The organism is Paenibacillus polymyxa M1 (assembly GCF_000237325.1).
Taxonomy (GTDB): Bacteria; Bacillota; Bacilli; order Paenibacillales; family Paenibacillaceae; genus Paenibacillus; species Paenibacillus polymyxa_C.
On record NC_017542.1, the window covers coordinates 5,135,001 to 5,192,214 of the forward strand.

General features: G+C 45.4%; 70 protein-coding genes and 1 other annotated feature (2 of these 71 only partly in view). Of the genes, 2 read left to right on the forward strand and 68 right to left on the reverse strand.

The window, feature by feature from the left end:
• Positions 1–498 carry the 3' portion of a polysaccharide deacetylase family sporulation protein PdaB gene (gene pdaB / locus PPM_RS23100; RefSeq protein WP_013373243.1) on the forward strand. The gene continues 282 nt to the left of window position 1, outside the view, so 498 of the gene's 780 nt are visible here — the last part of the coding sequence; its start codon lies off the left edge, out of view; it ends in the stop codon at positions 496–498.
• A 106-nt stretch (positions 499–604) separates the two neighbouring features.
• Positions 605–1,336 (forward strand): spore germination lipoprotein GerD, encoded by a 732-nt coding sequence (gerD, locus tag PPM_RS23105; RefSeq protein ID WP_013373244.1) that lies wholly within the window; start codon positions 605–607, stop codon positions 1,334–1,336.
• Between the two features lie 33 nt (positions 1,337–1,369).
• On the opposite strand, the gene PPM_RS23110 is transcribed toward gerD, so the two are convergent.
• The 68 genes from PPM_RS23110 to PPM_RS23440 form a co-directional block, all read right to left on the reverse strand.
• Positions 1,370–2,476: an Mrp/NBP35 family ATP-binding protein gene (locus PPM_RS23110; RefSeq protein ID WP_013373245.1), complete on the reverse strand. Its 1,107-nt coding sequence runs from the start codon at positions 2,474–2,476 to the stop codon at positions 1,370–1,372.
• 59 nt (positions 2,477–2,535) lie between these two features.
• Complete coding sequence (cwlD, locus tag PPM_RS23115) at positions 2,536–3,312, reverse strand: N-acetylmuramoyl-L-alanine amidase CwlD (protein ID WP_013373246.1); 777 nt, start codon at positions 3,310–3,312, stop codon at positions 2,536–2,538.
• 68 nt (positions 3,313–3,380) lie between these two features.
• A complete protein-coding gene (gene sat, locus PPM_RS23120) occupies positions 3,381–4,550 on the reverse strand; it encodes a sulfate adenylyltransferase (RefSeq protein ID WP_013373247.1) in 1,170 nt (389 codons plus the stop codon).
• Between the two features lie 55 nt (positions 4,551–4,605).
• Positions 4,606–5,298 carry a phosphoadenylyl-sulfate reductase gene (locus PPM_RS23125; protein WP_013373248.1) on the reverse strand — a complete coding sequence of 231 codons (693 nt, stop codon included), beginning with the start codon at positions 5,296–5,298 and terminating at the stop codon, positions 4,606–4,608.
• 1,239 nt (positions 5,299–6,537) lie between these two features.
• Positions 6,538–6,930 (reverse strand): 30S ribosomal protein S9, encoded by a 393-nt coding sequence (rpsI, locus tag PPM_RS23130; RefSeq protein WP_013373250.1) that lies wholly within the window; start codon positions 6,928–6,930, stop codon positions 6,538–6,540.
• A 20-nt stretch (positions 6,931–6,950) separates the two neighbouring features.
• Positions 6,951–7,388: a 50S ribosomal protein L13 gene (rplM, locus tag PPM_RS23135; RefSeq protein WP_013373251.1), complete on the reverse strand. Its 438-nt coding sequence runs from the start codon at positions 7,386–7,388 to the stop codon at positions 6,951–6,953.
• Positions 7,389–7,571: 183 nt separating this feature from the next.
• Positions 7,572–8,357 carry a tRNA pseudouridine(38-40) synthase TruA gene (truA, locus tag PPM_RS23140; protein ID WP_013373252.1) on the reverse strand — a complete coding sequence of 262 codons (786 nt, stop codon included), beginning with the start codon at positions 8,355–8,357 and terminating at the stop codon, positions 7,572–7,574.
• Positions 8,358–8,508: 151 nt separating this feature from the next.
• Entirely contained in the window at positions 8,509–8,874 is a 366-nt protein-coding gene (gene rplQ, locus PPM_RS23145) for a 50S ribosomal protein L17 (protein ID WP_013373253.1), read from the reverse strand.
• Positions 8,875–8,908: 34 nt separating this feature from the next.
• Positions 8,909–9,853: a DNA-directed RNA polymerase subunit alpha gene (locus PPM_RS23150; RefSeq protein WP_013373254.1), complete on the reverse strand. Its 945-nt coding sequence runs from the start codon at positions 9,851–9,853 to the stop codon at positions 8,909–8,911.
• 135 nt (positions 9,854–9,988) lie between these two features.
• Positions 9,989–10,384: a 30S ribosomal protein S11 gene (gene rpsK, locus PPM_RS23155; protein WP_007432559.1), complete on the reverse strand. Its 396-nt coding sequence runs from the start codon at positions 10,382–10,384 to the stop codon at positions 9,989–9,991.
• Between the two features lie 19 nt (positions 10,385–10,403).
• Positions 10,404–10,772 carry a 30S ribosomal protein S13 gene (gene rpsM / locus PPM_RS23160; protein WP_007432560.1) on the reverse strand — a complete coding sequence of 123 codons (369 nt, stop codon included), beginning with the start codon at positions 10,770–10,772 and terminating at the stop codon, positions 10,404–10,406.
• A 21-nt stretch (positions 10,773–10,793) separates the two neighbouring features.
• Complete coding sequence (gene rpmJ / locus PPM_RS23165; RefSeq protein WP_003333770.1) at positions 10,794–10,907, reverse strand: 50S ribosomal protein L36; 114 nt, start codon at positions 10,905–10,907, stop codon at positions 10,794–10,796.
• A gap of 118 nt (positions 10,908–11,025) precedes the next feature.
• Positions 11,026–11,241 (reverse strand): translation initiation factor IF-1, encoded by a 216-nt coding sequence (gene infA, locus PPM_RS23170; RefSeq protein ID WP_006212898.1) that lies wholly within the window; start codon positions 11,239–11,241, stop codon positions 11,026–11,028.
• 2 nt (positions 11,242–11,243) lie between these two features.
• Positions 11,244–11,552: a KOW domain-containing RNA-binding protein gene (locus PPM_RS23175; protein ID WP_013373256.1), complete on the reverse strand. Its 309-nt coding sequence runs from the start codon at positions 11,550–11,552 to the stop codon at positions 11,244–11,246.
• Between the two features lie 9 nt (positions 11,553–11,561).
• A complete protein-coding gene (locus PPM_RS23180; RefSeq protein ID WP_016324745.1) occupies positions 11,562–12,101 on the reverse strand; it encodes a M24 family metallopeptidase in 540 nt (179 codons plus the stop codon).
• Between the two features lie 5 nt (positions 12,102–12,106).
• On the reverse strand, positions 12,107–12,751 hold the full coding sequence (locus PPM_RS23185) for an adenylate kinase (RefSeq protein ID WP_013373258.1): 645 nt from the start codon (positions 12,749–12,751) through the stop codon (positions 12,107–12,109).
• A 90-nt stretch (positions 12,752–12,841) separates the two neighbouring features.
• Positions 12,842–14,140 (reverse strand): preprotein translocase subunit SecY, encoded by a 1,299-nt coding sequence (gene secY, locus PPM_RS23190; RefSeq protein ID WP_013373259.1) that lies wholly within the window; start codon positions 14,138–14,140, stop codon positions 12,842–12,844.
• Complete coding sequence (gene rplO, locus PPM_RS23195; RefSeq protein WP_013312149.1) at positions 14,140–14,580, reverse strand: 50S ribosomal protein L15; 441 nt, start codon at positions 14,578–14,580, stop codon at positions 14,140–14,142. Before rplO ends, secY begins: the two co-directional genes overlap by 1 nt.
• A gap of 43 nt (positions 14,581–14,623) precedes the next feature.
• The gene (rpmD, locus tag PPM_RS23200; RefSeq protein ID WP_013373260.1) at positions 14,624–14,809 is read right to left on the reverse strand and encodes a 50S ribosomal protein L30; all 186 of its coding nucleotides are present in this window, start codon (positions 14,807–14,809) and stop codon (positions 14,624–14,626) included.
• 12 nt (positions 14,810–14,821) lie between these two features.
• Positions 14,822–15,319: a 30S ribosomal protein S5 gene (gene rpsE / locus PPM_RS23205; protein WP_013373261.1), complete on the reverse strand. Its 498-nt coding sequence runs from the start codon at positions 15,317–15,319 to the stop codon at positions 14,822–14,824.
• A 27-nt stretch (positions 15,320–15,346) separates the two neighbouring features.
• Positions 15,347–15,715, reverse strand: a complete 369-nt coding sequence (rplR, locus tag PPM_RS23210) for a 50S ribosomal protein L18 (RefSeq protein WP_007432568.1) — start codon at positions 15,713–15,715, stop codon at positions 15,347–15,349.
• Between the two features lie 115 nt (positions 15,716–15,830).
• Positions 15,831–16,373 (reverse strand): 50S ribosomal protein L6, encoded by a 543-nt coding sequence (rplF, locus tag PPM_RS23215; protein ID WP_013373263.1) that lies wholly within the window; start codon positions 16,371–16,373, stop codon positions 15,831–15,833.
• Between the two features lie 33 nt (positions 16,374–16,406).
• Entirely contained in the window at positions 16,407–16,805 is a 399-nt protein-coding gene (gene rpsH, locus PPM_RS23220; protein WP_007432570.1) for a 30S ribosomal protein S8, read from the reverse strand.
• 32 nt (positions 16,806–16,837) lie between these two features.
• Entirely contained in the window at positions 16,838–17,023 is a 186-nt protein-coding gene (locus PPM_RS23225; RefSeq protein WP_010348808.1) for a type Z 30S ribosomal protein S14, read from the reverse strand.
• A gap of 75 nt (positions 17,024–17,098) precedes the next feature.
• On the reverse strand, positions 17,099–17,644 hold the full coding sequence (gene rplE, locus PPM_RS23230) for a 50S ribosomal protein L5 (RefSeq protein ID WP_007432571.1): 546 nt from the start codon (positions 17,642–17,644) through the stop codon (positions 17,099–17,101).
• A gap of 31 nt (positions 17,645–17,675) precedes the next feature.
• The gene (gene rplX / locus PPM_RS23235) at positions 17,676–18,029 is read right to left on the reverse strand and encodes a 50S ribosomal protein L24 (protein WP_013312155.1); all 354 of its coding nucleotides are present in this window, start codon (positions 18,027–18,029) and stop codon (positions 17,676–17,678) included.
• 36 nt (positions 18,030–18,065) lie between these two features.
• On the reverse strand, positions 18,066–18,434 hold the full coding sequence (gene rplN, locus PPM_RS23240; protein WP_007432573.1) for a 50S ribosomal protein L14: 369 nt from the start codon (positions 18,432–18,434) through the stop codon (positions 18,066–18,068).
• Between the two features lie 34 nt (positions 18,435–18,468).
• Positions 18,469–18,732: a 30S ribosomal protein S17 gene (gene rpsQ, locus PPM_RS23245; RefSeq protein WP_007432574.1), complete on the reverse strand. Its 264-nt coding sequence runs from the start codon at positions 18,730–18,732 to the stop codon at positions 18,469–18,471.
• Positions 18,733–18,782: 50 nt separating this feature from the next.
• Positions 18,783–18,980 (reverse strand): 50S ribosomal protein L29, encoded by a 198-nt coding sequence (gene rpmC / locus PPM_RS23250; protein WP_007432575.1) that lies wholly within the window; start codon positions 18,978–18,980, stop codon positions 18,783–18,785.
• Positions 18,970–19,404, reverse strand: coding sequence for a 50S ribosomal protein L16 (rplP, locus tag PPM_RS23255; RefSeq protein WP_007432576.1), 435 nt, complete (start codon positions 19,402–19,404; stop codon positions 18,970–18,972). Before rplP ends, rpmC begins: the two co-directional genes overlap by 11 nt.
• A gap of 2 nt (positions 19,405–19,406) precedes the next feature.
• Positions 19,407–20,072: a 30S ribosomal protein S3 gene (gene rpsC, locus PPM_RS23260; protein ID WP_007432577.1), complete on the reverse strand. Its 666-nt coding sequence runs from the start codon at positions 20,070–20,072 to the stop codon at positions 19,407–19,409.
• 13 nt (positions 20,073–20,085) lie between these two features.
• A complete protein-coding gene (gene rplV / locus PPM_RS23265; RefSeq protein ID WP_007432578.1) occupies positions 20,086–20,418 on the reverse strand; it encodes a 50S ribosomal protein L22 in 333 nt (110 codons plus the stop codon).
• A gap of 35 nt (positions 20,419–20,453) precedes the next feature.
• Positions 20,454–20,732, reverse strand: coding sequence for a 30S ribosomal protein S19 (rpsS, locus tag PPM_RS23270; protein ID WP_007432579.1), 279 nt, complete (start codon positions 20,730–20,732; stop codon positions 20,454–20,456).
• 72 nt (positions 20,733–20,804) lie between these two features.
• On the reverse strand, positions 20,805–21,635 hold the full coding sequence (gene rplB, locus PPM_RS23275) for a 50S ribosomal protein L2 (RefSeq protein WP_013373265.1): 831 nt from the start codon (positions 21,633–21,635) through the stop codon (positions 20,805–20,807).
• 30 nt (positions 21,636–21,665) lie between these two features.
• A complete protein-coding gene (rplW, locus tag PPM_RS23280; RefSeq protein ID WP_013373266.1) occupies positions 21,666–21,956 on the reverse strand; it encodes a 50S ribosomal protein L23 in 291 nt (96 codons plus the stop codon).
• Positions 21,956–22,579 carry a 50S ribosomal protein L4 gene (rplD, locus tag PPM_RS23285; protein ID WP_013312160.1) on the reverse strand — a complete coding sequence of 208 codons (624 nt, stop codon included), beginning with the start codon at positions 22,577–22,579 and terminating at the stop codon, positions 21,956–21,958. The genes rplW and rplD overlap by 1 nt, the downstream gene beginning before the upstream one ends.
• Before the next feature lie 26 nt (positions 22,580–22,605).
• Entirely contained in the window at positions 22,606–23,229 is a 624-nt protein-coding gene (rplC, locus tag PPM_RS23290) for a 50S ribosomal protein L3 (RefSeq protein ID WP_013312161.1), read from the reverse strand.
• A 32-nt stretch (positions 23,230–23,261) separates the two neighbouring features.
• Complete coding sequence (gene rpsJ / locus PPM_RS23295; protein WP_005544556.1) at positions 23,262–23,570, reverse strand: 30S ribosomal protein S10; 309 nt, start codon at positions 23,568–23,570, stop codon at positions 23,262–23,264.
• A 341-nt stretch (positions 23,571–23,911) separates the two neighbouring features.
• Positions 23,912–25,102: an elongation factor Tu gene (gene tuf, locus PPM_RS23300; protein WP_013373267.1), complete on the reverse strand. Its 1,191-nt coding sequence runs from the start codon at positions 25,100–25,102 to the stop codon at positions 23,912–23,914.
• A gap of 93 nt (positions 25,103–25,195) precedes the next feature.
• Positions 25,196–27,274, reverse strand: coding sequence for an elongation factor G (fusA, locus tag PPM_RS23305; protein WP_016324746.1), 2,079 nt, complete (start codon positions 27,272–27,274; stop codon positions 25,196–25,198).
• 47 nt (positions 27,275–27,321) lie between these two features.
• Positions 27,322–27,792, reverse strand: a complete 471-nt coding sequence (rpsG, locus tag PPM_RS23310) for a 30S ribosomal protein S7 (RefSeq protein WP_007432586.1) — start codon at positions 27,790–27,792, stop codon at positions 27,322–27,324.
• A gap of 50 nt (positions 27,793–27,842) precedes the next feature.
• The gene (gene rpsL, locus PPM_RS23315; protein WP_007432587.1) at positions 27,843–28,265 is read right to left on the reverse strand and encodes a 30S ribosomal protein S12; all 423 of its coding nucleotides are present in this window, start codon (positions 28,263–28,265) and stop codon (positions 27,843–27,845) included.
• Positions 28,266–28,409: 144 nt separating this feature from the next.
• Entirely contained in the window at positions 28,410–28,661 is a 252-nt protein-coding gene (locus tag PPM_RS23320; RefSeq protein ID WP_013373271.1) for a ribosomal L7Ae/L30e/S12e/Gadd45 family protein, read from the reverse strand.
• Between the two features lie 222 nt (positions 28,662–28,883).
• On the reverse strand, positions 28,884–32,498 hold the full coding sequence (gene rpoC / locus PPM_RS23325) for a DNA-directed RNA polymerase subunit beta' (RefSeq protein WP_013373272.1): 3,615 nt from the start codon (positions 32,496–32,498) through the stop codon (positions 28,884–28,886).
• Positions 32,499–32,638: 140 nt separating this feature from the next.
• Positions 32,639–36,184, reverse strand: a complete 3,546-nt coding sequence (gene rpoB, locus PPM_RS23330) for a DNA-directed RNA polymerase subunit beta (protein WP_013373273.1) — start codon at positions 36,182–36,184, stop codon at positions 32,639–32,641.
• A gap of 343 nt (positions 36,185–36,527) precedes the next feature.
• On the reverse strand, positions 36,528–37,142 hold the full coding sequence (locus tag PPM_RS23335) for a class I SAM-dependent methyltransferase (RefSeq protein WP_013373274.1): 615 nt from the start codon (positions 37,140–37,142) through the stop codon (positions 36,528–36,530).
• A gap of 156 nt (positions 37,143–37,298) precedes the next feature.
• Positions 37,299–37,664, reverse strand: coding sequence for a 50S ribosomal protein L7/L12 (gene rplL, locus PPM_RS23340; protein ID WP_013373275.1), 366 nt, complete (start codon positions 37,662–37,664; stop codon positions 37,299–37,301).
• A 68-nt stretch (positions 37,665–37,732) separates the two neighbouring features.
• Entirely contained in the window at positions 37,733–38,236 is a 504-nt protein-coding gene (gene rplJ, locus PPM_RS23345) for a 50S ribosomal protein L10 (RefSeq protein ID WP_013373276.1), read from the reverse strand.
• 73 nt (positions 38,237–38,309) lie between these two features.
• Positions 38,310–38,461: a sequence feature (ribosomal protein L10 leader region), on the reverse strand.
• A 68-nt stretch (positions 38,462–38,529) separates the two neighbouring features.
• Positions 38,530–39,222, reverse strand: coding sequence for a 50S ribosomal protein L1 (rplA, locus tag PPM_RS23350; RefSeq protein ID WP_007432594.1), 693 nt, complete (start codon positions 39,220–39,222; stop codon positions 38,530–38,532).
• A gap of 87 nt (positions 39,223–39,309) precedes the next feature.
• Positions 39,310–39,735 carry a 50S ribosomal protein L11 gene (rplK, locus tag PPM_RS23355; RefSeq protein WP_007432595.1) on the reverse strand — a complete coding sequence of 142 codons (426 nt, stop codon included), beginning with the start codon at positions 39,733–39,735 and terminating at the stop codon, positions 39,310–39,312.
• A 73-nt stretch (positions 39,736–39,808) separates the two neighbouring features.
• Entirely contained in the window at positions 39,809–40,342 is a 534-nt protein-coding gene (nusG, locus tag PPM_RS23360; protein ID WP_007432596.1) for a transcription termination/antitermination protein NusG, read from the reverse strand.
• A gap of 22 nt (positions 40,343–40,364) precedes the next feature.
• Positions 40,365–40,556 (reverse strand): preprotein translocase subunit SecE, encoded by a 192-nt coding sequence (gene secE / locus PPM_RS23365; protein ID WP_013312170.1) that lies wholly within the window; start codon positions 40,554–40,556, stop codon positions 40,365–40,367.
• A 20-nt stretch (positions 40,557–40,576) separates the two neighbouring features.
• The gene (gene rpmG, locus PPM_RS28840) at positions 40,577–40,726 is read right to left on the reverse strand and encodes a 50S ribosomal protein L33 (RefSeq protein WP_013373278.1); all 150 of its coding nucleotides are present in this window, start codon (positions 40,724–40,726) and stop codon (positions 40,577–40,579) included.
• A gap of 333 nt (positions 40,727–41,059) precedes the next feature.
• Positions 41,060–41,704: an RNA polymerase sporulation sigma factor SigH gene (sigH, locus tag PPM_RS23370; RefSeq protein WP_016324748.1), complete on the reverse strand. Its 645-nt coding sequence runs from the start codon at positions 41,702–41,704 to the stop codon at positions 41,060–41,062.
• 162 nt (positions 41,705–41,866) lie between these two features.
• Positions 41,867–42,388 carry an NYN domain-containing protein gene (locus PPM_RS23375; protein ID WP_013373280.1) on the reverse strand — a complete coding sequence of 174 codons (522 nt, stop codon included), beginning with the start codon at positions 42,386–42,388 and terminating at the stop codon, positions 41,867–41,869.
• Positions 42,389–42,392: 4 nt separating this feature from the next.
• A complete protein-coding gene (gene rlmB / locus PPM_RS23380) occupies positions 42,393–43,139 on the reverse strand; it encodes a 23S rRNA (guanosine(2251)-2'-O)-methyltransferase RlmB (protein WP_013373281.1) in 747 nt (248 codons plus the stop codon).
• 56 nt (positions 43,140–43,195) lie between these two features.
• Complete coding sequence (locus PPM_RS23385) at positions 43,196–43,654, reverse strand: Mini-ribonuclease 3 (protein ID WP_013373282.1); 459 nt, start codon at positions 43,652–43,654, stop codon at positions 43,196–43,198.
• The gene (cysS, locus tag PPM_RS23390; RefSeq protein ID WP_013373283.1) at positions 43,651–45,054 is read right to left on the reverse strand and encodes a cysteine--tRNA ligase; all 1,404 of its coding nucleotides are present in this window, start codon (positions 45,052–45,054) and stop codon (positions 43,651–43,653) included. Before cysS ends, PPM_RS23385 begins: the two co-directional genes overlap by 4 nt.
• A 24-nt stretch (positions 45,055–45,078) precedes the next feature.
• The gene (gene cysE / locus PPM_RS23395; protein ID WP_013373284.1) at positions 45,079–45,759 is read right to left on the reverse strand and encodes a serine O-acetyltransferase; all 681 of its coding nucleotides are present in this window, start codon (positions 45,757–45,759) and stop codon (positions 45,079–45,081) included.
• 481 nt (positions 45,760–46,240) lie between these two features.
• Positions 46,241–47,701: a glutamate--tRNA ligase gene (gltX, locus tag PPM_RS23400; RefSeq protein ID WP_013373285.1), complete on the reverse strand. Its 1,461-nt coding sequence runs from the start codon at positions 47,699–47,701 to the stop codon at positions 46,241–46,243.
• 39 nt (positions 47,702–47,740) lie between these two features.
• A complete protein-coding gene (gene ispF, locus PPM_RS23405; RefSeq protein ID WP_013373286.1) occupies positions 47,741–48,217 on the reverse strand; it encodes a 2-C-methyl-D-erythritol 2,4-cyclodiphosphate synthase in 477 nt (158 codons plus the stop codon).
• Positions 48,214–48,912, reverse strand: coding sequence for a 2-C-methyl-D-erythritol 4-phosphate cytidylyltransferase (gene ispD, locus PPM_RS23410; RefSeq protein ID WP_013373287.1), 699 nt, complete (start codon positions 48,910–48,912; stop codon positions 48,214–48,216). Before ispD ends, ispF begins: the two co-directional genes overlap by 4 nt.
• Positions 48,913–48,982: 70 nt before the next feature.
• Entirely contained in the window at positions 48,983–50,068 is a 1,086-nt protein-coding gene (locus PPM_RS23415) for a PIN/TRAM domain-containing protein (RefSeq protein ID WP_013373288.1), read from the reverse strand.
• A 190-nt stretch (positions 50,069–50,258) separates the two neighbouring features.
• Positions 50,259–51,005, reverse strand: coding sequence for a CDP-diacylglycerol--serine O-phosphatidyltransferase (gene pssA / locus PPM_RS23420; protein WP_013373289.1), 747 nt, complete (start codon positions 51,003–51,005; stop codon positions 50,259–50,261).
• Positions 51,006–51,059: 54 nt separating this feature from the next.
• Positions 51,060–52,136, reverse strand: a complete 1,077-nt coding sequence (gene disA / locus PPM_RS23425; RefSeq protein ID WP_013373290.1) for a DNA integrity scanning diadenylate cyclase DisA — start codon at positions 52,134–52,136, stop codon at positions 51,060–51,062.
• Positions 52,137–52,148: 12 nt separating this feature from the next.
• Positions 52,149–53,522 carry a DNA repair protein RadA gene (gene radA, locus PPM_RS23430; RefSeq protein WP_013373291.1) on the reverse strand — a complete coding sequence of 458 codons (1,374 nt, stop codon included), beginning with the start codon at positions 53,520–53,522 and terminating at the stop codon, positions 52,149–52,151.
• Positions 53,523–53,763: 241 nt separating this feature from the next.
• Positions 53,764–56,208, reverse strand: a complete 2,445-nt coding sequence (gene clpC / locus PPM_RS23435) for an ATP-dependent protease ATP-binding subunit ClpC (RefSeq protein ID WP_013373292.1) — start codon at positions 56,206–56,208, stop codon at positions 53,764–53,766.
• 44 nt (positions 56,209–56,252) lie between these two features.
• A protein-coding gene (locus PPM_RS23440; RefSeq protein WP_013373293.1) for a protein arginine kinase crosses the window boundary here: on the reverse strand, positions 56,253–57,214 show its 3' portion. 103 nt of this gene lie beyond the right edge of the window; the window shows 962 of its 1,065 coding nt (coding positions 104–1,065); the start codon falls outside the window, past its right edge; it ends in the stop codon at positions 56,253–56,255.

Consider the following 57,214-nt stretch of genomic DNA (forward strand, 5'->3'; position numbering starts at 1 on the left):
AGCAAAACACATCCAGAACTCGTGAATCAAATTAAAGAAGGCGGATTTGAGATTGGCAGTCATGGCCATAAACACGAAAATTATAGCAGCTTAAGCGATGAAGAGATTCGTAAACAGATTTCAACGGCTCATACCACATTAACCGAGCTGACTGGACAATCCCCGAAGTTAATCCGCATGCCTAATGGTGACTTTGACAAAAGGGTACTTCAAGTTGCCAGCACTTTAGGCTACAAAACCATTCAATGGGATACTGACTCCCTGGACTGGAAAAACCCTGGTACGCAGGTCATCATCGACCGTGTTGTAAATAAAGCTCATCCCGGTGATATCGTCCTTCTTCATGCCAGTGATTCTTGCAAACAAACTCATGAAGCGTTGCCCATCATTATCGACAAGTTGCGGGCACAAGGCTATGAATTCGTGACTGTATCCGAACTGCTTCAACAGGGTACAGTAAAAGGTAAAGAGGTTCGCGATCAAGCTCTGGGTCTTTAAGGAGTTATTTTACATCGTTCTCAGCTAAAAACCAAAAATAACTCGACATATTTCTCCCCAATCATCCGCATACTATCCACATTCATGATAAAGGAGGAATACGGCCATGAATTGGACTCGTTTGCGATTTGTTAGCATGGTATGCGTGCTGGGCGTTGCACTGAGCGGCTGCGGCTCGGATCAGGGTTCTGCACCTCCCCAGACCAGTTATAAAGAGATGAAAACGATGGTTGTCGATATCTTGAAAAGTGATGATGGAAAAAAAGCCGTAGAAGAAGCTTTAACCGGGGAAAAAGAGGGACAATCCGGTCAAAGTGGTGGTGGAGGTGGAGCTGGGGGCAGCATGGGAATGAAAATGCTTATGCCCACGCAATCCGCTGAACAGATGAAAATCGCAGTAAAAGATACTTTAATCTCACCTGAATATAAAAAAGAAATCGAAAAAATTATGACTGATCCGCGTTTTGCCGGAGAATTTGCCAAAGCCATCAACAGTCAAAGCAAACAGCTTCATATGCAGCTTATAAAAGACCCTTCTTACCAAAAATCAATTGAAGCGATGCTAAAATCGCCTGAACTAACCAAGATGTACATGGACTTAACTAAAACTCCCGAATATCGCAAACAATCTATGACAGTCATGCATGATGCTATGCAGAATCCGATTTTTCGGCTTGAGGTCATGAATTTACTCAAAACTGTCGTTCAAGAAGAACTTCAACCTAAGGTTGAGAAAAAAGGCGGAGAGCAAGGTGGCTCTGGGGATCAAAAACAAGATGGTGGTGGAGGTGAAGGAGAACAAGGCGGTAGTGAAGGAGGGCAAGGAGGAGGTCAGTAAAAAAAAGGCTGGTTCAACAACCAGCCTTTTTTATTATTTAGATTCCATGTGCAACCTCGTAATTTGGGCGGCTATATCATCATAAATAGCTCCTGTCGCCGACTCCGATTTATATACTGATGGAGAAAAATCAGCTTCTGACGGATGATTATCTGGGATACCCAGCGGAATTTGCGCCAAAAGTTTCGTATGAAGTGTATCTGCCAACATCGCCCCGCCTCCCCGTCCAAAAACATAGTCTTTTTCTCCCGTGGAGGACACATAATAGGACATGTTCTCCACCACGCCTATGACCTTATGATCCGTTTGAAGGGCCATTGCCCCTGCACGTGCAGCTACAAAAGCTGCCGTCGCATGCGGAGTAGTGACAATGATTTCTTCACTCTGCGGGATCATTTGATGTACGTCAAGCGCTACATCACCAGTACCTGGCGGTAAATCAAGTATCATATAATCCAGCTTGCCCCATTCGACATCACTAAAAAACTGTCTAAGCATTCTTCCCAGCATGGGACCTCTCCAAATAACCGGATTGTTTTCTCTAACAAAGAAGCCCATGGACATGATCTTGATACCAAATCGTTCCACTGGCTGAATGATACCATCTTCGACAGAAGGTACATCCTCTACCCCGATCATATCCGGCACACTGAATCCATAGATATCAGCATCAATTAATCCCACTCGCTTACCCTGTCTGGCTAGAGCTGCAGCCAAATTCACAGCTACTGTCGATTTCCCGACACCACCTTTTCCGCTTGCAATGGCAATAAATCGTACGCCAGATGCTGGGTTAAGTAGCTCATGTTCTTCCATACCGACAGCATGTCCTTTGGTCAATACCGGATCAGCTACCTCCTCGGTATCCTCTCCATTTTGAATAGCTGACTTTTCAGACTCAGATGCCTCACGAATACGAATATGGACGTGACTTAATCCTGCCTTTTCTAACGTCTGCCGGATTTCCCGATCCAGTTCTGTCCGCGTCTCTTCCTGGCTATCCAGGGCAATAGCAGTCAATGATACCCGATCCTCTTTAACAACCACATCCCGAATAAAATGGAGATCAACCAAACGGCGTCCCGTTTGAGGCTCTCGCACTTGCTGAAGTAGCTCTATAACTTGCTCTCTCGATTGCATGAATAATCAGCACCTCTGCTTTATTGATTTACGTAGTGGTAAACACTTACAGTATACCACTATCTGACTTCAGGTGCTGATGAGGTTCCCTTTTCCCCGGCACTGTAACGCAAAATCCCTTTATATATGGATGCAGCCACTTGTCTTTGATAGTTCTCGTCACTGAGTCGTCTGGCTTCCTCTGGATGGGACAAGAATCCGACTTCTACAAGAGCTGCCGGCATTTTGAGTGCCTTTAATAAATAGACCGTGTTTACGGTCTTAGCCACTCTGTCCGTATTTTCCAAGTTGCGCTTGATTTCTTCCTGAATTAAGGACGCCAAATTCTCGTTATCTGCATGATTAGGTACGAAAAAGGTCTGGGCTCCACTCCAACGGCTCGACGGAATACTGTTCATATGAATACTTAAAAAGAGGTCCGCTTTCTGCTCCTCAATCATACGTACCCGTTGCTTTAAATCCTCCGTTTTTCTTCTGGAGTAGCCTTTTGTTTCTTGCTGCGCCAGATCACGATCATCCTCACGTGTCATGACGACAACAGCTCCTGCTTGCTGCAAATAATCCCGCAAATAAAAAGCGATCGCCAAATTAATATCCTTTTCAATGACCCCCTCTTTGCTAACCGCTCCTCCATCAGGCCCTCCGTGTCCGGCATCTATAGCAATTACCTTACCAGTAAGCGGTAGACTCCAATGAATCCACGCTCTCGAAGCAGGTATCTCATACAATGTCAGCATGATAAATAGAACAGCGAGACAACAGCCTAACAGCACTTTTTGCAGCGTCCGATAGCGAATCCACAGTGTGACCTCTTTTTTACGATTGTTTTTTTGCATAACAAAACGCCTCCGTCCTATACAGATACTAATAATCTATATGGGACGAGGCGTGTAGTTAGTACAACTCAGGCATGAACATATTCTTTCATACCTTCAATCAGCACTTGAGCGACCTCAGGTCGTGTAAATTCAGGTGGCGGACAAACCCCGGAGCGCAACAATTCCCTCACTTTGGTGCCGGAGAGCGTCAAATGGTGCTCCTTAGGATGTGGGCATGTTTTGCTTGAGGCCATATTTCCACATTGGGTGCAGTAAAAGCTGTGTTCAAAAAACAACGGGGTAATCCCCAGCTCTTCAGGTGTAAAGTGCTTGAAAATTTCCTGCGCTTCATAGGTACCGTAATAATCCCCTACACCGGCATGATCTCTTCCGACAATAAAATGGGTGCAACCAAAGTTCTTTCGCACAATAGCATGGAAAATGGCCTCTCTAGGACCAGCGTATCGCATGGCGGCAGGAAAGACCCCCAGTAAGGCTCGATCAGCCGGATAATAGTTGTCCAGCAACACCAGATAGCTCTTCATACGCACATTTGCTGGAACGTCATCTGACTTGGTCTCTCCAACGAGCGGATTTAGAAATAAAGCATCCACAATTTCCATCGCGCTTTTTTGGATGTACTCATGTGCCCGGTGTACCGGATTTCGTGTTTGAAAACCGACCACTGTCTTCCATCCCTTTTCAGCAAAAAGGCTACGTGTCTGTGCTGGCGTGTAATAAAATTCGCTAAATTGTGTAGGTTCTGGTCGATTCAGCACTTGCACCGTTCCACCTACATAGGTAGCAGGTCGATCTAACAATTTGTTTACGCCAGGATGGGCCGGGTCATCCGTCTTGAATACACATCTGGCTTCCTCTGCCTGGTCAACCTGATAAATACTCTCGATATCAAGTACAGCATAGATGATACCATCTGTTTCCCCCACCAAAGCCACCTGTTGACCTAGTTTCAGTTCACTGGCTATGGTTTCTACTACTGCAAGAGTAATGGGAATACTCCAGACTGTACCATCCGCAAGACGCATATCCGTTACCACCGAACGATAATCCGACTCATTCATAAATCCCGTCAATGGAGAGAAGGCCCCTACTCCAATCAAATCCAGATCAGAAATCGTCCATGGGTTTACAGGGATAGGAAACAATTCACCTGCAGCCTGCAAGAGTGCTTCTTGCTCCGGTCCTCTAATATTTCTGTCAACGAGCGTTCCGCCATGCGGAAGAATCGCAGTCATAATGCACTTCCTTTCTATAGCATAAATAAAGTCTCAGCGCTACCTATATACCATTTTATTGATGGAGCCCACACTCCGTTTTCTCATTCCCTGACCAACGACCAGCACGTGGGTCTTCACCTGGCAGGACTTCACGCGTGCATTGCTCACAGCCAATACTAGGATAATTGCGGTCATGCAATGGATTATACAATACTTCATGAGTGCGAATATAGTTCCATACATCCTCGGAAGTCCAGCTCGCCAAGGGGTTAAATTTAACGAGGCCAAACTTTTCATCATACTCTACCTTCTTTGCATTCGCACGCGTAGGAGCCTGATCGCGACGGATACCGGTAATCCATGCATCGTATTGAGACAGAATGCGTGTCAGCGGCTCAACCTTGCGGATACTACAGCATGCATTAGGATTTGATTTCCACAGCTCCTCTCCATGCTCCGCAGCTTGCTCTTCTGGAGTCATTAAGGGAGAAACTCTAACAAAATCCAAATTGTATCTAGCTTTCATCTGATCTCGCGTATCGTAAGTTTCTTGAAAATGAAAGTCGGTATCTAAATAAAAAATATCGGTAGAAGGGCTAATTCTTTGAAGCATATCTACTAGTACTACATCTTCTGCTCCGAAGCTACAAGCAAAGGTAAGGTTGGGAAATGTATGAACTGCATACTTGATAATTTCTTCAGGCGTAGCCTCTTCCAGTTCACTTGCCTTGACTCTAATCAACGCTTCTTTCTCCAATAAATTCATTATCAATGCGCCTCCATATGAAGATTCATAAATAAGTGATGCTCCAAAGCCGACTAAACTAATAAGATTAAGTACAGTATAAAACTTTCATATCCATTGTCAATCCAAACAAAATCGTCATACTGTAAACATTTATTCTCTCACATGATGAAGGAACGTTGTTCTGTCAGCATTCTTTAACGCTCTCCTGCATATCCAATCAAGTTCATTGGCTTTATATAAAATATTCTTATATCATACGTTTGAAAATTGTCCTTAGGTTGCTTCATAACTAAAAGTAACTATTTATAGCAGAGGGTATGCCTGAACGTAAATATTTTAGGTCAATGAAGATGCTTTCTCTACTCCACCAGTGCCAAAGACATATCCGCTACGCGGTTGCCATCATATTCCTGACTAGATTTGATTATTATGATCAGATGAAAATAGCTGAGGATAAAAGCGTCGTTCCATAGATCCATGATTATCCTTGAATTTGTACGAGGAGATATATTTAGGGATCGAACATCTTATTTTCATTTTCATTCAAAGATGAAGCGTACGTGGCCGGCATCAACTCAAGGTAAACCAGCTCTGACACTAATCGTACTTTTATTAAGGAATATTAAAAAGAAATGGCACCCAAATCGCTAATAAGCCTCTATCCACTCCTATAGCGCTCACAGCAGCCCTTGAAGAGGAATTAATACATTGGGGCACAAATAAGCCCTTAACGTAACTGGAGCCCTATTATAGGCTCGTTCTCAATGGTTAGAAAAACTCCTCATCATCGCTGCAATACGGTAGCCGAGGAGATGGGCAGTAGTAGGCTAGAGATTGCTCTACAGCTAGTACGCATAAGCTAAACGATGTATCCCTTGCTGTATCCTGGACGTCACCAAAACAGCTACACAGGATAGAATAGCCATTGCTCAACCAGAAGATATATAAGCTTTTATCAAATTGGGAAAACAAAAAAATTCTCTGATCTTTTTAATTAGTCACAGGTTGTGAACATTACAGGATAAACCGTGTTAAAATAGCAAACTATATTTGTGCATAACTATACCTACTTTAGTAACATCGTGGATAACTTACGTATTCCAGACAGTATATGCGCTTATTTATGTATCGCAGAGCAGATGAAGCAATAAAACTCTAGTGTAGATCCATTTATCCACATGTGGTTAATGAGCAGCAAATAATCTAAATAAAAAAGAACCCTTTCCATAAGGAAAAGGTTCTTCTGTATTCGAAATATTAACGTTTCGAGAACTGTGGTGCACGACGAGCGGCTTTGAGACCGTACTTTTTACGTTCTTTCATACGTGGGTCACGAGTCAAGAATCCTGCTTTTTTCAAAGCTGGACGGAATTCTGGGTCTGCTTTCAACAGAGCACGGGAAATACCGTGACGGATTGCGCCTGCTTGACCAGAGATACCACCACCATGAGCGATAACGAGTACGTCATAGCTGCCAAGTGTTTCTGTCAGATTCAGTGGTTGTTTTACGATCAGTTTGAGAGTTTCCAAACCGAAATATTCATTAATATCACGCTTATTGATGACAATGCGTCCTTCACCCGGTACGAGACGAACACGAGCTACCGAATGTTTACGACGACCTGTCCCATAGTATTGTACTTGTGCCATGAAACTGTCCTCCCTTTTAATTATCCGCGAAGTTCGTAAACTTCAGGTTTTTGTGCTGCATGTGGATGCTCTGTACCTCTGTAAGCTTTAAGTCTCAGCTTCATTTTGTCGCCTTGACGAGTTTTAGGAAGCATACCGTGAACAGCCAATTCCAACATACGTTCAGGTTTGTTCTTAACCATATCTTGTGCAACTGTTACTTTCAGACCACCTGGGTGCAGGGAGTGACGATAGTATTTCTTGTTCTCCATTTTTTTACCGGTCAATACGATTTTCTCCGCATTGATTACAACAACAAAATCACCTGTGTCCACATGTGGTGTAAACTGTGGCTTGTGTTTGCCGCGAATCAACGCAGCCGCTTCGCTTGCCAGACGGCCGAGCGTTTTGCCTTCGGCATCAATGATGTGCCAGTTGCGCTCAACTTCATTTGGCTTCGCCATATACGTAGTACGCATGAAAAGTATCCTCCTTAAGTTCGTTAACAGAAATCATCATTTATCTTCGTTCGTTAAGTTGCTGCATTATTGATGGATTAGATGTTGCTATAAAGTGATTATCTTAATTGGGGCTGTGGGAAAGCCATTAAGAAAACACAACTTTTATATTACAGGATAACCATCAATTCTGCAAGGGAAAAATCAATGTTTTTTGATGTTTTCTTCGTACTCTACATTCCAGAGCGTTAAAGCGTGTCCAACGGCAGTAGGTCCGGCCTTTGAACGGTTTTTTGCTTCCAAAATGGAAGGAATATCATCCGGCGATTTTTTGCCTTCTCCCACTTCCAGCAAAGTCCCCATTATAATCCGAACCATGTGCTGCAAAAATCCGCTACCTGTAATATACGTATGAATAATTCCCTGATCATCCGACCCAGGACGCGAAAAGGAATGGTCTACCGTTATATAGGCTTCGTAAATAGTGCGAACATGGTTCGTCTTTTGGGAACGTCGAGATGCGAACGAAGTATAGTCAAAGGTGCCCACTAAATGAGCCAACCCCTTTTCCATCGCTCTTACATCCAGATTCGTTGGATGATGGGCCTGTGTACGACGGTGAAAGATGTCTGGAAACCGGTTCGCATTAATACTGTACCGATACGTCTTCCGCTTCGCCATGCGGCGTGCATGAAAGGACAGTGGCACCTCTCTCGCATCCGTAACGATGATATCACGAGGCAGCCAGGCATTAAGTGCCAGACACCAGCGATGTATCGGAATCGGCGATTCAGTATGAAAATTGAATACCTGCCCGTATGCATGCACACCTGCATCTGTCCGTCCTGAGCCCGTAATTTTCAGACGTTCGCCCGTCAATGAGTATATAGCATTTTCAAGGCAGTCCTGAATAGTGTTGCCACTAGGCTGCGTCTGAAAGCCATCATAGTGGGTTCCATCATAGTTCACCTTCATGCACAAGTTCCGCATGCTTCTCACACCTTTGTAGGGGTATTCTCTGGCCTTACAGGAAATAACCGAACATAACAAAGGAGAAGCCCCTCAAGGACTCCTCCAAGAGAAAAAAAGGGTTGTTCAGAATCAAGCCGATTCTGTCCACCCTTCCCTCATCTTCGCCTGTTTACGCGCGGTCAACCAATTCCAGATATACCATTGGAGCGGCGTCGCCACGACGAGGTCCCAGTTTCAGGATACGAGTGTATCCACCTGGACGCTCATTGTAACGTGTAGCCAATTCGCTAAACAGCTTTTGGATTGCATCCTGCTCACCATCCAAAGTTTCACGGCGAACGAACGCAGCCACTTGACGACGTGCGTGCAGATCTCCTTTTTTCGCTTTGGTGATCAGTTTTTCAGCAATAGAACGAACTTCTTTCGCTTTAGCCTCAGTAGTTTGGATACGCTCATACAAGAACAGATCGGTTACCAAATCACGAAACAAAGCTTTACGGGCACTAGAATTACGGCCCAATTTTTGGTATGCCATGTAGTTTCCCCTCCTTCACAAAAACGTTGCTGTGCTATTCTTCCGTACGAAGTCCTAAACCAAGTTCCTCGAGCTTCTCTTGTACTTCTTCCAAAGATTTGCGACCCAAGTTACGGACCTTCATCATATCTTCTTCAGATTTAGTCGTGAGTTCTTGTACCGTATTGATACCAGCGCGCTTAAGGCAGTTATAGGAACGGACGGAGAGATCCAGCTCTTCGATCGTCATTTCAAGAACTTTTTCTTTTTTGTCTTCTTCTTTTTCGACCATAATTTCTGCATCTTTTGCTTCATCCGTGAGACCCACGAATAGCATCACATGCTCGGTCAAAATTTTGGCTCCAAGGCTCACAGCTTCTTCAGGACGAATAGTTCCGTCAGTCCAAACCTCAAGTGTCAGCTTGTCATAATTCGTAACCTGGCCGACACGCGTATTTTCTACGCCGTAGTTCACGCGTGCAATCGGAGTGTAGATGGAGTCGACGGGAATGACGCCGATCGGCTGGTCATCACGTTTATTCCGATCCTGCTTAACGTAACCGCGACCGCGATTGGCAAAAATACGCATGTGAAGTCTCGAACCCGGTCCGAGCGTTGCAATGTGAAGATCCGGATTAAGAATTTCCACATCACTATCCGCACGGATATCACCTGCCGTTACAACTCCTTCGCCTTCCGCATCGATTTCGAGTACTTTCTCTTCATCTGAGTGGATTTTAAGCGATAAAGCTTTCAAGTTCAGAATGATCTCCGTTACGTCTTCCTTCACACCGGGAACCGTTGCAAACTCGTGCAGAACCCCATCGATCTGAACCGATGTGACTGCTGCCCCCGGTAACGAGGATAACAGAATACGGCGAAGCGAGTTCCCAAGCGTCGTACCGTATCCGCGTTCCAGCGGTTCTACTACGAATTTTCCATAGGTGCCATCATCATTGACGTCAACCGTCTCAATTTTCGGCTTTTCGATTTCTATCACTGCAATATCCCTCCTTCAAAACGTCGCTCCTATATGAAACATTCACCTTATCCATAGTCTATCATGCAGTATACCTAAACATCCATTCTTGGCAGTTTGTGCCGGATCTATACTACACGCAGAGGAGAAATCTCATTAGACGCGACGACGTTTTGGAGGACGGCATCCGTTATGAGGTACCGGAGTTACGTCTTTGATCAGGTTAACTTCCAGACCAGCAGCTTGCAAAGAGCGAATTGCTGCTTCGCGACCTGCACCAGGTCCTTTAACCATGACTTCGACTGTCTTCATGCCGTGTTCCATAGCAGCTTTAGCAGCAGTTTCTGCGGCCATTTGCGCTGCGAATGGAGTAGATTTACGGGAACCACGGAATCCCATGCCGCCTGAGCTGGCCCAAGAGATTGCGTTACCGTGTGGATCTGTGATCGTAACGATCGTGTTGTTAAACGTGGAACGGATGTGTGCCACGCCACTCTCAATATTTTTACGGTCACGGCGTTTTGTGCGTACAACTTTTTTCGGTTTAGCCATTGAATGTTATCCTCCCTTCTTATTTCTTCTTGTTCGCTACAGTCCGACGAGGACCTTTACGGGTACGAGCATTAGTTTTAGTACGTTGTCCGCGAACAGGCAATCCACGACGGTGACGAACACCACGGTAGCAGCCAATCTCAGTCAGACGTTTAATATTCAAGGAAATTTCACGACGCAGATCGCCTTCTACTTTAACTTCTTTGTCGATCGTTTCACGTAATTTGCTCACTTCATCTTCAGTCAAATCACGAACACGCGTGTTTGCACTGATGCCTGTTTCCTTCAAAATTTTCTGAGAAGTCGTCTTACCGATTCCGAAAATGTAAGTCAAGGCGATCTCAACGCGTTTGTCACGTGGCAAATCCACACCAGCTATACGAGCCATTTTACGCTACACCCCCTTCTATTAACCTTGTTTTTGTTTGTGTTTCGGATTTTCGCAAATAACCATTACATTCCCTTTGCGGCGAATGACTTTGCATTTCTCGCAAATAGGTTTTACAGAAGGTCTTACCTTCATGTTGATTACCTCCTCCAAGCTTTACCCTGGTAAAACTCGCTTCGTGAACATTCACATCGTTTTGCCGAGCAAAACAAGTTTTTTTAAATGACATACGTTTAATAAAAACCTGCATGAATTACTTGCGGTACGTTATACGGCCTTTGGTTAAATCGTAAGGCGATAACTGTACAACCACCTTGTCGCCTGTCAAAATACGGATAAAGTGCATCCGCAGCTTTCCGGAAACATGAGCAAGAATTTGATGACCGTTCTCCAGCTCTACCTTGAACGTAGCGTTCGGCAGTGGCTCGATTACCGTACCTTCAACCTCAATGACATCTTCTTTGGCCAAAGTCAGTCTCCTTTCTCTTCAGCTTGGTATTCGGACGAGTCCAGGAAAGTTTTCACTGCATGCCGCAGTTTTCCGTTCGTCACCCGACCGCTTTCGTTTAAACTATTTACAATCTCGCTACTAATCTTTGGCTGAGGCACCAAATGAAGAACATTTTTCTTCTTCGCTTGATCAAACTTTCGTTTATCCCCATCCGCAATATACACAAACCTGCTATCTGCTATTGAAACGACAACCGCAATCTGTCCGGCACCTCTGCCTTTCAGAATCTTCACCAGCTGACCGATTTGCAGGTTTCCTTGCTGATTCATTCCAATCACCTACGCACTCAGTTTCGTGAAAATGTCCATGTCGTCCGCTTCGTCCGTCACCAATTGCTCATAAGGAGCACAAGAGATTACGTTCATCGTAACGACCGTCCAGTTGTCTTCTAGCGTCCCTACAAGGTGAGTACCTATTGGAATCATTGATTCAATAGCCAGCACAATGCCGGTTTTCAGCCTCGGTCCCTGCTCGGAAATACCACGGTTTGGATTCTCAATATATTGCCGAATGGCATGCGACATTGTAAACTGGCGAGTTTTTGTAAGGACATCGCCTTTGTTTAACTTGCGTTTGCCGGGAAATCCGTGCACCAGTTGTTCGTTGACTGAAGCGCAAATGCTAGCAGGAAAACCGTTATAACCTTTAAAAGACGGCACAGCTCCCTGACTGCGAATATACCGATCAGCTAAATGATCAAGTTCACCGGTCGTAATACCGGGCTCGATGTGTCCTGCTAAGAAATGATTCGTTGCCGAATTCATTTTCCTAGCTTTCCTCATAAAGCTTGATTCCGTCCCCGACTTGCAAATGATCATTACAGCTAACCCCGCAACAAGGACACGATATTTTGGGAAACCACATCAATATCCTGTTCTCCGTCAATATGACGCAGAAGATTCTGGTTCTCATAAAACGTGAGGAGTGGTGCTGTTTTATTACTATATTCGTCAAGTCGTGTTCTTACGCTATCTTCGTTATCGTCAGGACGCTGATAGAGTTCACCACCGTCTTTATCGCAAATGCCTTCAACCTTAGGAGGATTAAAGACAATATGATAGCTAGCTCCGCAGCTTTTACAAACTCGCCGTCCTGTGATTCGTGCCAACAAGTTGTCACGATCCACTTTCAGGTTGATGACATCATCCAGCTTCGTGTTCAAACGACCCAAAATTTGATCCAAGGCTTCAGCTTGAGCTAAAGTTCTTGGAAAACCGTCTAGCAAGAAACCTTTCTTGCAATCCGGCTGCTGTAGTCGTTCTTCAACGATACCGATTGTTACATCATCCGGAACAAGTTCACCCTTGTCAATATACTCTTTGGCTTTAATGCCAATAGGTGTTCCCTGTTTCATCGCTAGGCGAAACGCATCACCTGTCGAGATATGAGGAATGCCGAACTCCTTCACAATGACATCTGCTTGTGTACCTTTACCAGCCCCCGGAGGGCCCATGATCAAAATATTCACAATCTGTCACTCCTCAAGACGACCCCTACACAAGAAACAGCACAAAAGGTGCCGGTAAGCATGCGAACATCCTATGCCGGTACCTATTGCCTATTTGTTGATGAAGCCTTTGTAATGGCGTTTGATCAGTTGGCTTTCGATTTGCTTCATCGTATCCAATGCTACACCAATAATGATGAGCAATGAAGTACCGCCAATTTGCACGGAACGAGGCAAGCCCGAAAGCGAACCGAAGAATACCGGCAAAACGGATATGACTGCCAGGAACAAAGCTCCTGTCATTGTCAAACGTGACATTACTCGTGTCAAGTATTTCTCCGTAGCTTTACCTGGGCGAATACCCGGGATATAACCGCCGTTTTTCTTCATGTTGTCGGCCATTTGCTGCGGATTCATCTGTACAAAGGTATAGAAGAATGTGAAACCGATAATCATTACGACATACAAAACCATGCCCAGCGGCTTGTCATAATACAAGTAAGTGGTAATCCACTTAGCCCAAGCATGATCTGCCCAGAAACTCGCAATAATTGTCGGGAATTGCAGCAATGATACCGCAAAGATTACCGGAATAACGCCTGCCGCATTTATTTTCATCGGAATATGCGTATTCTGGCCACCGTACATCTTGTTGCCAACTACACGTTTAGCGTATTGTACTGGAATTTTCCGAATACCTTGTTGGATGTAGATAACACCCACAATAATCAGAACAACCACCAAGGCAATGATAATTGCCTTCAGGATATTCATAAACAGCTGATCTGCTTGAATAAACTGAGATTCTACAATCGTCCGAATATGTCTTGGAATACCTGCCGCGATCCCTGCGAAGATTACAATAGAGATACCATTACCAATTCCCTTTTCGGTAATTTGCTCACCAAGCCACATAAGGAACGTAGTCCCTGCTGTAAGCACAATGGCAATAACCAGATAATCAGCAAAAGTAGCACCTGGAATCATCGCTGCACCGTACAGTCGATTGAAACCAATCGACGTTCCGAATGCTTGGATTAAGCCTAGTATTACAGTACCATACCGTGTAATTTGAGCCAATTTCTTTTTACCATGCTCTCCTTGTTTAGCCCATTCCGCAAGTTTCGGAATCACGTCCATTGACAGCAACTGTACAATGATGGACGCTGTAATATATGGCATAATCCCGAGGGCGAAGATCGAAAACTGATACAATGCGCCCCCTGAGAAGGTGTTAAGGAGTCCAAACAACTCGCTTCCTGCCTGATCCTGAGAAGTAAAGACTTGCTTATTCACACCGGGAACCGGCACGAAGGAGCCAATACGATATACAAAGAGTATAAACAGGGTAAACAGGATTCGGGTTCTAAGATCCTCAACCCGCCATATATTTTTCAGGGTCTTGAACATTAGATCACCTCGGTTTTACCGCCGGCAGCTTCAATTTTCTCTACCGCAGATTGAGAGAACTTGTTCGCTTTAACTGTCAATTTCACAGTGATTTCACCGTTACCCAGAATTTTAATTCCGGATTTCGCGTTCTTCACAATACCATTGTTCAGCAAAAACTCAGGGCTTACTTCTGTACCCGCTGCAAAACTGTTCAAATCTTCGATATTCAAAACCGCATACTCTTTACGAGTAGGATTTACGAAACCGCGTTTAGGCAAGCGACGATACAGTGGGTTTTGACCACCCTCGAAGCCCGGACGTACACCACCGCCGGAACGAGCGTTTTGACCCTTATGACCACGACCAGAAGTTTTACCCGTACCGCTACTAGGACCACGACCCAAACGCTTACGTTCTTTGCGGGAGCCTGGAGCTGGGGAAAGCTCATGTAACTTCATCGTTCGTTGCACCTCCTTGATTATTGTTAAAATACTTTATTTCTTAAGCCTCGATTTCTTTAACAGAAACCAAATGGCTAACTTGATTAATCATCCCGCGAATCGCTGCATTGTCGGGTTGAACTACTTTATGGTTGATTTTACGCAAGCCGAGCGTTTTAACAGTCGTTCTCTGAGTACCAGGACGGCCGATCAACGAACGAACGAGGGTAATTTCTAATTTCGCCATGATATTCCCTCCTTAGCCCAGCAGCTCTTCGATGGATTTGCCGCGCAATTTAGCAACATCTTCAGCGCGTTTCAAGCGGGACAAACCTTCCAAAGTCGCATTGACCATATTCATGGAATTCGAAGAACCCAAAGATTTTGTCAAGATATCACCTACACCAGCAAGTTCCAGAACAGCACGAACTGGACCACCAGCGATAACCCCAGTACCTTCCGATGCCGGTTTCAACAGAACCCGGCCAGCACCGAACTTACCTGTAACAAGGTGAGGAATTGTTGTGCCTACGAGTGGAACGTGAACCAGGTTTTTCTTAGCATCTTCAATACCTTTGCGAATCGCATCAGGTACTTCGCCCGCTTTACCGATTCCAGCGCCTACCCAGCCGTTGCCGTCGCCCACTACTACCAGAGCACTGAAGCTAAAACGGCGTCCGCCTTTGACAACTTTAGCTACACGATTAATATTTACTACTCTTTCAGTCAGTTCCAAAGTATTCGGATCTACACGCAAGTCGTTAACCTCCTTTTGAGAAATGTCTTAGAATTCAAGGCCTGCTTCGCGAGCTGCATCAGCCAAAGCTTGAATCCGTCCATGATACAAGTATCCACCACGATCAAATACGATGTTAGCATGGCCTTTTTCTTTCGCACGTTTAGCAACGAGTTCGCCAACCTTACGAGCTGCTTCTACACTACCACCGTTTTTGATTTCGCTGCTCAGCTCTTTATCCATAGTGGATGCAGAAACCAATGTTACACCAGCAACATCATCAATCAGTTGTGCGTAGATATGCTTGGAAGAGCGGAATACGTTCAAACGAGGACGTACAGCCGTACCTTCGATTTTCTTACGTACACGCAGATGTCTTCTGACACGCGCTTTATTTTTATCTTGTTTTGTAATCATCTCAAGTTTTCACTCCCTTCAGTTTGCCTTTTAAAACTTTATACTAAGACGCACTGGGTAAAAAAGAAGTACAAGTCTTTCCAGTAGAAAGACCGCACAAAAGTCGGTAAGAAACTTATTTCTTCTTACCGGCTTTACCTTCTTTACGGATGATGCGCTCGCCTTCGTATTTAATCCCTTTACCTTTGTACGGTTCAGGTTCACGAACGGAACGGATTTTAGCAGCATAGGCACCTACGCGCTCTTTATCAATTCCGCGAACGATGATTTTAGTGTTCGAAGGAACTTCGAATTCGATGCCCGCTTCCGGTGAAATTTCAACCGGATGAGAGTATCCAACGTTCAGAACGATTTTATCTCCGGATTTGCTTGCACGATATCCGACCCCAACCAGCTCCAGAGATTTTGAAAAGCCTTCAGTTACACCACTTACCATGTTATTGACAACGCTGCGGGTTGTTCCATGCAAAGAGCGGTGAAGTTTGTTGTCCGAAGGACGAACTACATTAATTTCATTATTTTCCACAGTAACGGACATGTCTTTATGAAGCTCACGAGTCAATGTTCCTTTAGGACCTTTAACTGTGATCACTGTGTTGTTCAAAGTCACGTCAACACCACTTGGTACTGTGATTGGTTTACGACCAATACGGGACATATCTGTTGCACCTCCTATCTTTTAAACGTTAAATTACCAAACGTAGCAAACCACTTCTCCGCCGGCTTTGGACTGACGTGCTTCTTTGTCGGTCATGATACCTTTGGATGTTGAAATGATTGCGATCCCGAGTCCACCCAGTACGCGTGGAATCTCATTGCTCTTCGTGTAAACGCGAAGACCTGGTTTACTGATTCTTTTCAAACCTGTGATAACACGCTCGTTGTTCGCACCGTATTTCAAGAAAATACGGATGATCCCTTGTTTGCTATCTTCAACAAATTCCGCATCACGAATGAATCCTTCACGTTTCAGGATGTCGGCGATTTGTTTTTTCATTGTAGATGCAGGCATTTCTACTGTTTCGTGGCGAACAGTGTTCGCGTTACGAATACGAGTAAGCATATCTGCAATTGGATCAGACATAGTCATTGTGTATAAACCTCCTTCCCAAACAGGACTTTTTACCAGCTTGCTTTTTTCACGCCAGGAATCTGGCCTTTATAAGCTAATTCACGGAAGCAAATTCTGCAGATCTTAAACTTTTGCAGCACCGAATGTGGACGACCACAACGTTCGCAACGAGTATAAGCACGAACTTTAAACTTTGGTGCGCGTTGTTGTTTGACTTTCATTGAAGTTTTTGCCACTTAGCCTGACACCTCCTAAATAGTTTCGGAGAACAGGGTGTCTTTAAATCAGACGCCCGAAACGTTATGCCAACATTATTTCGCGAAAGGCATGCCCAGCTGAGTCAGAAGCTCACGGGACTCTTCGTCAGTCTTGGCAGTCGTTACGATAACGATATCCATACCACGAACTTTATCAACTTGATCGTACTCGATTTCCGGGAAGATCAACTGTTCTTTCAAACCAAGCGTGTAGTTACCACGTCCGTCGAAAGCTTTTGTTGATACGCCATGGAAGTCACGTACGCGAGGGAGAGTGATGTTGAACAATTTGTCCAAGAAATAATACATACGCTCGCCACGAAGTGTTACCTTTACACCGATCGGCATGTTTTCACGCAATTTAAAACCTGCAATAGATTTTTTTGCGCGAGTGATAACTGGTTTTTGACCAGCGATCAGCTGCATGTCGTTGAGAGCCGAATCAAGTACTTTGGAGTTTTGGACTGCGTCGCCAACACCCATGTTGATTACAACTTTCTCGATTTTAGGCACTTGCATCACTGTTGTATAGTTGAACTTCTGCATCAAAGCAGGAGTGATTTCTTTCAAGAAACGTTCTTTCATTCTTGTTGTTGCCATGAATCATAGTCCTCCTTTCTTCAAAAAATAATTAGTCGATCACTTCGCCTGAACGTTTTGCAATACGCACTTTTTTTCCGTTGTCCAAAACCTTGTAACCCACACGAGTTACTTTTCCGCTCTTCGGATCAATGTGCATAACGTTGGAAACGTGAATCGGAGCTTCTTTCTCGATGATGCCGCCTTGTGGATTCAACTGATTAGGCTTTTGGTGTTTCTTAATCATGTTAACACCTTCCACAAGCACACGGTTTTGACGAGGGTAAGCAGCGATAACGCGACCTTTTTTACCTTTATCTTTACCTGTAATCACCAGAACAGTGTCGTCTTTTTTGACGTGCAGCTTGTTGTTATGGGATTCCAGAACTTTTTTCACTTTTGGCATTTCGTACACCTCCTACGGGCACATTTTAAGGTGAATTTAGATCACTTCCGGAGCCAAGGAAACGATTTTCATGAAGTCTTTATCACGAAGTTCGCGAGCAACTGGTCCGAAAATACGAGTACCGCGTGGGCTCTTGTCTTCTTTAACGACCACTGCTGCGTTCTCATCAAATCCGATGTAGGAACCGTCTTTACGGCGGATAGAACGTTTAGTACGAACGACAACCGCTCTTACTACATCACCCTTTTTGACAACGCCGCCTGGTGTTGCTTGTTTTACGGAACAAACGATCAGGTCACCAATTTGAGCTGTACGACGTCCCGTACCACCGAGCACACGGATACACATCAGTTCCTTCGCGCCGGAATTGTCAGCCACAGTCAAACGTGTAAATGGTTGAATCATTTATTTATCCTCCTTTCGGAAAAACTACACTACATTAGATTATAACAGCTTTTTCAACGATTTCGACCAGTCTCCAGTTTTTGTCTTTGGACAAAGGACGAGTTTCCATGATTTTAACAGTATCACCGATTTGTGCAGTGTTGTTTTCATCATGAGCTTTGAATTTTTTAGTCACTTTAATGCGTTTATGGTAGAGATCATGTTTTTTGTAAGTTTCTACAGCAATCACAATCGTTTTATCCATTTTGTCGCTGACTACTTTACCGACTAATACTTTACGGGCATTACGTTCGCTCATTGTTGGCCTCCTTCCTAATTACAGGCGGAATTTCCACCCGGTCTAATATCTTAGCTAATCCCAAGTTCTCTTTCACGGATCACAGTTTTAGCACGAGCAATTTCCTTACGCACAGCACCGATCCGAGTCGGGTTATCAAGCTGACCGGTAGCGAGTTGAAAACGAAGGTTGAAAAGTTCTTCTTTAAAACCAGAGATCTTTTGTTCGATTTCAGCAGTGGTAAGGTTGCGGAATTCACTAGCCTTCATTTGCTTCACCACCCAATTCTTCACGTTTCACAAACTTAGTTTTGATTGGCAGTTTGTGAGCGGCAAGACGCATTGCTTCACGAGCAATCTCTTCCGGTACACCAGCAAGTTCAAACATGATCTTACCTGGTTTCACTACTGCAACCCATTTTTCTACGTTACCTTTACCACTACCCATACGAACCTCAAGAGGCTTTTGAGTAATTGGTTTGTCAGGGAAAATTTTAATCCAAACCTTACCACCACGTTTGATGTAACGAGTCATCGCAATACGAGCAGCTTCGATTTGACGGTTAGTGATCCATGCTGGTTCAGTAGCTTGCAAACCGTACTCACCAAAGTTCAGTGTAGTACCGCCTTTTGCACGACCCTTCATGTGACCACGTTGTTGTTTACGATGTTTTACGCGTTTAGGTACCAACATGATTAGTTGCCTCCTTCCTGAGGAGCTTGTTTCTTAGCTGGAGGAAGAACCTCTCCACGATAGATCCATACTTTTACGCCAAGACGGCCATAAGTAGTATGAGCTTCTGCTGTACCGTAGTCGATGTCAGCACGAAGTGTATGCAGTGGAACAGTTCCTTCGCTGTATCCTTCGGAACGAGCGATTTCGGCACCGCCAAGACGTCCGCCTACTTGAGTTTTAATTCCTTTTGCACCGGAACGCATAGTTCTTTGAATTGCTTGTTTCAACGCACGACGGAAAGAAACACGACGTTCCAATTGTTGTGCAATGCTTTCAGCAACAAGAATTGCATCCAGTTCAGGATTTTTAATTTCAGAGATATTGATGTGTACCTTTTTACCGCCTGCGATTTTAGTGATTTCATTACGCAGATTTTCAACTTCGGAACCACCCTTACCGATAACCATACCTGGTTTCGCAGTGTGAATCGTTACGTTGACACGGTTAGCTGCTCTCTCGATTTCAACACGGGATACAGCGGAGTCTTTCAATCTTTTCTTCAGATGCTCACGAATCTTAACGTCTTCCAGCAAAAGATCACCGAAATCTTTGCCTGCATACCATTTGGATTCCCAATCACGGATAATACCGATTCGGAGTCCGACGGGATTTACCTTTTGGCCCACACGTTTTCCCTCCTTATTTTTCAGATACCACCAGAGTAATATGACTGGTGCGTTTATTGATGCGGCTTGCACGACCCATTGCACGCGGGCGGAATCGTTTCATTGTAGGACCTTGGTTTACAAAAACCTCAGACACTACCAATTTATTTACGTCCATAGAGTAGTTGTGATCTGCGTTCGCGATAGCAGAATTCAACAATTTCTCAACGACTGGAGAAGCGGATTTCGGAGTGTGACGAAGAATTGCAATCGCCTCACCTACCTGCTTGCCACGAATCAAATCGATAACAAGTTTCACTTTGCGAGCGGAAATCCGCACGGATTTAGCATGTGCTTTTGCTTCCATTGAGTTACCTCCTCTCAAACACTACGCTGTGTTGATTATCTTCTTGTTTTCTTATCGTCATCCGTATGGCCTTTGTACGTACGCGTTGGAGCGAATTCGCCCAATTTGTGTCCAACCATATCTTCCGTTACGTATACAGGCACGTGTTTACGACCATCATATACACCAAACGTGTGTCCGATAAATTGCGGGAAAATCGTAGAGCGACGGGACCAAGTTTTGATCACGACTTTTTTGTCAGACTCGTTCAAAACCTCTACTTTTTTCAACAGGTAACCATCAATAAATGGTCCTTTTTTGAGACTGCGACCCATTTGTGAATCCTCCCTTCGTTAAAACGTAGTCGTTCTTTAATATGTTAACGTGCGACTTAAGCGCACGTTTTATTACTTAGTACGACGACGAACGATGTACTTATCAGATGCTTTGCCTTTTTTACGTGTCTTGTAACCAAGGGTTGGTTTACCCCATGGAGACATTGGAGATTTACGTCCGATTGGAGCGCGACCTTCACCACCACCGTGTGGGTGATCGTTAGGGTTCATAACAACACCGCGAACTTCAGGACGTTGTCCCAACCAACGACTACGACCAGCTTTACCGATTTTAACAAGTTCGTGGTCTTCGTTACCAACAGATCCAATTGTAGCACGGCAAACTTTCAGAATGCGACGCACTTCACCAGAGGTCAAACGAATTGTAACATACTTCTCTTCTTTACCAAGAAGTTGGGCTTCCGTACCAGCAGCACGAACAAGTTGGCCACCTTTACCCGGTTTCAATTCGATATTGTGGATAACCGTACCTACTGGAATATTTTCCAATGGCAAGGAGTTACCGATTTTAATATCGGAGTCCGGACCGGATACCACTATATCTCCTACTTTCAGACCTTTAGGAGCGATGATGTAACGTTTTTCACCATCCACATAGTGGATAAGTGCGATGTTGGACGTACGGTTTGGATCATATTCGATCGTAGCAACGCGGCCCGGTATTCCATCTTTGTTACGTTTGAAGTCAATAATACGGTATTTACGTTTGTGTCCGCCGCCATGATGACGAACTGTAATTTTACCTTGGTTATTACGTCCAGCTTGCTTGCTCAGAGGTGCCAGCAACGATTTCTCGGGCTGATTTGTTGTGATCTCCTCGAAAGTAGATACAGACATTGCACGTCTGGCCGGGGACGTCGGTTTATACTTTTTAATTGGCACTGAGTTTCCCTCCTTACTTTACAGATTCAATTATACTGTTTCAAAAAACTCAAGCGGCTTACTGTCTTTGCTCAGCGTTACGAACGCTTTCTTCCACTCGCTCGTATAGCCGGAATGACGACCGTAGCGTTTTGGTTTCGCAGGCACACGAAGTGTATTAACGTTACTTACTTTCACGTTAAAAATCGCTTCGATTGCTTTTTTAACTTCGACTTTATTGGAACGAATGTCAACTTCGAAAACATATTTCAAGTCATTCATCATACCAGCCGTACGTTCGGTGATAATCGGACGTTTGATAATATCACGAGGATCCTTCATTACGCGAGCACCTCCTCTACCTTCTGAACTGCTTCCTTCGTAATGATCAGTTTGTCGTGTCCGAGCACATCAAGAACATTAATGCCGTCTGCGGCTACAAACTTCACACCAGGAATATTACGAGCGGACAGTGCTACATTGTCATCATAGCTAGGAGCTACAATCAATGCTTTACGATCAGCTTTAAGGTTATTCAAAATGGCTGCGAATTCTTTCGTTTTAGGTCCGTTCAGTGTAAGAGCGTCCAATACGATGATTTCATTCTCAATCACTTTGGATGACAGTGCCGATTTGATCGCCAGACGACGAACTTTTTTAGGCAATTTGTAAGCATAGCTGCGTGGAGTCGGACCGAATACAGTACCGCCACCAACCCATTGTGGTGCACGAATTGAACCTTGACGAGCGCGACCAGTACCTTTTTGTTTCCAAGGTTTACGTCCGCCGCCACGTACTTCAGAACGTCCTTTTACTTTGTGAGTACCTTGACGCAGGGAAGCCAATTGCATAACAACAGCGTCATGAAGAACGTGTTTATTCGGTTCGATACCGAACACTGCATCGTTCAATTCAATTTCGCCAACTTGGCTGCCACTAATATTAAATAGTGCTACTTTTGGCATTTTGTGTTCCTCCTTTCCTCAGTTGATTATTTTTTCACCGTTTCTAATACTTTAACGAAGCTGTTTTTAGGTCCTGGAATGGAACCTTTCACGAGCAATACATTACGTTCTGTATCGATCTTAACAACTTCAAGGCGTTGAATCGTTACCGTTTCATGCCCCATGTGTCCTGGCAAGTGTTTACCTTTAGGAACGCGGTTAGCTTGAATGGAACCCATAGAACCTGGACCTCTGTGGTAACGCGAGCCGTGTGCCATTGGTCCGCGGCTTTGTCCCCAACGTTTGATAACGCCGGCAAAACCTTTACCTTTAGAAATACCTGTTACGTCAACGAATTCGCCTTCTGTGAAGACATCAGCCTTCAGTTCTTGGCCAACCTCGTACGCAGCAAGGTCGATGCCACGAAGTTCACGAACGTAGCGCTTAGGTGCAGTATTTGCTTTTTTAGCATGCCCTGCTTCAGGTTTGTTGGATCTTTTTTCTTTTTTATCAGAGAATCCGAGTTGGATAGCTTCGTATCCATCGTTTTCCAGATCTTTCTTTTGCAGAACAACACAAGGACCAGCTTCGATAACCGTAACAGCAAGTACGTTACCTTCAGGGGTAAACACTTGAGTCATTCCGAGTTTTTTTCCTAAGATACCTTTCATGTTGACACCTCTTTTCTTTTCCTGATTACATATTACAATTTAATTTCGATATCTACACCGGACGGCAGGTCCAAGCGCATCAAGGCATCCACAGTTTGTGGAGTCGGATTAACAATGTCGATCAAACGCTTGTGTGTGCGCATTTCGAATTGTTCCCGAGAATCCTTGTACTTGTGTACCGCACGGAGAATAGTAATGATTTGTTTTTCAGTTGGCAGCGGAATTGGTCCGGAAACACCTGCACCCGAACGTTTAGCTGTTTCAACAATTTTCTCAGCGGATTGATCAAGAATTCTGTGATCGTAAGCTTTCAAACGAATACGAATTTTTTGCTTTGCCATTTTAGTCCCTCCTTCTATCGCCCAATTTGGTATCGGACATACTCCGTGAAAATTTTCCGACAGCCCTCCCATGGCAAAGGGGCCGGGTGTGTCAGTAACCTCTCACATCATCGCACAGTCACAAACAACATTAGTTATTATATCGAATACTTCTGCCTATTGCAAGCAAAAACGTAAAAAAACAATGCATCTTATTTTCAAAGATAACAATTGTGCTCGTAGCTTGCAATTTTCCTCAAGAGAAAAGCCCCCGCACCATGGCAGGGGCTCGTTTTACTTCGTTCCAATACGATGTTACTCGTTCCAGTACAATGTTGCTATATTCAAGACTCGTAGCCTTATTATTTGGAGATTGTTGCTACAGCGCCTGCACCAACTGTACGTCCACCTTCACGAATGGAGAACTTAGTTCCTTCTTCAATCGCGATTGGGCTGATCAGTTGAACAGTAACCGTAATGTTATCACCAGGCATTACCATTTCGGAACCTTCTGGCAGAGTAATGATACCAGTTACGTCAGTTGTACGGAAGTAGAACTGTGGACGGTAACCAGTGAAGAAAGGTTTGTGACGTCCGCCTTCTTCTTTAGTCAAAACGTAGATTTGAGCAGAGAATTCTGTATGTGGGTTAACAGAACCTGGTTTAGCCAATACTTGGCCACGCTCGATTTGTGCACGATCTACACCGCGAAGCAGTGCGCCGATGTTGTCACCAGCTTGAGCGGAGTCAAGCAATTTACGGAACATTTCTACGCCTGTTACTACGGATTTACGGGATTCTTCTTGAATACCGATGATTTCGATTTCGTCGCCCACTTTAACAGTACCACGCTCTACACGGCCTGTAGCAACTGTACCACGACCAGTGATGGAGAATACGTCCTCGACAGGCATAAGGAAAGGCTTGTCAGTGTCGCGTTCTGGAGTTGGGATGTAAGTGTCGATTGTTTCGAACATTTCAACGATTTTCTTAGCCCAGTCGCCATCTGGGTTTTGCAGTGCTTCACGAGCGGAACCACGAGTGATTGGAGTGTCGTCGCCTGGGAAGTCATACTCGCTCAGCAAGTCGCGAACTTCCATTTCAACCAATTCCAGCAACTCTTCGTCTTCAACCATGTCGCATTTGTTCAGGAATACAACGATGTATGGAACACCTACTTGACGGGACAAGAGGATGTGTTCGCGAGTTTGCGGCATAGGACCGTCAGCTGCGGATACAACCAGAATCGCTCCGTCCATTTGTGCAGCGCCAGTGATCATGTTTTTAACATAGTCGGCGTGACCTGGGCAGTCAACGTGTGCATAGTGACGGTTAGGCGTTTCGTATTCCACGTGTGCAGTGGAGATTGTGATACCGCGTTCGCGCTCTTCTGGAGCTTTATCGATTTGATCGAATGCTACAGCAGCACCACCGTAAGTTTTGGAAAGTACAGTTGTGATTGCAGCAGTCAAAGTTGTTTTACCATGATCGACGTGACCAATTGTACCGATATTAACGTGCGGTTTGTTACGTTCAAACTTAGCCTTTGCCATTTGAACAATTCCTCCTCAATAACATGTTTTATTTTTAGGCTGTCGGAAACCTCTTGGAAAAACCTAGAGTATCCGATCAGCTAATACACTGTATTACTCGCCGCCTTTGGTTTTGGCAACGATCTCTTCAGCAATGCTCTTCGGAACTTCTTCATAGTGATGAAGCTCCATGGAGAACACACCGCGTCCTTGTGTACCGGAACGAAGTGTAGTGGAATATCCAAACATTTCGGACAATGGAACCATTGCACGAATAATTTGGGCACCACCACGGGAATCCATACCTTCAATCCGACCACGACGGGAGTTCAGCATACCCATTACGTCACCCATGTATTCCTCTGGAACCGTTACTTCAACTTTCATAATCGGTTCAAGCAATACAGGTTTACATTTGTCTTTCGCTGCTTTCAGCGCCATTGAACCGGCAATTTTAAATGCCATTTCATTGGAATCGACATCATGGTATGATCCATCCACAATTGTAGCTTTAACGTCCACAAGCGGGAAGCCTGCAAGGACACCGTTTTTCATTTGCTCTTCAATACCAGCAAGTGCAGGTCCGATGTATTCTCTTGGAACAGAGCCACCGACAACCTTGCTTTCAAACTGGCTACCAGTACCTGCTTCGAGTGGTTCGAACTCAACCCATACGTGACCATATTGACCACGACCACCGGATTGACGAACAAACTTACCTTCAACACGTGCTGGAGCACGGAATGTTTCACGGTATGCTACCTGCGGTTTACCAACATTGGTTTCCACTTTGAACTCACGACGCATACGGTCAATGATAATGTCCAAGTGAAGCTCACCCATACCTGCCAAGATAGTTTGGCCAGTTTCTTCGTTAGTAGAAGCGCGAAGAGTTGGATCTTCTTCAGTCAACTTACCGAGTGCAACTGCCATCTTGTCTTGGTCAGCTTTGGTTTTAGGCTCAACCGCGATTTCGATAACCGGATCAGGGAAGTTCATGGATTCGAGAATAACAGGATTCTTCTCATCACACAGTGTATCACCTGTACCTGTATCTTTCAAACCTACGGCTGCCGCAATGTCACCGGAGTAAACTTCAGTGATTTCTTGACGGCTATTCGCGTGCATTTGAAGAATACGTCCGATACGTTCACGTTTGCCTTTTGTTGCATTCAATACGTAAGAACCGGATTGAAGAACACCGGAATATACGCGGAAGAATGTCAATTTACCAACGTAAGGGTCCGTCATAATTTTGAAGGCCAATGCGGAGAAAGGCTCTTCATCAGAAGAATGACGTTCAACTTCCGTTCCATCTTCCAGATGACCTTGAATACTTGGTACATCAATAGGAGCTGGCAGGTAATCAACAACAGCGTCCAGCATCAACTGAACACCTTTGTTACGGTAGGAAGATCCACAGATAACTGGGAAGATCTTAACTTCTACAACACCTTTGCGGAGAGCGGCTTTAATTTCTTCAACCGTGATCTCTTCGCCTTCAAGGTATTTCATAGTCAAATCTTCATCCAGTTCGGCAACCTTCTCAATCAATTCGTTGCGGAGTTCTTCGACTTTGTCTTTGTATTCCGCAGGAATTTCGGTTTCTTCGATATTTTGACCAAGGTCATCTTTGTACATATAAGCCTTTTGCCCAACGATATCGATGATACCTAAAAAGTCATTTTCTGCACCGATTGGAAGTTGAATCGCAACTGCGTTCGCTTGAAGGCGATCACGCATATCTGCTACAACGTTCAAGAAGTCGGCACCAATAATGTCCATTTTGTTTACATATGCGATCCGTGGAACGCCATAGCGATCAGCCTGTCTCCATACAGTTTCAGACTGAGGCTCAACGCCTTCTTTCGCACTGAAAACACCAACTGCTCCGTCCAATACACGAAGGGAACGTTCAACTTCAACAGTGAAGTCAACGTGCCCCGGGGTGTCAATGATATTGACGCGGTGACCTTTCCAGGCAGCGGTCGTCGCAGCGGAAGTAATCGTGATTCCGCGCTCTTGTTCTTGTTCCATCCAGTCCATTGTCGCAGCACCTTCGTGAACTTCACCGATTTTGTGCGTACGGCCTGTGTAGAACAAGATCCGCTCTGTTGTTGTGGTTTTACCCGCGTCAATATGAGCCATGATCCCGATATTACGTGTATTTTTCAAGGAGAACTCTCTTGCCATGAAATGGGTCTCCCTTCAAAATTGAAGTTATTTTTTTGAGCTGAATCCTACCAACGATAGTGAGCAAACGCTTTGTTCGCTTCAGCCATTTTGTGCGTGTCTTCACGTTTCTTCACGGAAGCGCCTGTGTTGTTGGAAGCATCGATAATCTCAGCCGCCAAACGCTCTTCCATAGTTTTCTCGCCGCGGTTGCGGGAGTAGTTCACGAGCCAACGTAATCCCAGGGACGTACGTCTTTCTGGTTTTACCTCGATTGGTACTTGGTAGTTGGCACCGCCGACACGGCGTGCTTTAACTTCCAGGACTGGCATGATATTCTTGATAGCTGCTTCAAATACTTCCATCGGGTCATTACCCGTACGTTCTTGGATAAGCTTGAACGCATTATACAGAATGCTTTGAGCAACGCCTCGTTTTCCGTCGAGCATGATGCGGTTGATCAAGCGAGTAACCAACTTGCTGTTGTATACCGGATCTGGCAACACGTCTCTTTTGGTAACTGGACCTTTGCGTGGCATGGATATCCCCCTTTCTTACATGTTAAACCTGCATATGCGGTTTATATTCATTAGGATTTTTTAGCTTTAGGGCGTTTTGCGCCGTATTTGGAACGAGCTTGCATGCGGTTGTTTACGCCTGCAGTATCCAAAGCACCGCGAACGATGTGGTAACGCACACCCGGAAGGTCTTTTACACGACCACCGCGAATCAGCACTACGCTGTGTTCTTGAAGGTTATGTCCAATACCTGGAATGTAAGCAGTCACCTCTACACGGTTCGTCAAGCGAACACGGGCATATTTACGAAGTGCGGAGTTCGGTTTTTTCGGAGTCATAGTACCTACACGAGTGCACACTCCGCGTTTTTGCGGGGCACTGATGTCGGTAGCTTCACGTTTCAAGGCATTAAAACCTTTTTGCAAAGCCGGTGATTTCGATTTCTCGATTTTGGCTTGACGTCCTTTACGAACCAGTTGGTTAATAGTTGGCATGTTGGTTGCCACCCCCTTCCTCAATTTTTGCTGTTACTTTATAAACCTTATCTAAGCCCACAGACCCAGGCGGTTCATAAAAGAACAAATGAAAAGTCTTTGCCGCCAAGAATAACGATTCCCTAGACAAAAACGTTCCTTACCCTATTGTTTTACGATAGCAGCCATCGCGGCTCCCACTTCAATCCCGCATGCAGCTCCGAGATTTTTCATTGTATCTACGAGAGTCACTTTGACCCCGTGCTTATTGCACAAATCAATGATGTTGGAAGTGAAACGCTGATCTGCATCTTCTGCCACATATACTTCCGAGGCGAAGCCCAATTCTACCATACGAATGGTTTGTTTGGTACCGATTTTGACATGAGCATCTTGCAGTCCCTGTTCTTTAGACATATCTCATTCCTCCGAAAAGACCCAATAGCATATAGGCTGCTCACGCACCTTTGCTATATTAGCATTGACTATGAACAATGTCAAGACAATTATCAACTATAATCTATTTAAACAAAGTAATACGTTACATTTTTATAAGAAGCACCGGAGCACCGTTGCTACAACCTTTACCAAAGCTTATATCTACGGTGTTCCGGGCTTATCATACTTTTTTTTATATTACTACTCAGCTGAAATGGGTTCGAGCTCCTCAGATGAGGATTGCCCCTCTTCAGGCTGGGCAAATTTCACGCTACGGTAACGGTTCATACCTGTTCCCGCAGGGATCAATTTACCGATAATTACATTCTCTTTCAATCCAAGCAACTGATCGACTTTTCCTTTGATAGCTGCATCTGTCAGGACACGAGTAGTTTCCTGGAAGGAAGCTGCTGACAAGAAGGAGTCAGTTTCCAAAGACGCCTTGGTGATACCAAGAAGAACTGGTTTGGCTACCGCTGGTTCTTGGCCGCTGAGAATCGCTATCTTGTTTGCATTTTCATACTCATGCACATCAACAAATGAACCTGGAAGCAGTGTCGTGTCGCCCGCATCAATGATACGAATTTTACGCAACATTTGACGAATCATAACTTCTACGTGCTTGTCGTTGATTTCTACACCCTGATTCCGGTATACACGTTGAACTTCCTGAAGGATATAGTTCTGCACCCCGCGAATACCTTTAATACGCAGCATTTCTTTAGGGTCAATCGAACCATCCGTCAGTTCGTCCCCGGCTTCCACAGTCATGCCTTCGCTTACGCGCAGACGTGAACCATAAGTGACCGAATAGGTTTTTGTTTCAGCTTCACCCTGAATGTCGATTTCGCGACGGTCTTTCCCTTCACGAACCTCTTTAACTACACCGTCAATTTCACTGATGGTTGCCTGACCTTTAGGATTACGCGCTTCAAAAAGCTCCTGGATACGAGGCAAACCTTGGGTGATATCGTCGCCCGCTACACCACCTGTGTGGAACGTACGCATGGTGAGCTGTGTCCCTGGTTCACCGATGGATTGAGCCGCGATAATACCAACCGCTTCACCAATCTCAACGTGCTTGCCAGTAGCCAGATTACGGCCGTAACATTTTTTGCAGACGCCATGTTTAGCACGGCAGCTTAGTACGGAACGAATTTGAACTTTATCCACACCAGCTTTAACGATCGCTTCAGCTTTGTTGGAGTCAATCAGTTCGTTGCGTCTAGCCAAGATTTCACCCGTTTCAGGATGACGTACGGTTTCGAAGCAATAGCGACCTTCCAGACGATCGTACAGGTCCTCAATGACTTCTTTACCATCCTGGATGCGACTTACTGTAAAGCCTTTATCCGTTCCGCAGTCATCTTCGCGCACGATAACATCCTGCGCCACATCAACGAGACGACGAGTTAGGTAACCAGAGTCAGCCGTACGTAAGGCTGTATCCGCCAAACCTTTACGCGCTCCGTGAGTGGAGATAAAGTACTCGAGTACTGTCAGACCTTCACGGAAGTTCGATTTGATTGGGAGCTCGATAATACGACCAGATGGATTCGCCATCAGTCCACGCATACCGCCAAGCTGGGTAATCTGTGATTTGTTACCACGCGCTTTAGAGTCAACCATCATCATGATAGAGTTGTAGCGATCCATGGATTTCATCAAAATGTCTGTGATATCGTCTTTAGCCTTAGACCAAATATCAATAATCCGGTCATAGCGTTCCTCGTTCGTAATCAGACCACGACGGTACTGATTGGTCACGACTTGTGCTTTATCATCAGATGCCTTAAGAATATCCTGTTTCTCTTGAGGTACAACTACGTCTGCCACAGCAACCGTCACACCTGCACGAGTAGAATACGTAAAGCCAAGCTGTTTGATCTTATCCAAAATCACGGCGGTTTCTGTCGTATGGTAAATTTCAAAGCAACGGGCGATGATATTACCAAGGTAATCCTTGCCCACTCCACCAGCTTGCGGAGCGTTCTGGATGGCTTCAGTAAGATTTACACCTTTCTCGTAAACAAAGAACTCTTCAGCAGTACCATAGAGCAGGTTGGCACGAGTAGCGTCATTGATATACGGGAAGCTTGCTGGGAAAATCTCATTAAAGATAATTTTACCCACGGTTGTAATCAACATCGCATCCTGCTGCTTCTCTGTAAAGCTCGTTTTATTCAAAGCTTTAACCGGAATAGCTACACGAGCATGAAGACCCGCTGTTCCGCGTTGGTAAGCCGAGATAGCCTCATTCGGGTTGCGAAGGATCATGTTACTTCCTTCTTCTTCCTTGTTGTCCATAGTCAAATAGAATGAGCCGAGGACCATATCCTGGGAAGGAGTAACAACAGGCTTGCCGTCTTTTGGATTCAAAATGTTGCCGGATGCCAGCATGAGCAAACGAGCTTCCGCTTGAGCCTCTGCAGACAGCGGAACGTGAACCGCCATTTGGTCACCGTCAAAGTCGGCATTGTATGCCGTACATACGAGCGGATGCAAACGAATCGCACGACCTTCAACCAAGATCGGTTCAAACGCTTGAATACCTAGTCTATGCAGCGTAGGGGCACGGTTTAGAAGAACCGGATGCTCCTTGATTACTTCTTCGAGTACATCCCACACTTCAGCACTCACACGCTCTACTTTACGCTTCGCGCTCTTAATGTTGTGTGCCAAACCTTTGTTAACAAGCTCTTTCATAACAAAAGGCTTGAACAGCTCCAGCGCCATTTCTTTCGGCAGACCACATTGGTACATCTTCAAGTACGGGCCTACTACGATAACGGAACGACCGGAATAGTCAACACGTTTCCCGAGCAAGTTTTGACGGAAACGTCCTTGTTTACCTTTCAGCATGTGGCTGAGGGATTTCAAAGGACGATTACCCGGACCTGTAACAGGACGACCACGACGACCATTATCAATCAGAGCGTCAACAGCTTCCTGCAACATCCGTTTTTCATTTTGCACGATAATATCTGGCGCACCCAGATCTAACAAGCGTTTCAGACGGTTATTACGGTTAATAACCCGACGATACAGGTCATTAAGGTCAGAAGTAGCAAAACGTCCACCGTCCAGCTGTACCATTGGACGAAGCTCAGGGGGAATAACAGGCAGTACGTCCATGATCATCCAGTCCGGTTGGTTACCAGAGTTACGGAATGCCTCAATAACTTCAAGGCGTTTGATCGCACGGTTTCGACGTTGCCCTTGAGCCGTACGTAGCTCTTCTTTCAAGAATTCCAATTCTTTGTCTATATCTAAATCTTGAAGAAGCTTTTTAACCGCTTCAGCACCCATTCCCGCCTGGAATCCGTAGCCATATTTCTCACGGTAGCTGCGGTATTCTTTCTCGGACAGGAGTTGCTTTTTCTCCAAAGGCGTATCTCCTGGATCGGTTACAACATAAGATGCGAAGTAAATGATCTCTTCCAAAGATCTTGGAGACATATCAAGAGCAAGACCCATACGACTCGGAATGCCTTTGAAGTACCAAATGTGCGATACAGGAGCAGCCAACTCAATGTGGCCCATACGCTCACGGCGAACCTTAGCGCGAGTAACTTCTACTCCACAGCGGTCACAGACAACACCTTTATAGCGTACACGTTTGTACTTACCACAGTGACATTCCCAATCTTTCGTAGGTCCGAAAATTTTCTCGCAAAATAGTCCTTCTTTTTCCGGTTTAAGCGTACGATAGTTAATCGTCTCCGGTTTTTTGACTTCTCCGCGGGACCAAGAACGAATCTTTTCGGGGGAAGCAAGCCCGATTTTCATATATTCGAAATTGTTAACGTCCAACAAGGAGCAACCCTCCTTAACCAAATCCTGAGTTTTTAGGTTTGATACCGCCCGGCAGCACCGGGCGGTATCAAGAAGCCTGATCCATCCAAAAATGGATCAAAGCATATAACAAAGCTGATATGAGTCAGTCAGCAGTCACACTACTCTACGCCAACCTCAGAGCCTTCCAGATTCAAACTCAGCTTATCGCCAGTTGTGTCATCTTCATCATCAAGCTCTCTCATTTCGATCTCTTGTTCGTCTTCAGACAGAATCTTCACGTCCATACCCAAGCTTTGCAGCTCTTTGATCAAGACCTTGAATGATTCAGGAACACCTGGTTCAGGGACATTTTCACCTTTGACGATGGATTCGTAAGTTTTAACACGTCCAACCACATCATCGGATTTCACAGTCAAAATTTCCTGAAGCGTGTACGCTGCACCGTAAGCTTCCAGTGCCCATACTTCCATCTCCCCGAAGCGCTGACCACCGAATTGAGCTTTACCACCCAATGGCTGTTGCGTAACGAGAGAGTAAGGACCTGTAGAACGGGCATGGATTTTATCGTCTACCATGTGCGCCAGTTTGATCATGTGCATGACACCGACAGTAACTTCACGTTCAAAACGATCACCTGTACGTCCATCATACAACACCGTTTTACCATTGCGTTGCATACCCGCTTCTTCCATCGTATCAAATACGTCATACTCCTTGGCACCATCGAATACTGGAGTTGCCACATGAATACCAAGACGCATTGCAGCCATACCCAGATGCACTTCAAGCACCTGTCCGATGTTCATCCGTGAAGGTACGCCCAGCGGGTTCAGTACGACTTGCACTGGGGTGCCATCCGGCAAGAATGGCATATCTTCTTCAGGCAGAATACGGGCAACGACACCCTTGTTACCGTGACGTCCGGCCATTTTATCGCCTTCGGAAATTTTACGTTTTTGAGCAATGTATACGCGTACCAGCTGGTTTACACCCGGTGGCAGCTCATCGCCATTTTCACGTGTAAATACTTTAACATCTACAACGATCCCGTCAGTTCCGTGAGGAACTCTCAAGGAAGTATCGCGAACCTCGCGCGCCTTCTCACCGAAGATTGCATGCAAGAGACGTTCTTCAGCTGTCAGCTCAGTCACACCCTTAGGTGTTACTTTACCAACAAGAATGTCACCTGCGGCAATTTCCGCACCGATGCGAATGATGCCGCGCTCATCTAGATTACGAAGCGCTTCTTCACCAACATTCGGAATATCACGAGTGATTTCTTCTGGTCCAAGCTTCGTATCACGAGCTTCAGATTCGTATTCCTCGATATGGATCGAGGTATATACATCCTCTTTAACCAGCTTCTCGCTCAGCAAGATCGCATCCTCGTAGTTATAACCTTCCCAAGTCATGAACGCTACGACAACGTTACGTCCCAGTGCCAACTCACCCATCTCGGTGGAAGGACCATCGGCAAGAATATCGCCAACCTTGACAATATCGCCTCTGTTCACAATCGGACGCTGATTAATGCATGTTCCTTGGTTAGAACGCATAAATTTGTGTAATTTATACTTAACAATATCGCCTTTTACTTCAGTACCGTCTACCGTTTCAATACGACGCAGCCAAATTTCGTTAGCCGAAGAACGTTCAATTACCCCGTTGTACTTGGAGACAACGCAAACACCAGAATCTTTTGCAGACTTATGTTCCATCCCTGTTCCTACCAAAGGCGCTTTCGGAATCAGCAGTGGCACAGCCTGCCGCTGCATGTTGGAACCCATCAGTGCGCGGTTCGAGTCATCATTCTCCAGGAACGGAATCAGTGCAGTTGCGACCGATACGACCTGTTTAGGCGATACGTCCATGTAATCAACACGGCTACTTGCCATTGGAATAATGTTATCAGACTGCTTGTTATAGCGGACAATAACGATTTCATCCTTAAAGGTGTTTTCTTCTGTTAGTTCCGCATTTGCCTGAGCAACGATGTAGTTATCTTCCTCATCAGCAGTCAGGTAATCAATCTGGTCTGTAACTTTTCCGGTTTTCGGATCTACCCAACGATAAGGAGCTTCGATAAATCCATACTCATTAATACGTGCGAAAGTGGACAAAGAGTTGATCAAACCAATGTTCGGTCCCTCTGGTGTCTCAATAGGACACATACGGCCGTAGTGACTTGGATGGACGTCACGTACTTCCATGCCCGCGCGTTCGCGCGTCAAACCGCCGGGTCCGAGTGCAGACAGACGACGTTTGTGCGTTAATTCAGCAAGCGGGTTTGTCTGATCCATAAACTGAGACAGCTGGGAGCTACCAAAGAACTCTTTAATCGACGCAATGACCGGACGTATGTTAATCAGCGCCTGTGGCGTGATTACATTAGCATCCTGAATCGACATTCTTTCGCGCACCACGCGTTCCATACGGGACAAACCGATCCGGAACTGATTTTGAAGCAACTCACCTACAGAACGCAAACGACGGTTACCCAAATGGTCAATGTCGTCCGTACTTCCGATTCCGTGAAGCAAGTTAATAAAATAACTGATGGAGGAAATAATATCGGCAGGCGTAATGTTCTTAACCGATTTATCGATATTCCCATTGGCAATCAGTTTTACCACTTTACCGTCTTCAATTGGCGAGAATACATCAATCGTTTGAAGCGGAATATCGTTGCTTTCTAAAACACCACTAGCAACATGATACGTACGGTGTCCAACCGACTCTTCCAGTTGAGCCAAAATCTCGTCCAACAGGCGGCGGTCTACCATTTGCCCTGCTTCAGCAATGATTTCACCAGTTGTCGTATCAATCAGGGTCTCAGCAAGCCGTTGGTTGAACAGACGGTTTTTGATGTGAAGCTTTTTATTGATTTTGTAACGGCCTACGTTGGCCAGATCATAACGTTTTGGATCAAAGAAACGTGCAACAAGCAAGCTCTTTGCGTTATCCAATGTAGGCGGCTCACCCGGACGAAGACGCTCATAAATTTCGATCAGCGCTTTCTCCGTGGAATCCGTGTTGTCTTTATCAAGTGTGTTGCGGATATATTCGTCATTGCCGAGCAAATCCAGAATCTCAGCATCAGTGCCAAAGCCAAGCGCACGCAGCAACACCGTAACCGGAATTTTACGGGTACGGTCAATCCGGACATAGATAATATCCTTCGCATCCATCTCCAGTTCGAGCCAAGCCCCCCGGTTAGGAATTACCGTTGCGGTGTATGTTGTTTTCGCATTCTTGTCGACTTTTGTGCTGAAATAGACGCTGGGAGAGCGAACCAACTGGCTGACAATAACCCGTTCCGCACCGTTAATAATAAACGTACCCGTTTCAGTCATCAGCGGGAAGTCTCCCATGAATACTTCCTGCTCTTTCACTTCCCCGGTTTCTTTATTAATAAGCCGGACTTTTACCCGAAGCGGTGCTGCATACGTAACGTCGCGTTCCTTTGCGTCGTCAACGGTATATTTGGGTTCTCCGAGAGAGTAATCGATAAACTCCAGAATCAGATTTCCTGTGAAATCTTGAATTGGAGAAATATCCCGAAACATTTCCCGTAATCCTTCCTCCAAAAACCAATCATAGGATTTTTGTTGGATCTCAATCAGGTTGGGAACCTCGAGTACCTCATTAATACGTGCATAACTGCGCCGAGTGCGTCGACCATATTGAACAAGATGTCCTGCCAACTTAAACTCACCCCTCATGTCTACTCACTTTAAAAATACATTGCGAACCTCTGTTTGTGACCTTATAATAAGACACATACAGAAGATTCGATCTTACAAATACAGAAAAGCCCTTACTCGAATGCATTCGAAAAAAGAGCGACGTATCTGCGGAATCCTCTTGCCGGAAGATCTTCATCACTTGTAGATTTGCCCAAAATGGTTATATTATACGTAATAGGTATAAATACTATACCCTGCTACGCATAAATCTATTGACATTTCAACAAACTAAAGCCATGGAGGGCATCCTAATACTGACATTTTATAATGATATCACAGACCAGGATTCAAGTCAATGGTCCTATTGCATTTTTCTAAAAGTTTTTTCTGCCTTCAGAATCCGATAACCTTTATCCTTCGTAACTTCCTCCACATAACCGAAAAGGCTCTCTATTTTAGCGCTCGCCGAAGGAGCACCCTGTTTTTTCTGGATGACGACCCACAAAGCTCCACCCTCGTTTAAATGCTCATATGCAAGTTCAAAAATGGTGTGCACCGTTTCCTTCCCTGCACGTATAGGAGGATTCGTCAAGATCACGTCAAAACGTTCGTGTTGCACTTCTGCAAACAAATCACTTTGCTTAATGGTGACATTTTTAATCCCATTACGCTCCGCATTCTCTATCGCTAATTGAACGGCTCGCTCGTTAATATCAACCATTGTAACGTGTCCGTCTGGGACAAGCGTTGCCGCCGTCAAACCAATCGGTCCGTAACCACATCCTACATCCAATACCGAGGCATTTGTAGGAAGTTGCATAGCTTCGATCAGCACTCGACTCCCATAATCAATTCCTTGCTTTGAAAAAACGCCTGAATCGCTGGCAAATCGATAGGAACGTCCACGTAGCACTGTTTCTAAACTTCGTCGTTCATGCGCCGTCTCTGGCCGTTTGGAGTAATAATGATCAGCCATTCACGCCCACCTCTTTCGGTTGTACGGTCGTACTAACATCATAGCCTTTAGAATAATATCTCAGACCTGTTTATAATACCGTTTTACAGCAACAAACCCCTTGAAGATCACCTCAAGGGGTTTGTTTTAATTCATTGTCTGCTAGAGAGCAGTCAATTATTTTACTTCTACAGAAGCGCCTGCTTCTTCCAATTTTGCTTTAACGGATTCAGCTTCTTCTTTTGCAACTTTTTCTTTCAGTGGTTTTGGAGCGTTGTCAACCAGTTCTTTTGCTTCTTTCAGGCCAAGACCTGTGATTTCGCGAACTGCTTTGATAACGTTGATTTTGGAAGCGCCAGCGCTTGTCAAGATTACGTCGAACTCGGATTGCTCAGCTTCTGCTGCGCCACCTGCTGCGCCACCTGCTACAGCTACTGGAGCTGCTGCAGTTACGCCGAATTCTTCTTCGATTGCTTTCACGAGATCGTTCAGTTCCAATACGGACATACCTTTAATTGCTTCCAAGATTTGCTCTTTACTCATGGTTGAACCTCCATTTAAATTCGTATTTTTTTGTTCTTAACTGCTATACAGCAGGTTTAAATCCCAGCTTATGCACTTTGCTCTTCTTTATCTGCAACAGCTTTAACTGCAAGCGCGAAGTTGCGCATAGGAGCTTGAAGCACGCTGAGGAGCATGGAAAGGAGACCTTCGCGGGATGGCAGTTCTGCCAGTGCTTTGATTTCCTCAACACCGATCACACGACCTTCTACAACTGCACCTTTCAGTTCCAATGCAGTGTTTTTCTTAGCGAAATCGTTCAAGATTTTAGCTGCAGACACTGCATCATCTTTGCCGAACGCGATTGCAGTAGGACCTGTCAATACTGCGTCCAGTTCAGTCAATTCTGCTGCCGCAGTTGCACGGCGGAGCAGTGTGTTTTTCAGCACTTGAAATTCGATTCCGGCTTCGCGAAGCTGCTTACGCAGCTCAGTTACTTGGGCAACATTCAGACCGCGATAGTCTGCAACTACAGTTGTTACGCTCTCGCGCAATTTTGCAGCTACAACTTCAACAGCTTCTTGTTTTGCTTGAATCACCTTTGCATTTGCCAAACTGTACACCTCCTGATCAATTTATCTACTTTGTTCGAAACACCCATTCTGGTGATCTACCAAAGTCGTTTTCATGAGCATGAAAAAAGCCTCCGTAGAGTACGAAGGCTTGATAAATCTACATGGACGGGACAAGCCCGTCACATGAAACGTTCTATCATAACACCTCGGTAGGAAATTAAGCCCGAAGGCACCTACTGTCTACGGTAAGCATATTCAACTTTAACGGTCAGTCACAATGACTCACAACTTTTACAGAATAACAAATTCAATTGAACCTGTCAATAAAAATATTATCTGTAAACAGATGCGTTCACACGTGCACTTGGTCCCATAGTCGAAGAAATAGCGATGTTTTTCAGGTATACACCTTTAGCAGCCGCTGGCTTCGCACGGTTCAAGGCTTCAATCAAGGCTTTAAGGTTTTCGTTCAGTTGTTCAGCACTGAAAGAAGCTTTGCCGATTGGTGCGTGAATTTGACCTGCTTTGTCGAGACGGTATTCGATTTTACCGGCTTTAATTTCTTGAACAGCCTTGGCAACATCGAAAGTAACTGTGCCTGCTTTAGGGTTAGGCATCAAACCTTTACCACCGAGCAAACGACCCAGTTTACCAACCTCACTCATCATATCAGGTGTCGCAACGCAGACGTCGAATTCGAACCAGCCTTGTTGGATTTTGTTGATCATATCTTGATCGCCAACAAAATCAGCGCCAGCCGCTTCCGCTTCTTTCACTTTGTCACCTTTTGCAAATACCAGAACACGTTGTGTTTTACCCGTACCATGTGGCAGGACAACAACACCACGAACAGCCTGGTCTTGTTTACGGGAATCTACGCCCAGACGAACTGCAGCTTCAACGGTTTCGTCGAATTTAGCAGTTGCAGCCTTTTTCACCAATTCAACGGCTTCCAAAGGCTCATAAGTTGCTTCGCTGTCAATCAGCTTAGCAGCTTCCAGGTACTTCTTACCATGTTTAGCCATTATCTTTTCCTCCTTATGTGGTATTAGCGGATATTCCTCCCACACTTACCGGACAGTCAAACTGCCGGCACACGTAGATTAATAAAATTAATCTACGATGGTGATACCCATGCTGCGAGCAGTACCTTCAACCATACGCATTGCCGATTCTACGGAAGCTGCGTTAAGGTCAGGCATTTTTTGCTCTGCAATTTGACGAACAGCAGCGCGATTTACAGTTGCAACTTTCGTTTTATTCGGTTCACCGGAACCTTTTTCGATTTTAGCAGCAACTTTCAACAGAACAGCAGCCGGTGGAGTTTTGGTGATGAACGTAAAAGAACGATCCTCAAATACCGAAATTTCAACCGGAATAATCAGGCCTGCTTGATCAGCAGTACGAGCATTGAACTCTTTACAGAATGCCATAATGTTGACACCTGCTTGACCCAAAGCTGGACCTACTGGAGGCGCTGGATTAGCTTTCCCTGCAGGAATCTGCAGTTTTACCATTTTAATTACCTTTTTTGCCATGGATGACACCTCCTTGACTCAATAGTGGTAGACGGACCTATTGATCCTCCCACAAGAAACCTGTAAGAAAAATCTATATTTTCTCCACTTGAGTATAATCCAACTCAAGCGGGGTTTCCCGTCCAAACATGTTGACGTGAACCTTAAGCTTGCTCTTCTCAACCAAAATTTCTTCCACGGAGCCCACAAAATTCGCAAAAGGACCAACTTTAATTCGCACGGATTCCTTAACATCGAATTCAATCTTCGGTTTCGGCTCTACCATGCCCATATGCTTCAGAATCTGTTCAACTTCTTCCGGAAGCAATGGCGTCGGTTTGGAACCCGAGCCTGTCGACCCTACAAATCCCGTAACACCTGGTGTGTTGCGTACAACATACCAAGAATCATCGGTTTGGACCATTTCGACCAAGACATAACCAGGGTAGACTTTACGCATAACGGTTTTTTTCTTACCGTCCTTGGTTACCAGTTCTTCTTCCATAGGAACAAGAACACGGAATATCTTGTCTTCCATGCCCATGGACTCAACGCGTTTTTCCAAATTGGCTTTGACTTTGTTCTCATACCCTGAATAGGTATGAACGACGTACCATCTTTTTTCCATATCAAGCCACCTGGAACCCTTCCTAGATAATCGCTTCGATCACAGCGGAAATGCCGATATCGAGAACCCAAAAATAAATCGTGACGAACGCAATCGTCCCTATGACAATCAGCGTATAGTTGGTCAGTTCTTTACGATTGGGCCAGCGAACTTTCTTGAGTTCAGCCCAGCTTTCAGAGAAAAAGGAAAACAGAGACTTGAAACTGCGTTTCACGCCGACTACACCTCCAAAAACTATCTGGTTTCCCGATGAGAAGTCTGTTCGTTACAGGACTTACAGAATTTCTTCATCTCCATGCGGTCGGGGTGATTACGCTTGTTTTTCGTCGTTGTGTAATTTCTTTGTTTGCAATTTGTACAAGCCAAAGTAATAATTACCCGCATGATGTGCACCTCCCGAAGACATCCAACACCGGAAGTCTCATAATTGATCCTAAAAAAAACCGCGAATTTAGGCCTACCTAAAACACTTTATCACACGGGGTTTTCCATGTCAACGAATGTTTGCATACATTTCGCAGTCTCGGTTGTGGTGCATTTTTACATCTGCCCATCCTTTGGAGCTGTTCTCTGAAATACTGCTTCAAAATCAAAGCGATATCTATTATTCATCTTTTTTAGTATAAATCATTTACAACACTTATAAACCTGCACAGCTTACCCAAAACGAATAAAAAAAGACTCAAACTCGAGCCTTTTCCATGTCAGCCTCTACTTTCAACTATCCCTTACTTCCAGATACTTTTCAAGTTTACGCTTGACCCGTTGCAGCGCGTTATCAATGGATTTAACATGGCGGTCAAGATCCTCTGCAATCTCCTGATACGAACGTCCGTCCAGATACAACATAAGTACCTTGCGTTCTAGCTCGCTCAGAATCTCGGACATTTTGTCCTCAAGACCCACAAACTCTTCCTGATTGATAATCAGCTCTTCAGGGTCACTTACTTGTGTTCCACAAATCACATCGAGCAACGTCCGGTCTGACTCTTCATCATAGATGGGCTTGTCCAGAGATACGTAAGAGTTCAGAGGAATGTGCTTTTGTCGTGTAGCCGTCTTAATTGCCGTAATAATCTGTCGTGTAATGCACAACTCGGCGAAAGCCTTAAACGAAGCAAGCTTGTCTCCCTTAAAATCACGAATGGATTTGTAGAGACCAATCATGCCCTCCTGAATAATATCCTCGCGATCAGCACCAATCAGGAAGTAGGATCTGGCCTTGGCCCGCACAAAGTTCCGGTACTTGTTAATCAGAAACTCCAGCGCTTCCCCATCACCTTCATGGACTGCTCCGACAATGTCTTCATCATTTTTGTAATCAAACTTTGACAACATGATATCTTTGAGGTCCACACTCACTAACAATCCCTCCGGCTGCAACGCAAGGTACCCGTTACTCTCTCAAATATACGACAAGTATACGCGATGTAACCTGATACCGTCAACCACAACAACCTAAAAAAGAAGAGCGCTAACAAAATTGTCAATGGTTTCAAAATGGAGAGTGCACCAATTATTGGATCATTCTCTTCTCCATCGTTCGAACAGCTTTCGAAGCTCCGGACTCAGCTTGGCATCCAACGAGTTGCGGGACAATTTGGCGTTATCCTGCTGAATTCGCTTCTGGACTTCCCTTTCAGATTCCTCAATCTCGATCAGTAATTCTCGTGCCGATACTCTGAGTGCTCCTTGGCCAAAAGCAACATGCTGCTCTACCTGATCACTTGTCGCTACGTAAATGCTTCTTCTCTTGCTGCTCAGCTCCCGAACCAATCGTTCGATGCATTCGTCGGCTGTCTCTTTTTCTCTCGTAAAATAAATCTGGACTTTGCTTTGGGCAAAGGTTTTACCTAATCCTGGCACCCTGTAAGCATCAAACACGACGATGACTCTTCTGCCCGAATACGCCTGATGATCCGCCAGTCGTTCAAGAAGTCTGTCCCTCGCTTCCTGCATACCAGATTGTACCAGTGCGGAAAGTTCGGGCCAGGCTCCAATCATGTTGTAACCGTCCACAAGCAGAACATCCCGCGTGTCAGCCATATCGTTAGCTCCGTGCCTGTCGTCCGCGCAAGACTTCGTACATGACGACACCTGCAGCTACAGAAGCATTGAGAGAATTGATTTGTCCCGCCATCGGCAGCTTGACAAGTACATCACATTTCTCACGGATCAAACGGCCCATTCCTTTATTTTCGTTACCAATGACAATCGCTACAGGACCGGTGAATACTCCATTCCCAAAGACGGGATCGGTTGCTGTAACATCCGTGCCAACTACCCATACACCTTCTTCTTTAAGACGGTCAATGGTTTGCCCCAGATTGCTCACCCGTGCCACTGGAACGTACTCCACAGCACCCGCCGATGTTTTAGACACCGTTACAGTTACAGCTGCTGAACGCCTTTTTGGCACTATAATACCGTGTGCTCCAGTGCAATCCGCCGTACGAAGGATGGAGCCCAAGTTATGAGGATCTTCAATTTCATCCAGCAAAATCAAAAACGGCTCTTCGCCTTTAGCACGAGCACTAGCAAGCAAGTCTTCCACTTCAGCGTAGGCAAAAGGTGCTGCTTGCGCAACCACTCCCTGATGCTGAATGCCTGGAACCATTTGATCGAGCTTACGCTTGTCTACCTGCAAAACAATGATTCCTGCTTTTTTCGCCTCAGCTGTAATCGGCAATGTCAAATGCTTTTGTGCATTATCCGCAATCCAAATTTTATTTATCGTCCTGCCTGAACGCAGCGCCTCTGTTACCGAATGCTTACCGGCAATCCATTCTTCTTCCATCTCTAGCTTCCTCCCGGAAAACGGTTGATATTCAATTCATCCAATCCGTCCCCAATTTATGATTTTTCGGTATTTTCCATTTGTGCAATTCCGTACGTAATCAACTCTGTCAATCTGTCCAAATGTCCATCACAATACAGATAACCAATCAATCCTTCTAGTGCTGTGGCGTGTCGATACTCAAGCACATCAGCATTTTTAGGCAGGCTCCCTGACTTGGCATTTCTCCCTTGTCGGACAATGTCACGCTCTTCATCCGTCAGCACTGTTTCTAGCAACCCCAATATACGACACTGTGCCTTGGCAGAGACTAGCTTTGTAGCTCGTCGATGTAAATGATTGGGACGCAGGTTGGGGTGTGCCAACAGATATTGCCGGACAGCCACCTCATACACTGCATCACCAATGTAAGCTAACGCAATAGGGGGCATCAAGCGAGCCGGCTTGGACGCAGGATACGGAAACCAGTTTCCTGCGCCTTCCACAGCTCCTGAATTCAGTGGCTTATCACTCATTTCCGCCGCCACCGCATCCCCTGTGCCGTATCTTCAAGCACAATGCCTTTAGTAGCTAACAAATCGCGAATTTCGTCAGCTCTACCCCAGTTTTTAGTTTTACGAGCTTCGACACGTTCTGCAATTAACTGCTCAACTTCGCCATCCAGCAGTTCTTCACTCGGTTCTGAATAAATGCGAAGCACCGTATTCATCGAATGGAAGGTATGCAGCACCGCTTGCAATTCCGCCTGATTGACAACATCACGCTGCAACAAAAGATTGGCTTCGCTGACCCATTCGAACACCGCAGTAATCGCATCAGGCGTATTGAAATCATCATCCATTTTTTCACCAAATTGCTGCAATATCCCGTCAAGCTTCATTTGCAACTCAGCCGATACTTCTTCATTACCTTTCAATGCAATGGCTAAACGATGCTTTACATTGGCGACTGCATTGGCAATCCGTTCGACACTATTCTCCGCCTGACTCATCGTCTCTTGGTTGTAGTTCAAAGGATTGCGGTAATGTGTCGACAGCATAAAATAACGTAAAGCCTCGGGCTTGTGACGAGCACGCAGATCTTTAACCAAAATACCGTTACCGAGTGATTTCGACATTTTTTCATTATCTATGCGAATATATCCGTTATGCATCCAGTAGCGAGATAATGGTTTACCCGTAATCACTTCAGATTGTGCACATTCACATTCATGATGCGGAAATTGCAGATCCTGTCCGCCTCCATGAATATCCAGCGTATCCCCCAAATAGTGACGAGCCATAGCAGAGCATTCGATATGCCAGCCTGGGCGTCCATCTCCCCAAGGACTTGACCAGTAAATTTCTCCCGGTTTCGCTGCTTTCCAGAGTACAAAATCCTCGGCATTCTCCTTGCGTTCATCCACATTGATGCGAATCCCAAACTGGAGCTCCTCCAAATTTTGACCTGACAGCTGTCCGTAGTCTTTAAACTTTTTGGTTCGGTAGAAGACATCACCATCATTCTCATAGGCATAGCCTTTGTCTACCAGATCCTTGATAAAATCAATAATCAGATCCATGCTCTCAGTTACACGAGGATTTATGCTGGCAGCAGGAACATTCAATCCTGCCAGATCCTCATGATAGGCAGCAATAAACTTCTCAGCAACTGCCGGAACCTCCATATTAAGTTCCCGAGCTTTGCGGATCAACTTATCATCGACATCCGTAAAATTCACCACATAGTTTACATCATAGCCCAAATACTCCAAGTAGCTGCGTACCACATCAAACACAATTACAGGCCGTGCATTACCAATATGAATGTAATCATACACTGTAGGACCACATACATACATTTTAACCTTTCCAGGCTCCAGTGGCACAAAAGGCTCCCGGCTCCTCGTCATTGTATTATAAATTTGAAGCGACATCGTTATGTTCCTCCCTCATGAAAATTATCCTTGTAATTTATTCTCTTGGGTCACCTGATGTTTCTGAGCAGATTGCTCCTCCTTCAAATCAGACAATTCTGCTCGCAATCGTTCTATTTCCATTTGAAGAGACCGTATAGAATCGACGACCGGATCAGGCAATTGGTGACTAAGTCGATCTGGACGTCTGCCATCCTGTCTGACCACTCGCCCTGGGATGCCCACTACCGTACTGTTTGGCGGAACTTCTTTTAGCACAACCGAGTTGGAGCCAATGTTGGATTGCGCCCCAATCGTAAATGAACCCAATATTTTTGCACCGGAGCCTATAACGACATTATTCCCAATGGTGGGGTGACGCTTCCCTTTCTCTTTTCCAGTCCCTCCAAGAGTAACCCCCTGATACAACACGACATCGTCGCCAATTTCACAGGTTTCGCCAATGACAACACCCATGCCGTGGTCAATGAACAGCCGATCTCCGATACGAGCGCCAGGATGAATTTCAATTCCTGTCATAAACCTCGATACCTGGGATATAACGCGGGCTAGAGTACACCATTTTCGCAAATAAAACCAATGTGCGATTCGGTGTGCCCAAAGGGCATGAACGCCAGAATACGTAAAAATGACTTCCAGCTTACTCCGGGCGGCCGGATCATTATCCAAAACAGTTTGAATATCGGATTTGAAATGCCTGAACATGTCGCCCTCCTATTCCCTCCATATCCTCGCCGCATCACACTTCAGATTTCGCCAATTTTCGTAGTCACTAGCACGCTTCGACAATTTTCAATCTACAGCGAGTCTGAATCTGATAAAAATGAAAAAGCGCCTCCGCAGCCTAGGCTGCAGAGACGCATATACGTGGTCCCACTCTGCTTCGAACATATCTGCTACAAAAAAAGCAGAAAAGTCCGTCTTTGGCGTCCTGTAACGGGAACGAATCGGCAAGCCCTTGCCACATTAGCATTGTAGGCTAACGAGGGTTCGGGCGCACGGCTCCCAGGCGCATTTCCTCCGCAGGTCATCTAGACGGTTCTCAGCCTGGGGGTTCCTCTCGACCGTCCTCTCTGGTAGATGCCCTTATGCAGTGTACTTCTCCTGTTCGCAGCCTTTACACGTAAGTATCAATCCATATCAATGGAGTCATTATAGCGAAAAGACAACAAATTGACAAGAAATATCAGCCTTTAATTTGTGCCTTAAGACGGTCCAACACCTTGTCACGTCCAAGTAAATAGATGGTCTCATTCAGATCCCGTCCATGAGTTTGACCTGTAAGGGCCACACGAATCGGCATGAACAGCTGTTTCCCCTTAAAACCAGTTTCCTTTTGGACTTCCTTGATCAGCTTGGCCATTTGTGGAGCTGTAAATTCCTCGCTCGTTTCAACCTTGCCTGCAAAAGCTCTAAGTACATCAGGAACCTGCTCTTCGGCCAGAACAGCCGCCGCATCAGCATCCAACTCCAGATGTGAACGGAAAAACAACTCAGACAACGCTACAATATCAGACGCTGAAGTCATTTGTTCTTGGTATAAGCGGACAAGAGCTTTAGCCCAATCCTGTTGTTCCGTCGATAATTCATTCGGCAACAGCCCTGCTGCCTGCAAATGTGGAATAGCCATGCTGGCAATCCGCTCAGGATCAGCTTTTTTAATATAATGATTATTCAAATAAGCAAGCTTGTTTGTATCAAATACAGCTGGGCTTTTGGACAAACGATTAGGATCGAAAATCGAAATCAGTTGTTCCCGATCATAGATCTCTTCCTCGCCTTCCGGAGACCAGCCCAACAGTGCAATAAAGTTGAATATAGCTTCCGGCAGATAGCCCAGCTTATCGTACTGCTCCATGAACTGAATAATGGATTCATTTCGTTTGCTGAGCTTTTTGTGATCCTCGCCTACGATCAGCGTCATATGACCAAAGCGTGGAGGCTCCCAGCCGAGAGCTTCAAAAATCATCAACTGCCGCGGTGTATTGGATACATGATCTTCGCCCCGTAGTACATGCGATATTTTCATCAAATAGTCGTCAACCGCTACGGCGAAGTTATATGTCGGAATACCGTCTTTTTTGACGATAACAAAATCGCCGCTTTCCTTGGAATTGAACGTAATTTGACCTTTAACAATATCATCAAACGTATATTCACGATCTTCTGGTACGCGAAAACGAATACTTGGTACACGGCCCTCGGCTTCAAAAGCTTGGCACTGTTCTTCTGTTAAATCACGGTGTTTTCCTGAGTAACGTGGTGTCTCCCCACGTTCCATCTGTTCTTCACGCTCGCGTTCAAGCTCCTCTTCCGTGCAATAACAGCGGTATGCCAGACCACGATCCAGCAAATCCTGCCAGTATGTTTTGTAGATGTCCAAGCGTTCGGTCTGGCGATAAGGTCCAAACTCGCCGCCCACGTCTATACTTTCATCCCAGTCCATGCCTAACCATTTCAAATATTTAAGCTGGCTTTCTTCTCCACCTTCAATATTGCGTTTCACATCTGTGTCTTCGATGCGAATAATAAACTTCCCACCTTGATTGCGGGCAAACAAATAATTAAATAATGCCGTTCTAGCATTTCCAATATGCAGATGTCCTGTAGGACTTGGTGCATAGCGTACACGAACTTCCGTGCTCATATAATCTCCTCCAAATAGAATTACTCAAGATGATAGCATTTACTTGATTAGACAGACAACCGATTGAGCCGCAATTCCCTCGCCTCGCCCGGTAAACCCGAGTTGCTCCGTCGTTGTCGCCTTAACATTTACCTGGGACGACTCCTCTGCTTCCAGCACCCGGGCGATGATTTCATTCATCTGCGGGATGTACGATGCCATCTTGGGCTTCTGCGCAATAATCGTAGAATCAATATTCCCCAAGCGATATCCCCGCTCTTTAGCCAGCCCCCACACATGCTCCAGTAGCTTCAGGCTATCAGCGTCCTTAAATTCAGGGTCGTTATCCGGAAAATGCTTTCCGATGTCTCCCAAGCCAAGCGCGCCCAGGATGGCATCGCTAATGGCATGCAGCAGCACGTCTGCATCGGAATGGCCCAGCAAACCTTTTTCATACGGAATATGTACGCCTCCGATGATGCATGGCCTTCCTTCCACCAGCTGGTGGACGTCAAATCCTTGCCCTATTCTGATCATTTGATATCCTCTCCCTCTGTCTTTACCCATAACTCCGCCATCTCCAAATCCTCAGGCGTAGTAATTTTGATGTTTTTATAGCTGCCTTGGACGACAGTAACTGGAATGCCTAGCCGCTCCACCAGCATAGAATCATCTGTCCCCAAAAATCCTGACTGCTCCGCTTCCTCATAGGCCCGCAGCAGATCGGAAAGACGAAAAGTCTGTGGCGTTTGAATACTCCACAGACTTCGGCGATCCGGCGTTGCTGTAATGATACCATCCCCGTTCACTTGCTTGATTGTATCCTTTACAGGTACTGCCGCTACAGAAGCACCAGTACGCTGGGCAGCCTCCAGGCATGAACGTACAAGCTCAGGTTGAATCAGTGGACGCACACCATCATGCACCATCACCCAATCTGTTTGCAAGTGGCGCAAACCACGATAAACCGAATGCTGGCGTTCACTGCCACCAGCCACCACTCGTACATTTTTGCTGATCTTGTATTGATGAACCCAGTCTCTGCAACGTTCCACATCTCCAGCTCCAGTAACCATCACCATTTCATCCACTTCAGGCATTGCTGCGAATATTTCAAGTGTATGTATGAAGATGGGCTTGTCTCGCAAAAGCAGAAATTGCTTGCTCTCCTGCGTTCCCATACGGGAGCCGCGCCCGGCCGCCACAATCACGACTCCTACCTGATTGTTCATTCAAATAACTCCTGCCCTGATCGCACTTGGACGATCCGTATGATAACACATCTACTTCATCATACCTCGTTTATTGAGCTTTTTCCAATAATTTCGGTTTAGCAAAGATCATGCGACCCGCAGAGGTCTGAAGTACACTTGTGACCAGCACTTCCATGAGAGAGCCAATATAGTCACGTCCACCCTCCACAACAATCATCGTACCATCATCCAGATAAGCTACCCCCTGCCCATGCTCCTTGCCGTCTTTGATAATCTGCACCATAATCTCCTCACCGGGCAGTACGACAGGCTTCACTGCATTCGCCAAATCATTAATGTTCAGCACAGACACACCTTGAAGTTCGCATACTTTATTCAGGTTAAAATCATTAGTTACAACTTTACCCTGCAACACCTTTGCAAGCTTAACCAGCTTACTGTCGACCTCTGAAATTTCCTCAAAATCCCCCTCATAAATGAGCACATTCACATCTAGTTCTTTTTGGATTTTATTCAAAATATCCAGACCCCGCCGTCCACGATTACGCTTAAGTAAATCTGAAGAATCTGCGATATGCTGAAGCTCCTCCAACACAAATTCAGGAATCACAATGGTTCCTTCAATAAACCCTGTTTTGCAGATATCCGCAATACGCCCATCTATAATGACGCTGGTGTCCAAAATTTTATGTTCCTCCAGCTTGCGTTCTTCTACATCCGCTCCCCGACCAAAAAAACCTGAGCTCCAAAAGGATGACAGCTCGTCCCGTTTTTCTAGCCCTACCATCAATCCCACATACCCGCATACCAAGGTAACTGCAGTTTGGATAAGTAGACCAGGTGCCCCCAATCCTGAAAAGAGTGGGTAAACTGCCAAGGAAAGGATCAGCCCCACTGCTAACCCCATCACACCTGCCATCATCTCATTCATCGGAATTCGTACCAAGCCTTCAATACTCTGCTGCAATCGATTCGCCACGGACGCCCCTGCGAATGAGCAGCCAGCCATAAATAGCACTGCTCCCGCTAACATCCATACAGCTATTCCTGGTAAAGAACCATCACTCAACCATTGTGGCATCCACGATACGATGCCTCCTATCCGCTGGTATAACGTATAGCCAAACCACGCGCCGCACAATCCTGTAAAAGTTAAAATAGCCTTTCTCCACATTGAGTCTCTATACCTCCTTTATTTTCTTTTCAATAGTCTGCTATTTATTCGATACATAGCACTTCCCTTACCAGTATGATCCATTTCTCGCATAACTAACCCTGTGTTTTCACTTTTTATGCATAAAAAAAGCATTTATCTCCCTGAATGAATCAAGGAAATAAATGCTTCTTCTAGTTCTTGTCTGACACTAACGTTGCGAATGACGATATTGGTCGTCCTGTTCTTCTTGATTAGAACGATCTCGTTCCCGTCCACGTCTGCGTGATAGCTTCCGAATGTTCAGCTTCATACCGTACAATGCATATAGCACCAATGGTACAAAAATCAGCTTCGACAGCTGATCAGGAAATTTAACGGCCAGAAACACCGCTGCAATTACGACCCATGGAGCAATCCAGATCGCTTTTTTCGGAAGACCGACCTTTTTGAAATTCGGATATCTCATGGAGCTAACCATCAAATAAGAGACCAGCAACATGGCAATCGACATGTATAACAAAGAAATCTCGTTATGGAATAAGGACAAAGTGGCTAATACGCCACCTGCTGCCGGAATGGGCAAACCTGTGAAATAACCTGGTACACCAGGACGTACGTTAAAGCGAGCCAAACGCAATGCTCCGCACATCGGAAAAATGGCTGTAACCGTCCAAGCGAGAGCCGAATTCGCATCATGAAAAGCAACCATGTACATAATAACTGCGGGAGCAACACCAAAAGATATCATATCTGATAAGGAGTCCAGTTCTTTACCGAATTCGCTCTGGGCATTCAGAGCCCGGGCCATCCTTCCATCTAGTCCGTCCAACAACATGGCGACAATAACCATAATAGCGGCAAGGCTGTATTTTCCGTCTACGGCCAATAAAATGGCGATCATTCCGAGAAACAAGTTACCCAAGGTACACATGTTCGGAATTGATTTGGTAATCATCTCTTCACCTCAATGTATGAATTGTTCCATTATAATCCTTTCACTGTATTACATTTACATTTGTCTGTCAATGAAAACTTGTTCCTGCAAACGTTTAAGCCCTTCTTTAATCGTACGTGCACGAACCTCTCCTATGCCATCTACTTCATCTAGTTCTTCAATCGTTGCTGTCATGACATGTGGAAAACGCCCAAATCGCTCCACCAGATTATGAATAATTACATTTGGCAAACGAGGTATTTTGTTCAATACCCGATATCCGCGTGCAGCAATATATTCTTCTGATGTCGCTGCTGAAGAAGGGTAGCCTAATAAACGTACAATATGATTTACATCCAGTAATTCGTCGTCCGTAGAACGTTTGAGTCCCAATATAATTTCACGAATCTTCTCGTCGCTGTCGTCTTTGGCATAATCCTTATACAGCAACCAAGCTTCTTCCTCAATATTGCTGACAAGCTCCTCCATCTGCATGCTAATCAGCCTGCCCTCATTCCCGAGTTCGTTAATAAATCGTTTGATCTCCATTTTGATGCGCAGCACCATTTCGATTCGTTGAATGACATTAACAACCTCTGGCATGGTAACCAGCTCTTCGAATTCAGATGCAGTTAAATTGGTTGAGGCTTGCCCCAATACGGATCTATATTTTTCCAGCGTCTGAATGGCCTGATTAGCTTTCGTTAAAATAACCCCAATTTCCTTGAGCGCATACCGTAAAGTCCCCTGATATAACGTAATAATATTACGACGCTGGGAAATAGACACAACCAGTTTGCCAGTCTGCTTCGCAACTCGTTCTGCCGTCCGGTGCCGAATCCCTGTTTCTATGGACGAAATGGAGGAATCGGGAATCAATTGCGTATTGGCATATAAAATTCGTTTTAAATCCTCGCTCAATATGATTGCGCCGTCCATTTTAGCCAGCTCATACAAATAGTTCGGTGAAAAATCACAATTAATAGAGAAACCGCCATCCACGACTTCCATTACTTCCGGGCTATAGCCAACGACCAGAAGAGCACCCGTTTTGGCACGCAAAACGTTTTCCAATCCGTCGCGAAAGGGAGTTCCCGGTGCCACAAGCCGCAGCAAATCGTTCATTTTATCCAGTTGGCTCGCTTCCTTCATTCTCAATGCCCCCTAATCTAATGCAGCTGCCAGTGCATCTGCCACCGTTCCAACTCCTATAATTTGTATCCCTTTCGGATGTGTCCAGCCCTTTAAGCTTTTCTCGGGCATGATTACCCGTTTGAAACCTAATTTCTCCGCTTCTCGCACTCGCTGTTCTGCTCGGGATACAGCCCGCACCTCGCCTGTCAGTCCTACTTCACCAAAAATCACATCGTACGGCTTGGTAGGAGCATCCCTAAAGCTGGAAGCAATGCTCACCGCTATAGCTAAATCCACCGCTGGTTCATCCAGCTTCACGCCTCCAGCAACGTTGAGATAAGCGTCCTGGTTTTGCAAGAACATGCCCATCCGCTTTTCTAGGACGGCAATGATTAATCCCATCCGATGATGGTCGATCCCCGTACCCATTCGGCGTGGAGATGGAAAATGTGTAGCTGCAATTAGTGCTTGCAGTTCAACCAATACAGGTCGGGTTCCCTCCATACTGGCAACGACGGTGGAACCTGCCACCCCCAGTGGCCGTTCGGACAAGAAAAGTTCAGAAGGATTCGCCACCTCACGCAAACCACTTTCGGCCATTTCAAAAATACCAATTTCATTCGTAGAACCAAAGCGATTCTTAACCGCACGCAACAGCCGATACGTATGATGACGCTCTCCTTCAAAATAAAGTACACAATCGACCATATGCTCCAACAAACGCGGACCTGCAATAGCGCCTTCCTTGGTCACATGCCCTACCAGTACTGTAGCAATACCTAATCCCTTGGCAATCCGCATAAATCGTGAAGTACACTCGCGCACCTGAGCTACACTACCAGGCGCACTTGTCACCTCAGGCAAATATACAGTCTGTATCGAGTCGATGACCAAAAACTCTGGCTTCAAGCTGTCTACTGCTTCTTCAATCGTCTCCAAATTCGTCTCACATAATACGTACAGACTGGGAGACAAGGCACCGAGACGATCTGCACGTAGCTTTGTTTGGCGGACGGATTCCTCACCAGACACGTACAGTACCTTTAAACCAGTTAAAGCCAGCTCATTAGAGGTTTGCAGCATAAGCGTAGACTTGCCGATCCCCGGATCACCACCCACCAGAACAAGTGAACCTGGCACCACACCTCCACCAAGTACACGATTTAATTCACCAATTCCCGTTAAAATTCGTGTTTCTTTGCCACTTTCCACTTCAATAATAGGAAGCGGTTTGTCTTTTGTGCTATGAGTAAGAAGGGAAGATCCCATTCCTTGAGTTTTTACAACGCTTTCCGTTTCTTCGACCATGGAATTCCATGCCTGGCATCCAGGGCATTTTCCGTACCATTTAGGCGATTCATAGCCACATTCCGTACAGGAAAATTTAGTTTTCACTTTAGCCATACTTTATTCCCTGGCTCCTTCTTGACGACGATGATGTCAAATTTATCTTCACACAGCACCTGAAAGAGCTGTAACAATAAAAGTTTACCATTGAAGCTTGGCGGACGTAAAGCAATATCACAAACTTTCCCAAAGCTTTTAGCCTACCCTTTCAAGGTATTCAATACACAAAAAGGGTGCCTTCGCAATAGCTTTCCAGCGGCGAGACACCCTTTTCTAATGTTTTATTTACTAAACTGCTTTAGGACTTCGCGGATACATTATCCTTTTTCGTTACTGTCAATGCACCGTTCTCTTCATCAATGTAGAGAGAGTCGCCTTTAGAAATGTTTCCAGTCAACAGTTCCTCGGACAGGCGATCTTCAATATGCTTCTGGATTGCACGACGCAATGGACGCGCACCATACGCTGGATCGAAGCCTTCCTTAGCAAGGAAATTCTTAGCCTTGTCTGTCAACTCAAAGTCCACCTCATACTCATTCAGACGCTTACGCAGCTCCTCAGACATAAGTGAAACAATTTCAGCAATATGTTTTTCTTCGAGAGAATGGAAAACGATAATTTCATCTATCCGGTTCAAGAACTCAGGACGGAAACTTTTCTTCAGTTCATCCATCACTTTGCCCTTCATGTTATCGTAATCCGCCCCAGCGTCCACAACAGCTGTAAAACCAAGCGTGGAGTTACGTTTGATTGCCTGCGCACCAACGTTAGATGTTAGAATGATGAGTGTGTTACGGAAGTCAACAACACGACCTTTGGAATCCGTCAGACGTCCATCCTCCAACACTTGCAGCAGAATATTGAATACTTCTGGGTGTGCCTTTTCAATTTCATCCAGCAACACAACAGAGTAAGGCTTACGACGTACCTTCTCAGTCAGTTGACCGCCTTCTTCATATCCAACGTACCCTGGAGGCGCTCCTACCAGACGGGATGTGGAGTGCTTCTCCATATATTCGGACATATCAATACGGATAACCGCATTTTCATCACCAAACATAGATTCAGCCAAGGCGCGTGCCAGCTCTGTTTTACCAACCCCAGTTGGACCGAGGAAAATAAAGGAGCCGATTGGACGCTTCGGATCTTTCAGACCGGCGCGTGCCCGGCGAATCGCCCGGCTTACTGCCTTAACAGCTTCCTCCTGCCCAATCACCCGTTCATGTAACAGTTGCTCCATATTCAGCAAACGATGTGTTTCTTCTTCTTTTAGCTTGCTGACTGGGACACCAGTCCAGATGGCAACAACCTGAGCGATATCCTCTGGTGTAACTTCGGAATCTGTACGCCCCTGTTGTTCTTTCCATTGGTTTTTAGTGACATCCAGCTCTTCACGAATCTTTTGCTCTGTATCTCGCAGCGCAGCTGCCTTTTCAAACTCCTGACTTTGTACCGCTGAATCTTTTTCCTTGCGGATATCTTCCAGACGGTTTTCCAGCTGTTTTAGGTTTGGCGGTACTGTATAGGAATTCAGCCTTACCTTGGAGCCTGCTTCATCAATAAGGTCAATAGCCTTATCCGGTAGGAAGCGATCAGTAATATAACGATCTGACAATCTTACTGCAGCTTCAATAGCCTCATCCGTGATCTTCACACGGTGATGCGCTTCGTAACGGTCACGCAGACCATACAAGATTTGGATTGCTTCTTCTGGAGAAGGTTGATCCACTGTAATAGGTTGGAAACGACGCTCCAAAGCAGCATCTTTCTCAATATATTTGCGATATTCATCCAGCGTAGTAGCACCGATACATTGCAGCTCGCCACGTGCCAGAGCAGGTTTCAGGATGTTGGACGCATCAATTGCGCCTTCCGCTCCACCAGCACCAATCAGCGTATGCAGCTCATCAATGAACAGTACGATATTTCCGGCTTGACGAATCTCGTCCATAATCTTCTTCAAGCGATCCTCAAATTCACCACGATACTTAGTACCTGCTACGACAGAGCCCATATCGAGTGTCATTACGCGTTTGTCGCGCAAGGTTTCAGGAATCTCATTCGCTATGATTTTTTGTGCCAATCCTTCGGCAATCGCTGTTTTACCTACCCCAGGTTCACCGATCAAAACAGGATTGTTCTTTGTACGGCGGCTGAGCACTTGAATAACGCGCTCAATTTCCTTGCTGCGCCCAATAACGGGGTCCAAGTTATTTTCCTTCGCAGAAGCTGTCAGATCGCGTGCCAGACTGTCCAGGGTTGGCGTGCTGACATTAGCTGGAGCACCGTGATGGCTGGAAACTGCCTCGCTGCTGCCGAGCAATTGAAGCACTTGCTGACGCGCTTTGTTCAAACTGATACCCAGGTTGTTCAGTACACGTGCTGCTACGCCTTCACCTTCACGAATGAGACCTAGCAAAATATGCTCGGTACCTACATAGGTATGACCCAATTTACGCGCTTCGTCCATAGACAGCTCAATGACTTTTTTGGCACGTGGAGTATAGGCAATGTTCGTTGGTTGCTCTTGACCGCGTCCAATCAGTGTTTCCACTTCATCCTGGATTTTTTCCAGTCCCAGCCCTAAACCGATTAAGGCTTTCGCTGCTATTCCTTCGCCTTCACGAATGAGTCCTAGCAAAATGTGCTCTGTGCCAATGTTGTTGTGTCCCAATCGAACAGCTTCTTCTTGGGCCAAGGCAAGCACTTTCTGTGCACGTTCCGTAAATCTTCCAAACATCATATATCCTGCACCTCCACAATGTGTATTTCAGATCATTCTATATATTAAAGGGTTGTGCCTAATTTTTGCCGGATCAGCTTCGCCCGGTACATATCGCGCTCACCGGTATTCATTTTATCCCCAAAGCTTTTTTGCAGAAAGCCAGGTTGCGTCATCACATTAAGCTCATTCATCGCTGCAATGGAAGGACGCTCCAAAATCCCTAAATCTACACCGAGACGTACATCGGACAGCCGCTGTGCAGCCTCCTTGGAATCCAAAACTGCTGCATATGACAAAATACCGAATGAACGCATCACCCGATCTGTAATCCGCAGCATGGATTCATTCATCAATCGTTCTCTGGCAGAACGTTCGTGCTCTATAATTTGCAGCACCACGCCATGCAGATTCTCGATAATTTCCGCTTCGGTTTGTCCCAGGGTAATCTGATTAGATACCTGAAACAAATTTCCAACTGCTTCACTGCCTTCACCATAAATGCCGCGAACCGTAAGACCTACCTGTGAAACAGCGGACAATATACGATTGATTTGATGAGTCATAACTAATGCGGGCAAATGCATCATCACCGAAGCTCGCATACCTGTGCCGACATTCGTCGGACAACTGGTCAGAAACCCCCTCCGATCATCAAATGCATAATCAACATGAGCTTCAAATGCATCATCAATGACCATAGCGCGTTCCCAGGCTTCTCTCACCTGACATCCCGGATATAAGCACTGAATACGCAGATGATCCTCTTCATTTATCATAACACTAACTGATTCATCATCACTAATCAACACAGCACCGTTGCGAGATTCGTTCGCCAAATTAGGACTAATTAAGTGCTTCTCAACCAGTACCTGCTTGTCGATCTCATCCAACTCGGATATTTTCAAGGTATGAAAAGTACCAAAACGACGCAAATCATCATACTGAAGGATATCCGTTAAGCGTTGAAGCACTTCTTCCGACTGCTGATTGGTAGCAAGCATGGGAAAAGGCAAATGCTGCAAGT

Coding starts and splice junctions, on each gene's coding strand:
- gerD (WP_013373244.1), top strand. CDS start 605: ATGAATTGGACTCGTTTGCGATTTGTTAGCATGGTATGCGTGCTGGGC.
- PPM_RS23110 (WP_013373245.1), bottom strand. CDS start 2,476: ATGCAATCGAGAGAGCAAGTTATAGAGCTACTTCAGCAAGTGCGAGAG.
- cwlD (WP_013373246.1), bottom strand. CDS start 3,312: ATGCAAAAAAACAATCGTAAAAAAGAGGTCACACTGTGGATTCGCTAT.
- sat (WP_013373247.1), bottom strand. CDS start 4,550: ATGACTGCGATTCTTCCGCATGGCGGAACGCTCGTTGACAGAAATATT.
- PPM_RS23125 (WP_013373248.1), bottom strand. CDS start 5,298: ATGAATTTATTGGAGAAAGAAGCGTTGATTAGAGTCAAGGCAAGTGAA.
- rpsI (WP_013373250.1), bottom strand. CDS start 6,930: ATGGCACAAGTACAATACTATGGGACAGGTCGTCGTAAACATTCGGTA.
- rplM (WP_013373251.1), bottom strand. CDS start 7,388: ATGCGTACTACGTATATGGCGAAGCCAAATGAAGTTGAGCGCAACTGG.
- truA (WP_013373252.1), bottom strand. CDS start 8,357: ATGCGGAACTTGTGCATGAAGGTGAACTATGATGGAACCCACTATGAT.
- rplQ (WP_013373253.1), bottom strand. CDS start 8,874: ATGGCATACCAAAAATTGGGCCGTAATTCTAGTGCCCGTAAAGCTTTG.
- rpsK (WP_007432559.1), bottom strand. CDS start 10,384: ATGGCTAAACCGAAAAAAGTTGTACGCACAAAACGCCGTGACCGTAAA.
- rpsM (WP_007432560.1), bottom strand. CDS start 10,772: ATGGCTCGTATAGCTGGTGTGGATTTGCCACGTGACAAACGCGTTGAG.
- rpmJ (WP_003333770.1), bottom strand. CDS start 10,907: ATGAAGGTAAGACCTTCTGTAAAACCTATTTGCGAGAAATGCAAAGTC.
- PPM_RS23175 (WP_013373256.1), bottom strand. CDS start 11,552: ATGAATCAGCAAGGAAACCTGCAAATCGGTCAGCTGGTGAAGATTCTG.
- PPM_RS23180 (WP_016324745.1), bottom strand. CDS start 12,101: ATGATCATTTGCAAGTCGGGGACGGAATCAAGCTTTATGAGGAAAGCT.
- secY (WP_013373259.1), bottom strand. CDS start 14,140: ATGTTCAAGACCCTGAAAAATATATGGCGGGTTGAGGATCTTAGAACC.
- rplO (WP_013312149.1), bottom strand. CDS start 14,580: ATGAAGTTACATGAGCTTTCCCCAGCTCCAGGCTCCCGCAAAGAACGT.
- rpmD (WP_013373260.1), bottom strand. CDS start 14,809: ATGGCGAAATTAGAAATTACCCTCGTTCGTTCGTTGATCGGCCGTCCT.
- rplR (WP_007432568.1), bottom strand. CDS start 15,715: ATGATTACAAAACAAGATAAAAATAAAGCGCGTGTCAGAAGACATCTG.
- rplF (WP_013373263.1), bottom strand. CDS start 16,373: ATGTCCCGTATTGGTCGTAAACCAATCACAGTACCAAGTGGTGTTGAC.
- rpsH (WP_007432570.1), bottom strand. CDS start 16,805: ATGACTATGTCTGATCCAATTGCAGATATGCTTACTCGTATTCGTAAC.
- rplE (WP_007432571.1), bottom strand. CDS start 17,644: ATGGCAACAACAAGAATGAAAGAACGTTTCTTGAAAGAAATCACTCCT.
- rplX (WP_013312155.1), bottom strand. CDS start 18,029: ATGCCAAAAGTGAAAAAAGTTCTGGAATCCCATAACAACAAGCTGCAC.
- rplN (WP_007432573.1), bottom strand. CDS start 18,434: ATGATTCAACCATTTACACGTTTGACTGTGGCTGACAATTCCGGCGCG.
- rpsQ (WP_007432574.1), bottom strand. CDS start 18,732: ATGAGCGAACGTAATGCCCGTAAAGTATTAGTCGGTAAAGTAGTCAGC.
- rpmC (WP_007432575.1), bottom strand. CDS start 18,980: ATGAAGGCTAGTGAATTCCGCAACCTTACCACTGCTGAAATCGAACAA.
- rplP (WP_007432576.1), bottom strand. CDS start 19,404: ATGTTGGTACCTAAACGCGTAAAACATCGTAAACAACAACGTGGTCAC.
- rplV (WP_007432578.1), bottom strand. CDS start 20,418: ATGGAAGCAAAAGCACATGCTAAATCCGTGCGGATTTCCGCTCGCAAA.
- rpsS (WP_007432579.1), bottom strand. CDS start 20,732: ATGGGTCGCAGTCTCAAAAAAGGACCATTTATTGATGGTTACCTGTTG.
- rplW (WP_013373266.1), bottom strand. CDS start 21,956: ATGAAGGATCCTCGTGATATTATCAAACGTCCGATTATCACCGAACGT.
- rplD (WP_013312160.1), bottom strand. CDS start 22,579: ATGCCAAAAGTAGCACTATTTAATATTAGTGGCAGCCAAGTTGGCGAA.
- rplC (WP_013312161.1), bottom strand. CDS start 23,229: ATGAAAGGTATCTTAGGAAAAAAACTCGGAATGACTCAAGTGTTTACC.
- rpsJ (WP_005544556.1), bottom strand. CDS start 23,570: ATGGCAAAGCAAAAAATTCGTATTCGTTTGAAAGCTTACGATCACAGA.
- tuf (WP_013373267.1), bottom strand. CDS start 25,102: ATGGCAAAGGCTAAGTTTGAACGTAACAAACCGCACGTTAATATCGGT.
- fusA (WP_016324746.1), bottom strand. CDS start 27,274: ATGGCAAGAGAGTTCTCCTTGAAAAATACACGTAATATCGGGATCATG.
- rpsG (WP_007432586.1), bottom strand. CDS start 27,792: ATGCCACGCAAAGGTCCAGTTACCAAAAGAGACGTGTTGCCAGATCCG.
- rpsL (WP_007432587.1), bottom strand. CDS start 28,265: ATGCCAACTATTAACCAACTGGTTCGTAAAGGACGTCAAGCCAAAATC.
- PPM_RS23320 (WP_013373271.1), bottom strand. CDS start 28,661: ATGTCTAAAGAACAGGGACTGCAAGATGCTCATGTCAAAATCGGTACC.
- PPM_RS23335 (WP_013373274.1), bottom strand. CDS start 37,142: ATGGCTGATCATTATTACTCCAAACGGCCAGAGACGGCGCATGAACGA.
- rplL (WP_013373275.1), bottom strand. CDS start 37,664: ATGAGTAAAGAGCAAATCTTGGAAGCAATTAAAGGTATGTCCGTATTG.
- rplA (WP_007432594.1), bottom strand. CDS start 39,222: ATGGCTAAACATGGTAAGAAGTACCTGGAAGCTGCTAAGCTGATTGAC.
- rplK (WP_007432595.1), bottom strand. CDS start 39,735: ATGGCAAAAAAGGTAATTAAAATGGTAAAACTGCAGATTCCTGCAGGG.
- nusG (WP_007432596.1), bottom strand. CDS start 40,342: ATGGAAAAAAGATGGTACGTCGTTCATACCTATTCAGGGTATGAGAAC.
- rpmG (WP_013373278.1), bottom strand. CDS start 40,726: ATGCGGGTAATTATTACTTTGGCTTGTACAAATTGCAAACAAAGAAAT.
- PPM_RS23375 (WP_013373280.1), bottom strand. CDS start 42,388: ATGGCTGACACGCGGGATGTTCTGCTTGTGGACGGTTACAACATGATT.
- rlmB (WP_013373281.1), bottom strand. CDS start 43,139: ATGGAAGAAGAATGGATTGCCGGTAAGCATTCGGTAACAGAGGCGCTG.
- PPM_RS23385 (WP_013373282.1), bottom strand. CDS start 43,654: ATGAGTGATAAGCCACTGAATTCAGGAGCTGTGGAAGGCGCAGGAAAC.
- cysS (WP_013373283.1), bottom strand. CDS start 45,054: ATGTCGCTTCAAATTTATAATACAATGACGAGGAGCCGGGAGCCTTTT.
- cysE (WP_013373284.1), bottom strand. CDS start 45,759: ATGTTCAGGCATTTCAAATCCGATATTCAAACTGTTTTGGATAATGAT.
- gltX (WP_013373285.1), bottom strand. CDS start 47,701: ATGAGCACGGAAGTTCGTGTACGCTATGCACCAAGTCCTACAGGACAT.
- ispF (WP_013373286.1), bottom strand. CDS start 48,217: ATGATCAGAATAGGGCAAGGATTTGACGTCCACCAGCTGGTGGAAGGA.
- ispD (WP_013373287.1), bottom strand. CDS start 48,912: ATGAACAATCAGGTAGGAGTCGTGATTGTGGCGGCCGGGCGCGGCTCC.
- PPM_RS23415 (WP_013373288.1), bottom strand. CDS start 50,068: ATGTGGAGAAAGGCTATTTTAACTTTTACAGGATTGTGCGGCGCGTGG.
- pssA (WP_013373289.1), bottom strand. CDS start 51,005: ATGATTACCAAATCAATTCCGAACATGTGTACCTTGGGTAACTTGTTT.
- disA (WP_013373290.1), bottom strand. CDS start 52,136: ATGAAGGAAGCGAGCCAACTGGATAAAATGAACGATTTGCTGCGGCTT.
- radA (WP_013373291.1), bottom strand. CDS start 53,522: ATGGCTAAAGTGAAAACTAAATTTTCCTGTACGGAATGTGGCTATGAA.
- clpC (WP_013373292.1), bottom strand. CDS start 56,208: ATGATGTTTGGAAGATTTACGGAACGTGCACAGAAAGTGCTTGCCTTG.